Origin of the sequence: Paenibacillus hubeiensis (assembly GCF_032334105.1) — a bacterium.
Taxonomy (GTDB): domain Bacteria; phylum Bacillota; class Bacilli; order Paenibacillales; family Paenibacillaceae; genus Paenibacillus; species Paenibacillus hubeiensis.
Genome location: NZ_JAVYAE020000016.1, coordinates 57,550 through 115,220, shown reverse-complemented (window position 1 = coordinate 115,220; position 57,671 = coordinate 57,550). Strand labels below are relative to the sequence as shown.

The following is a 57,671-nucleotide window of genomic DNA, read 5'->3' as shown; positions in this document are numbered from 1 at the left end:
CGACAAAGCTTAGCAAAGCGGTGTACCGATCGCAGACGATCCTGTCGATGATCTATGCCGATCTGAAAGAGACGGCCAAATCGGGCGGGGACATGTACCATCCCCGGATGACGCCTGCCGGGCTGCAGCTGTTCAAGGTGGGCAGCAATGCCAAAGTGCATGAACTGGACCGGCTGATCGACCTGTCGCAAATGCGTACATTGGAGGGCGCGGTAACCAAAGCAAAAGTCATGGCAGCCTCCGAGTCCAGCAGCGGCAAGGAAGTTCCCTCCAAGGTGTTGGCGATTGAGGAACAGGGCATTGCCGAACTTGGCACACTGCAAAAGCTGTTCCAGGACGATCAAGTCAAAACGGCAGCGGCCGCCAAAAAGCTGGCCAAGAGCAAGCTGACCGGCATCCAGGAGACGTTTACCGTGACGGCGCCGGACATCAATACGATTCGAGCCGGAGACGCGGTGCGCCTGAAAGGGATAAAGCTGATCGTTATGTCGGTCAGCCGGGATTTGTCGGCAGGTCCGGGCACGATGACGCTGGAACTCGGCACGGCCGAACTGGTGAAAAGGAGGTATTACCTTGAATAAAGATGATCCGTATGGGCATTTTGCCGATGTGATGCGCGGCGCGATGAGCAACCATACTCGCCAGGCCGTCAGCGGTCTGGGCGCGGTGCTTGGCACGATCACGTCGTCCGGCGTGAAGCTGGACGATTTCAAACATGAGGTACAGGACTATTTTGTGGCCGAATACCCCGGCACCTTGGAGCTGCCCGAGCGTGAAACGACGGGTTCAATCTCCGGTATCAGCGAGGTGGCGAACGGAGGAACGACGAGCGAGGGACGCTTTCTTTTGCAAAAAGAAGAAGTGGAAGAGGCGACACTATCCCTTGGAAAAGGGATGAAGCCCGGCGACCGGGTGCTCGCAATGCGGGTGAACGGGGGCAACGACGTCGTGGTGCTGTGCAAGGTGGTGAGTGCGGGTGCCTAGTTTGTTTCCGGAAATCGGGATGGTGTGGGGCGATGAAGAAGATTGGTCCGGCCAGGAGGCGGAGTCGGTAGAGGTGCAGTTTGGCCGAAGCTGGCGTTTCGATTACGATGCCGGGGAATTCGTGCTGACGCCGAGCGGCAAAGTTGCCGCGGCAGACGGTCATGAAGCGTGGGTGCAATGGTGCAACAAAGCGGTGCGCACGCCACGATACCGACATGTCATTTATTCGCGCAATTACGGCTCGGAGCTGGAGGACCTTATTGGTGGTGGCGACAGCCGGGGCGTGGTGGAAAGCGAAATCGTTCGCATGGTGACGGAAACGCTGCTGGCCGATCCACGCACGGAGACGGTGGACCAGTTTGCGTTTGATTGGGAACGGGAAGTGTGCCGATTCTCTTGCCGGGTGACGAGTGTGCAGGAAGAGTCAATGATTTTGGAAAGCGAGGTGATCTGACGGATGGCAGAGTTTCCGAATTATTTGGAAGAACAGACCGAAGAGCAAATTATGCAGCGCATGCTGGATCGGTTGCCCGTCGATTTGGACAAGTCGGAAGGATCGTTCCTGTGGGATGCGCAGGCACCAGTGGCTTTTATGCTGTCGGAGGCGGCAGTTTGGGCGCAAGAGCTTTTGCGGCGAGGGTTCGCGAGTACGGTGGCAAGCGGTGACCCGAATTTCCGTGCAGAGGAGCTGGACCTGCGGGCAGGCGAGCATGGCATTACGCGGCGTGCAGCGGTGGCGGCACAGGGAGTGGTGCGTTTTGTGGGAACGCCGGGCAAAGTAGTGCCTGCAGGCACCGTTGTCGCTACGCTCGCGGACGAAATTTCGGGCGAGGCTTCGCTTGAATATGAAACGACAGGTAGTGTGGAGCTGGATGCGGAAGGTTCTGGAACCGTGGGCGTGCGTGCATTGGTTGCTGGAAAAGAGAGCAACGTGCCCGCAGGCACGGTCGTTGTGCTATCCACGCCTGTGAGTGGCGTGACGTCCGTGGTGAACCCTGATGCGATCAAGGGCGGCGCGGATATTGAAACGGATATGGCGCTGTTGGAGCGCTTTTATGCAAAGGTCCGCAACCAGGGGACGAGTGGCAACAAGGCGCAATACATCCAGTGGGCGAGCGAAGTGCCTGGCGTTGGCGCGACACGCGTCATTCCGCTCTGGCAGGGGCCGGGCACGGTTGGGCTGTATTTGCTCGACACGGACAAACGGGCGGCTGGCCCGGATCTGGTGCAGGCGGTGCAGCAGTATATCGATCCGACGCAGGATGGACAAGGCGAAGGCGCTGCGCCCGCAGGACCAATCGTTAGCGTGATGCCGGCCGAGGAAGTGCCGATGAACATTGAAGTCAAACTGACGTTGGCGAGTGATGTCACATTGGCGGAAGTAAAGGAGCAGATCGAGCGCGGGGTGACCGCGTATTTGAAGCAGCTTGCTTTTGCCGATCCATTGGTGCGTTACACCCGCATCGCCGCGATTCTGCTCGACATTCCACCGATCATCGATTATGCGGAGCTGACCGTAAACGGCATGAGCGACCAGAACATTGAAATGAAGCCAAGCCAGGTTGCTGTGCTGGGGACGGTGGACGTGCATGAGTAAGGTGCTCAAGGAGCAGCAGATCATGGATGACATGTGGACAGCGCTGGAGATGCAGAAGGAATTTTCAAGGCAGGACTCTGGCGGAGCGGAAGGAGGTGGCCGGATGTGAGTGCTGCTGTGATGAGTGACGAAATGGATGGCAAGAGCAAAGATGCTGCTGTTCAGAGTGAAGGGATTGCCTTCAAAAGCGTAGATATTTCGAGTGCCAAAGGGCGTGAGCTTTTTTCCTATCTCCCCGGGTACTATGAAACTTCGCGCGTAATGCGTGCCGATATGCAGGCCAAGGGTGCGGAGATGGACATGCTGTACCAAGCGCTGGAGGAAACGTTGGACCAATTTTTCGTGCGCACGGCGACGTGGGGACTGGACTACTGGGAGCAAGAATTGGGTATTGAGACAGATCGTCTCAAACCCGTGGACCAGCGGCGCGCCGTGGTGGAATCGAAGCTGCGCGGTGCAGGAACGTTTTCGGGCAGACTCGTGAAAAGTGTAGCGGAAGCCTATGCGGGCGGCAAGGTGGACGTGACGTTTCAACCGGAGGCGTGGAGTTTTACGGTGAGCTTTGTGGACACGATGGGCATTCCGCCGAATATGGAGGATCTCAAGCGAGCTATCGAAGAACTGAAGCCGGCTCACATGGCTGTCGAGTATGAGTACCGTTATCTGAACTGGGATGATCTGGACCGCAAGCAAGTGACATGGGATGAACTGGATGCCGCGTCATTGACGTGGAATGAACTGGAGGTGTGGGCGTAATGCCAATGGAGACTGATCGATTGAAACTGCCGCTGCCCTTGGGGAACGAGAATGTGACCCGGGAAAGCATTAATGCAATTTTTGAAAAGATTGATGCGGGTGTTGCGACGCAGGAAGATTTAGAGATGCTGCGGGAAGCAGTGAACAAGATGGATATCCCGGATGCGTCGTTGACGCAAAAAGGGAAGGTGCAGCTGTCGAGCAAGACAAATGGGACATCCGAGACGCTGGCGGCGACGGAGAAGGCTGTAAAAGCTGCAGTCGACAGTGCTATTCCGAGAATGATTCCCGACACTCGAAATGTCCCAACAAAGCCGAGCGACTACAGCAAAAGTGTCGCATACTCCTTCAAGACAGGCCCCGTGGCTGGTCTACCTGCTGAACAATATGTTGTTATTCACGGCTTTAAAGGTTGGAATGATGACAGCGGTGGTGTAACCCACGAATATGCATCTGGAGGGACAACCGGACAAATGTATCATCGTACTGGGACGTCTGCTAACGATACGTGGGGACCGTGGATGCAGATTATCGATAACGGTGTACCGTGGCAAAAGCGTATGCTTACGAATGATGATGGTGCATCACTTAATATAAGCAACGGCGATGCTAACACCCTCACTAGGCATGGGTTTTATGTAGGGGAGAATATCGCTAACGCACCGAGAACCGGAGCAGGTGAATGGTGGTATATCCGTGTTTCGGCTATGAACGTAAACCTATGGGTCAAACAGGAAGCCATCAACCTTTTCAGCAATACCTACCAAATGCGAACGGGCTCAGATGCTGGAAATGGAACTATTAATTGGAGCCCGTGGACACAAGACCTTTTTACATCTGTCAGTAACGGGAAGGCTTCGGTCGCTGCCGCCATTACTGACAAAGGAGTCTCAGCATCGGGCAGCGAAAGCTTTGCAAGTTTAACATCGAAAATTAGAGAGATTCAACAGGATAGATCGGGAAGTATGAAACTATCCTTTACCTCTCCGACGTATACTGGAACATATTATGATGGTGGAGCAGCCCCTAGTAGTAAAGAGCTAATCATAGCTGATTTTCCATCAGATATTAAAATGATATCCTTTTTTTCGGATGGATTTTATTTCAGGAATGCAGCATCAGCAATGAATAATTTAACGACAGCATCACCATTTTCAAATTTTGCGTCTGGTTATTCCAGAAATGGATGTACTATGTCACTAGTATTGAGAGACAGCAATAAAGTTTCTAATAATATCTATAGCGTAACTGGATATTCAAATAGTAACACAAATGGCAACGACGGTTACATCAATTGGCTTATTTCTTTTCAACTCGATTTAGTTAGTGGAAAAGGTACTGTATTATCTACAAATGGAGCAGTCTCAAGTGTGTCTGATTTAACTCGGCCGATAGGAACGAATTCAACACCTTTACAATTGGTTTTAGTTGTTACTTATTGGGCAACTCCTGGTTACCATTACGTTTCTACAAGTAACATGAGTTTATCGGGTAATCTCTTTTACAGATAGTAAATTAATGAATTTTATTCTTATTAGGGAGAGGGATCATTTGGAAAACTTCATTAAATGGCTCCTCGCCTTCCTCACCAGCACCGCCACCTACTTCTATGGAGGCTGGTCAGGCGTACTAGGTGTGCTGCTCGTCTTCGTCATCCTCGATTACGTGACCGGGATGGCGGCGGCGGCGGTGGAGGGCAGGTTGGAGAGTAATGTCGGCATATTCGGCATTGCGCGCAAGGTATTTATTTTTGCCATGGTATCGGTGGCTCATCTGGTGGACGGTGTCCTGGGAGACGGACATATGTTCAGGGATGCGGTCGCCTTTTTTTATATCGCGAATGAGCTGTTGTCCATCATCGAAAACGGGGGCAAGCTCGGCGCACCGATCCCTCCGGCGATCCGTCAGGCGATTGAGGTATTGAAGGGCAAAGGGGGCGAAGGGTTAGCTCCCACAACCCAATCTTCAAATACCAAGAACGCTTCGAACGCGGACAGCGAAAACAAAAACAACGATGCCTCTACCACAAACCAATGACTCTCGCGATGGAAAAGACCAAACCATCCGCCGTGAACCATGCGGTGCAGAATGCCTATTCTTGGCTGGACGGTAAAGAGAAGAGGGGCAGCGCCCCCAAAGCATCGTCTTTTTTCCGCCCAAGCCTCGGCATCTTTTCGCAGAAACTCAAACCTTCCACCATCCGCGCTAGGATCGAAAAGGTATAAAGTTATATCATGGCATAACAAGGAAGTTAGCCGTGAACATATCAGCACAATCAAACATCCAAACATCAGCAGACCGGCAGACAAGCTGGTCTTTTTCTGTCCTATGAATATCGCAAAGGAGGTGAATCATGTTTACAGAAAAACTAACGGCTGCCGTCGTCAACGCGCTCTCGCTGAAATTTCCGGATATGCCGATCCGTCCCGCAGCTTCTGCCAAGGAGATTTCCACGGATGTGGAGGCGATCGAATACCGGTTGTTATCTGCGCAAATGACGCGAGAACGCAGCGATCGTTTTGTGCAGTCGTACGCTTACGAAATGGTCTGGTCCACAACAAAGGATATACGAGCCGGCTTGCCGGACGAGCTGTTTGAGGCATTGGAGACGGTCGATGTGGAGGGCACGCCGTATCGGGCGGCGGAATTGCGCTGGGAAGGCCGGGAAGACGGGCTTCCGCGCATGATGGTGTATTACACTGCACGCACAAGCAAGGCGTCTCCGCCCGTGGTTGTCATGCAACATTTGGACTCATCCTCTGCCTTGAAAACAGCAACATAACGAGGAATGAGGGATGCACAATGAAAACGATGGGAGGTGTCCTGGCCATGTTTACGAAAAAAGCTCAGGAGCAGAAAAGCTCTAATCCAAGCACGCAAGCAGCCCAACTCAATCCAAGCAATGAACCCATTGCTGGCAATCTGTCTGACCAACAAACTGTTTCGGAGCAGCTGCCCGGAGTGAACCCAACGGATCCGGCAGCTCGGCCGCCTTCGTTCAGCAAAGCGCAGTTTGCTCACGCAGAGCATTTTACCCGGATTGAACGGGATATTTTGATGGCCATGCTGCCGGAACACGGAACATGCACCATGGAAGAAGCGAAACAAACCATTCACCAATTCAAACTCAAGGAGGCGCAATAAATGGCTGGAGGAACATGGACAACGCAAAACAAGGTACGCCCTGGCGTATATATTAACTTTGCATCGGAGGGATCTTTGCCGGGCACCGTTGGAGAACGGGGGACTGTAGCGCTCGCTCTGCCACTGTCCTGGGGACAAGCAGGCAAAATAATGACGATCCAAGCAGGGGAGGACGTGCAGTCCAAACTCGGCTACGACTGGACCTCTCCTCAACTGCTGCTCATTCGCGAAGCGCTCAAGCGCGCCCAAACGCTGCTGCTCTACCGATTGAACGCAGGCACCCAAGCCAAAGCCACGCTCGATAACCTGACTGCTACAGCCAAATTTGGCGGTAAACGAGGGAATGATCTGAGCATTGCCATCGCCGCGAACATTAACGATGCAGAACAATTCGACGTCACCACCCTTCTAGGCAGTAAAGAAGTGGACAAACAAACCGCTGCGACGATCGGCGAACTGGTTTCCAACGATTACGTCGTTTTTGCCGGGACAGGCGAGCTGACGGCAACGGCAGCTCTTCCGCTTACCGGCGGGGAGGATGGGACGGCAACGAACGAAGCGCACGCAGATTTCCTCGCTGCACTAGAAGTGCTTGATTTCAATACGGTCGGCCTGATCTCTGAGGACAATACGCTGAAATCCGTATACACGTCCTACATTCGCCGTTTGCGTGAGACGGAGGGCAAAAAGGTGCAGCTGGTCGTGTCCAACTACCCGGCTGCCGACCATGAGGGCGTGATCAGCGTACGCAACGGCGTTGTGCTGTCTGACGGGACGGAGCTGTCCGCGCAGGAAGCGGTGGCTTGGACGGCTGGCGCGACGGCCGGAGCAAACATCAACGAATCGCTGACGTTCCGTGCCTATGACGATGCGGTGGACGTCAATGGCCGATTGACGCATACCGAGACGGAGGCTGCTCTGCGCAATGGCGAGTTCGTGTTTACGGCGAGCAGCAACCGGGCCGTCGTGGAACAGGACGTGAACACGTTCCGCTCGGTAACGCCGGAGAAGGCGCGCCATTTTGCGAAAAACCGCGTGGTACGCGTCCTTGACGGCATTTCCAATGACCTGAAACGGATCTTCGAATCGTACTTCATCGGCAAAGTGAACAACAACGAGGACGGCCGCAGCCTGTTCCGCTCCCAGTGCGTGACGTACCTGAAGCAGCTGCAGGACATCGGTGCCATCCAAAATTTTGACTCCAATGCAGACATTACGGTTGCGGCAGGCAACGAGTCGGACAGCATCGTGATCGACGTTGCCGTGCAGCCTGTGGATTCGGTGGAAAAAGTATATATGAAAGTGAAGGTGGCTTGAGATGGCATTTTTGAAAGCAAGCGATACGATTTCCGGCCAGGAGGGCCGCGCATACGCAACGATTAACGGACAGACGGAAGAGATGTTCTACGTCAAAACGCTTGAAGCTACGGTAGAGAAACAAAAAGCCGAGGTCAAAACGCTGGGCCGCCGCGGCGTGCAGCATAAAGCAACCGGGTGGTCCGGTTCCGGCTCGATGACGATTTTCTATACGACGTCCCGCTTCCGCGAGCTGATGCTGCAGTACATGCAAAACGGCGTGGATACGTATTTCGATATCGAAGTCACCAACGAGGACCCTTCTTCCACGATCGGCAAGCAAACTGTAACGCTGAAAGGCGTCAATCTGGACAGCGTGATCATGGCGTCGCTGGATACCGAGTCCGAGGCGCTGGAGGAGGAAGTAAGCTTTACTTTTGAAGATGTGGACATGCCGGTGTCGTTTAATTTGCCGAAGTAAGATAACCACCCTTTTGAGTCGGAAATCATTTTAACTTCTGCTGTAAAGCAGCCTGGAAAATGAATTTATAAGCCAACGCACCCGCCATGTGGACGGGTTATTCGTCGTGCCCAGCATGAACAGCCATTTCCGCTGACGATGCTGGGTTTATTTTTTAGAGGAGAGAGGCGGGTCTGCTCTCTTTACAACATATGTCCAACAGCTGCACGAATTGCGGTGGGACTATTTTCTGAGGAGGAAACATTCATGAGTGGATTGAGTATGTTTTTTGCGCAAAATGCAGCTTCGGAGGCAACGGTCGATTTCGTCGTGTCCCCGCGTTTCAAAAATGAGGACGGCGAACCGGTCGCTTGGAAGCTGCGCAGCATGACCGAGGACGAAAACCAGGAGTGCCGCAAAGCGGCCACCCGAAAAGTGAAAGGCAAAAACGGCGTCTATACGCCTGATATCGACGCCAATGATTACATGGCCCGCTTGATGACGGCAAGCATCGTCTACCCGGATCTCAAAAACGCGGAGCTTCAGCGTTCCTACGGCGTCATGGGCGCGGAGTCGCTGCTTCGCAAAATGCTGCTTCCGGGCGAGTTTGCCACCTTGGGGGAGCAGGTGCAGAAGCTGAACGGCTTCAACCAGGACATGAACGATATGGTGGATGAAGTAAAAAACTGATCAAAGAGGGCGACCCGGAAGCCAATCTGGCCTATTACGCCCTCCATGAACTGAAGATTCTCCCTCATGAGCTGATGGCGCTCGCTCCAAGGGAGCAGGCGGCCATCTATGCCATGATCTCTGTTCGGGTAGAGGAGGAGAAGAAAGAACGCGCCCGTAGCCGTACCCGCAAGAAATAACAGGGAAAGGAGGAGAAGAAGATGTCTGATACAAGAATAGACGTGATCAACCCTCCGTCAATAAACAATTTGATCAATAATTTGAATCTGGTACAAGTAAAAACGACTGAAATCCTAAATAATTTCAACCAGATCAATCGGATTAATCTCAATCAATTCAACCAGACCAATATATCCAATCATTTTAATCAAGTGAACCAACAGTTGAATGTAACGATTAACCTGATGGACAAACTGGACGACACCGCTGATGATGCGGGGAAATCTCTAAGTGACAACCTCAGCCAATTATCCAAATGGCTTCAAATGGTGAAGTCTGTCGGGAGTGTTGTACTAAAAGCTGCTGCTGAGGAAGAAGATTGGAAGTATCGTTACATGATTGCAGCGGAAGATCCGGATCTTGGAAAGGGTGCTTATCATAAGGTTCGGGATCAAGCATTTAAAGGCGGACAAAATGTGAACGATTCGCTTCAGTCTTCACTACGTTTCCTACCCCTGGTACAAAATATGGGCCAGATTGAACAACTGAATGAGTTGTCCAAACGTCTAAGCGTGCTGTCTCCGGATGGGAAAAGCCTGACAGATGCCTCATCTGCATTAGTCAGTGCTATGAATGGAGACAATTCGAATTTGGCATCTGATTTTAATGTTTCCGAGGGTGCACTTGACAATGCTGGTTTGGAAGGATTCATCGAGACCAAGGATTTGGATGGTTTTATACAGAAAATGCAGACGGTGCTTGAGATGCAGGGGTATACCAAGGAGGCATTCGATACGATGCTCGATTCGCCGCTTCAGAAATGGACGGGGATCGTGAATCAATTTAATGCTGTATTAGCCGAATTGGGAACGAAAGCATTAGAAGTTTTATCACCTGTATTGGATCAATTAAGTGAAGCATTTAGCTCGGGGCAATTCAGTAGTTTTACGGAGTGGATTGGCACAGCTTTTGCCATGATTGCACAGGTCATTGCTTTCATCGTGCAGGGGGTTATCGCTTTTGCCACCGTCGTTCAGGAAAACTGGGATTTGATTGCGCCGATATTAACGGCTATTGCCCTTGTATTGCTTGCAAACATCATTATTCAGTTGAGTGTTGTCATCGTGCAGGTACTGGCACTTGCCGGTGCTTGGTTACTATTAAACTGGCCAATCTTATTGGTTATTGCGGCAATTGCTGCAGTGATAGCGATACTGAATTTATGCGGTGTTTCAGGCACGCAGATCGTCGGATCAATCATTTCTGTATTTCTGATGTTGTTCGAAAATATTCGAGTGAAAATTGCTATGTTGTGGAATCTATTCGCTTCTTTGGCTGAGTTCCTCATCAATTTATTTATTGATCCGGTGTATGCCATCAAGAAACTATTCTATGATCTTGGAATGTTCGTGCTTCAAACCTTGTACAACGTAATGGTAGGAATCGAAAGTTTCCTGGGCAAGGCTGTGGGTGCTATTGGCAAAGTTGCTTCATTCATTAATGACACGTTCGGCACCAATCTTGACGTCGTTTCTGAAGCCGATATTAATATCGGAAGCAAAAAGGTAAAGGAATGGATGAATACATTAGAATCCATGGCTCCGGAAAGCGATAAAGACGTTGTATCTTTGTTCAGGATGGATAGTGAATTCGATCCGAATGCTGGAGATAAAGGGCAGCAGCTGGCTGAGGATTTCTTTTCCAAATTTTCTGTCGACGATACCGTTTCAGATGGTGGTTTTCCTGGTAATTTTGGCGATGGTTTCAAACCAGAGACCCCTACAATGCCAACCGTACCATTAGCACCAACAGCCCCATCCGTGCCGACCATGCAAATGCCCAACAACACAAGCAACATCAACAAAATCAACAATGTCGGCAAGGTCGATCAGATCGGGGACGTGTCGGGCACGGTGGACGTGACGAGCGAGGACCTGAAGCTGATGCGCGAGTTGGCTGAAATGCAGGCTATCCAACGTTTCGTCAGCCTTACGCCGACCGTGCAAGTGACGACGGGGGATATCAACAGCGGCCACGACATCGACAGCATCATTACGAAAATCACCGATGGCCTGAACAGCCAAATCGTCTCCAGCGCACAGGGGGTATACGGATAAATGGACTATTACATTCAGCTCAGCTACAACAACCGCGCGGAATATATGTACTTTCCGGTCAACCCGGAGACGATCGAGTTTGCGGATGCGCTGGATGGCAGCACGCATGACGTGACCGGAATCGGGGAGATCAATGTCATCAAATCCCCTCGTTTGAGGGAAGTGAGCTTTAGCGGTATTTTTCCGGCCGATTACAGTCCCTACCACATTTATTACGATGCCAGACATTCTTCTATTAAAGAGCAATACTACGACGATCCCTATGAATACGTGAAAAAAATCATTCGCTGGATGCAGACGGGCAAACGAGCCAGATTGTTCTACTCAAGCGCCCGCTACACGATCAACATGCCCGTGTCCATCGAGAGCTTTGACTGGAAGGAAACGGCCGGGCAGGTCGGCGACATTCAATACGATATCAAGCTGAAGGAATACAAGTTTTATTTGCCCAAAAAGGTGGAGCTCGTCAAGAAGAATGACGCGAAACAGGCATCTGCCGCCAAAACGAAGGATGAAACGACGCGCTCGGACGAAAAGGTGCAGCCGAAAACGGTGACGCTCAAAGCCGGCGATTCGTTATGGTCCATAGCTAAAGCCCATCTTGGAGATGGTGCGCGCTGGAAGGAACTGCAGAAGCTGAACGGCATCCAGGATGCCCAGATCAAACGTCTTCCGATCGGGCTTGTACTCAAGCTGCCTTGAAAGGAGGGAAAGTAAAATGAAACACCAGCTGCTGCTGGATAACAAGCAGGGACAGGTATGGGACATTACCGGGATCGTGACGGATATTACGCACAAAACGTCGCGCATCGGCAAGTCCGCGTCGTTGGAGTTTACGCTGATCCGGAGAAAGCATAACCCTGGCGCATCATTTACTTATGAAAACGGTTATGTTGTCAGATATGTATCCGACGATATCGGCGTTTTCTATGGGTACATTTTCTCGGTAGACAGTGGCAAGGATGAGACGGTCTCCATTAAAGCATACGATCAGACCCGGTATTTGACGGCGAACCAAACGTATCAGTTCCTGAACGCAACCGCAGCGGACGTGATCCGCCGGATCGCGACGGATTTTCAGTTGAAAATGGGGGACCTTGGAAAACCGGAGTACGTCATTCCGCGCATGCTTTTCGACAATAAAAAGCTGATCGACATGATCTGCGAAGCGCTGGATCGTACTCTCATTTACAGCGGCAAAAACTATATTTTCTACGACGATTTCGGCCGATTGGTGCTTCGTGAACCGGAGCAGATGCCCTACGGCTTCGTGATCGGAGACGGGAGCCTGCTCACCGATTATTCGCATTCCCGCTCCATCGACGACGAAACGTACAATAAAATCAAGCTTTACCGCGACAACAAGGAGACGGGCAAACGGGAGACCTATGTCGCGCAGAATTCAAGCAGCATCCGGCAATGGGGGCTGCTTTTTCTATATCAGAAGCTGGATGACGACCTGAACGAAGGGCAGATCAACGAGATGCTGAACACGTTAATGACCTTGCGCAATCGGGAAACCCAGAAGCTGAAGGTGGATGCGCTAGGCGACTTTCGGGTGAGGGCAGGGACGTACGTCAATATTCAGATCGAAGATTTGCAGATTAATCAATATTTTCTGGTGGATGAATGCACTCATAAGGTGGAGGGCGGGATGCATACCATGTCGCTGGATCTGAAGGTGGTGTAAACGCAATGCTGGATGTCATCAAAAAGGCGGCGGTGGCCGCCGTGGATGCGCGTGTTCCCGTACAGGTCATGTACGGAACCGTGACGAAAACCGGGCCGCTGGAAATCACGGTGGAACAGCGGCTCATTTTGAAGGAACCGTTTCTCGTGTTGCCCGAATCGATCGTGAATAAATCATGGCAGACGGGGGATCAGGCAATTCTGCTGCGCGTACAGGGCGGAGACAGCTTTGTGGTGCTGGATCGGCTGGTGAAAGCATGATTCCGCAAGGGGCACAGATAACGGAGTCGAAGGACGATGTGGCGCGGACTGTTGCGCCCAGCAAAACCTATGAGCTGGATCTGGCAGGAGGCCGAATCGGGAGATTGGGCACGGATGGCCGGGAGGCTGTCAAGCAAGCCATCCATAAGGCTTTATCTACCCGCCGTTATGAATACCTGATCTATTCATCCGATTACGGCATGGAATGGTCACCCGAGGGACTTGCCGGTCGTTCCATGGTGGAATCGGAGCTGGAACGTTGGATTCGGGAGGCGCTGATGCCGGATGACCGGATCACAGAGGTAGGGGATTTTCGATTCCGCCATGAGGGGGATCAGGTGACGGTTTCTTTTACCGCCCAAACGGACTTCGGCAGCTTGACGGAGGAACTGGAGGTGAACGTGAATGTATGAGCAACAAACGTATGAAACGATTTTGAACCGCATGCTGGACCGCGTACCGGAGGGCATCGATAAAAGGGAGGGCAGCATCATTTATGATGCGTTGGCCCCTGCCGCCGTAGAAATGGCGCAGATGTATATCGAGCTGGACGTGAACGCAAATTTGAAATTTGCGGATACGGCTACCGGTGAATACCTGGATCGGGCAGTGGCTTGGTCAGGCATCTCACGTAAACGTGCGACACCGGCACGGTGGGTTGCTTCTTTCAAGAACAGCCGGAATCAGCCGGTGGATGTGGAACTGGAATCCCGGTTTTCCATGGGAACGCGCGTGTATGTGGCCGTGGAGCGGCTAACGGCGGGGCAAGTTGTGCTGGAGTGCGAAACGGCCGGCGCGATGGGCAATGAATACAAAGGAACGCTGCTTCCGATCGATTATATTCCGGATCTGGCCGCTGCGGAAATGGTGCGTCTGCTGGTGCCCGGTGAAGACGAAGAGACGGATCAGTCGCTATATGACCGTTATCAGGACAAGGTATCTCGCCCGGTAACGAGTGCGAACCGCTATCAATATGAGCTGTGGGCGCGAGAAATTGCGGGTGTGGGCAAAGCCCGGGCATTTCCGCTCTGGGATGGTCCCGGAACCGTGAAGGTTGCATTGCTGGGCAATGACATGCGCCGTCCTGCCGAATCGGTGATCGAAGAAGTGCAGACTTATATCGATCCGACCCAAGATGGCATGGGGGAAGGTGCAGCGCCGATCGGCCCTGTCGTTATGGTGGTTGGCGCAGAAGAGATTCCGATCGATGTCGAGGTCAAAGTGACGCTTGCTGCCGGGTCTACGCTGGAGGGGATCAAGACCTTGATTCAGGAAGGCGTAACAGCGTATTTGAAAGGGTTGGCCTTCGATGATCCGCTGGTGCGCTGGACCCGAATCGCCAACGTCATCATGGACATTCCGCCCGTGATCGACTACAGTGATTTGCTTATTAACGGAGGGACCAGCAATGTGGACATTGCGCAGGATGCGGTGGCCGTGCTCGGCACGGTGAAGGTGTCATGAGCCGCAAGCCTGACTTGATGACATACCTGCCGCCGCTGTATGAGCAGGTGCTGGAGATGAAGCTGCTTGCCCGGACCGAGGGCGAGGAATTGGGACAGCTGCTGGGTGGCGTGGACAGCGTGCTGGATCAATTTTATCCCGAGTCGGCGACGTGGGCGCTCGCGAGATATGAGCAGGACTTGCATATCCCGGTCAATCCGTTAAAGCCAGCGGACCAGCGCCGGTCGGTCATTATTTCGAAGATGCGCGGCAGCGGCAAAGTGTCCGGTTCGATGCTGCGCAATGTGGCGCAGGCGTATGAGAGCGGCGGCATCGAGGTGTCCGTTTTGCCAGGGGAGTATGCGATCCTGATTCGTTTCGTGGATACATATGGCTTGCCGCCCAATCTGGATGATTTGAAGGCGGCCATTGAAGAGATTAAACCGGCACACATGAGCGTGGAATTCCATCTGCGCTATTTGACGATTGCCGAAGTCGAAAGCATGACGCTGAGCGAGATCGAACAGACTCGGCAGGATAAATTCATGGGAGGTGGCGCTTGAAATGAGTGAGCCGAAAACACCGAATCTTGCGTTGAATCAGATCGACCGTTCTTCTCCGGCAACGACGTATTTCGATCTGGACCGATATCTGGATCAGAACTGGGGCAAGGTGGACGATTTTGCAGGCGAGATCAAGGAGCAAGTGGATGAAGTAACAACTAAGGCGGACGGTCTAAAAGAGCGTCTGGATACGGAGCAGCGCAAATCGGTTACGCTGAAGCCAGGGCTTCAGGTGATTGAAGCAGAGCGGGCGTCGGCTTTTAGGCTGGAAGGGCTGAAAGGCCGGACGTTGGTGAATTTGTTGGGGCGTGATGGTGGATTTGAAGGGTACAATAATTGGGCAATCGGGGCTATGTCAGCAAGCCTTGATACGACGACATATGCTGAAGGCAGTACGAGTTCTTTAAGAGTAACTCTCGCGTCCGAAAACAGTAACATCAACCGGACAATCACGACCGTTATCGGAAAAAAATATGTGTTGATTGCTGATGTGAAAAATGTATCCTCTGAGCACGCGCACGTTTCGATTAATGCTTTAGTTGACGGAAACAAAGTAACGAGTGACTCTTTTGACACCTCGTTTGTTAGTTTCACTGCAACTGCAGCTGCTCACACGATCGCAGTTGTTGGCAGCGGTTCTCCGGGGCAGACTTTCAACGTCGATAACGTACGTTTGTATGAAGTCAGCGAGGATGAATACGCCGCATTGGGCAGCATGACGCCGACACAAGTTAGCGCTAAGTACCCGTATACGGAAATGATAACAGGAGTTAAGAATCCATATGCGATTTGTTATGGACAGAATTTGTTGCCGCCATTTTATGAAGCTGCCCTGATCACTAAAAACGCCAAGATAATCAGTCCATACGTTTATGAGCAAACAGCAGAAGCCTTAGGTCCATGGACGAGATTGCTTGTTAAAGTTCTCCCTCAGACGGACTATCATTTATCCTTTTCAACTTTAAACGGAAAAGGAATGTTAGCCGTATTTTCGGTTGATGAACAAACTTTGTTGCTCGATTATAGTCCAAATGGAGGCACATTTAATACAGGTGCTTATACACAGATTTCTGTTTATATCAACGGGAGTGGAGATCGTGTTGATACAATTATTAATCCAATGCTAACCCTTGGTAAAACAGCAAAACCATTTAAACCTCGCGAAGAAGCCATGCTTGCGATGGAAACCGAGTTGCATGCTGATCCAGCCACCGGAGCAAACCCGGATATGGTGATTGAGAGGGAGGGGCAGTATTTCAAGTTGGCGAAGTGGCACAGGGTTGTACTGGATGGAAGCAAAATTATTACCCTTATACAAGGTAACAACAATGGGTATAAGACTATTTATCCCAAGGTAGAAGGTGTCAATTATGACTATCTTTCTAGGGATGCGGCTGTTGCTGTTAAATTCGACGGGAAAATTTTGAGATGGGGGTCTCACGAAGCAGCTGCAGATGCATGGGCGATTGATAAACTCAATAAAAACCTTGCTATTTCTGTTTCCGCTGAAGATAGTGGATGGGGAGACGCCTATACACCTACAGCCGATGAGATTAAAGCATATTTCATGGGATGGAAGATGTACACGTACTCGCAACCAACAGACGGTATTTATCCAGGTACAGGGGTAAAGGCATGGGTGGAGATAGCCTGGAAAGATAGAAGCACCGATTCGAATATTGGGCAACATGTATCGTATGTGTTACCAACAACACCAGCTTCGAACTACACTCCGTACAAACTCCTATACCAGCTTGCTACGCCAGTCGTCGAGCCGATCACGTCTGAGGGGCAATTGACGTTCTTCGAGGGTGATAATCAGGTTGAGCTAGGTACGGGTATTGTGTTGCGGGAGGGCGTAAAACCTGCAAGATACGGAGATTGGGCTGTGGTTAACTATACGTATGATGGTGATCATGCACTGTTACAAAATAAAGCCGATGTAATTAAGTCTGTCTATAAAAACAGCAAAAAAATATCCGGCTACCTGATTACACGTAGACCCCAAGTATCTTATGGTAACGAGTATATTGGAATACCTTGGACCGACTTTGATTCTACTGATATATACACCGTCACATACCTGATGCTGGACAAATATCCGGCTGTGGACTTTTCAGGAACCTATGCCGAGAACGAAAAGGCCCTGCTGCTGGATGCAGTCAGGACGTTGCAAGATAACACCACACGGATTTCGGTCCTTGAGAGCAAAAAAGCAGAAAAGGACAGTCCTACATGGATTACGCCGACATTGCTTAACGGATGGGTTCCATACAGCACTGACGGAATATACCCAGCAGCTAGATTTTTAAAGGACTCTATGGGATTTGTCCATTTTGATGGGTTGATCAAAGATGGTGTTGTGGGAACCAATTCTCCTGTTTTCAGGTTGCCGACAGGATTCAGACCTAAGATGTCCATTACTTGTGTAACAGTATCTTATGATGGTGGTAGCGAGGAAGTGCCGTCCCGTATTCGTATTCATCCTAGCGGAGATGTCTTTTGTGTCGCAGGCAGTAATCTTTATTTCTCGCTGGTTATACCGCCATTCCTAGCCGAACAATAAAGGAGGGATCACATGAAAGCCGTACCTAAAATAAATACAGACGGACTCTATATCGAGGACGTGTTGGTGGACGATGCCTTTTTCGGTGTCGTCCCTTTTTATGCTGGATCTGAACGAGCCGAGTTGAATCCGGAAACCGAGCTGCGAGAAACCCCGGAAGCGGAAGAAGAACAGAACCCGGAGATTGCCGGGTATATCGTTGGCATACCGGTACCTGCTGGCCTTTTCCGGCCACGCTTTGACCTAGCAGCTTGGGAAGCATACCAGGAAGCATTGAAAGATAGACCGCAGGAACAGCTTCCTGACCTTTGGGCTGAGGGGCTAAGCCAGGAAGAGATTGACGAACTGACCAAGACACAGCCTATGAATCCTTCCGAAATGGACAAGATCGGAGAGCAACTGGTTCAACGCGAACTGGAGGCATTGGAATTGAAACAACAAAACGAAGCTTTGGGCGGGCAAATCGTCGGTCTGGAATTGCGAGTATTATCGATGGAAACACAACCGAAGGGAGACGGGGCAAATGTTTAATTCCGATTTCGAAAGACTCCAATACTACTATGAGAAAAAGTGGGCAAAGGAACAGCAACTCAAGCAGTATGTTTCCTTTGGCGTTATTTCGAGTGACCAATATGAGCAGATTACAGGAAAAAAGTACGAGATATGAGTATTTCTATGAGTGTTTCTCGGACATATTTTAAGAATATAGTACCTAAACCATAGAACTTACTGGTTCCCTGCATCATAACCCAACATACCCCAAACCGGGACATGCATACAAGCCAACCTATCGCTCCACGCATCAACTATAGTACAAACGGCGATATGCCGCATAAAGGAAGTGAGACACATGCAGACGAGAAGCTCGGGCAACGCGCAGGGCATTGACGTATCCCGGTACCAAGGCAGCATCGATTGGGCCAAAGTGAAGGCAAGCGGCATGACGTTTGTGTTCATCAAGGCGACCGAGGGGCAGACGTACACCGATCCGAACTTCCAGACCAACGTGAAAGGCGCGCTGGCGGCGGGCATGCTGGTCGGAACGTATCACTTTTTCCGGGCCACATCGACTGACGGAGCCAAAGCCGAAGCTGCGCATTATGCCAATACATTGCAAAAAGTGGGCGGAGCCCAGACGCTGCAGCTGCCGCCCGTCATGGACTATGAGAACAACCCCGGCAATCTGAGCAAAGCTCAGATCAACGCGGTAGCTAAAGCCTTTCTGACCGAATTGGAGCGCCTCACCGGGCGCAAACCGATCATTTATACAGGCAATTCCTTTGCCGGCAATTTCGATGTCTCGCTCGGAGCGTACGATCTATGGATCGCGCGTTACAGCACGTCCCGTGTGCCGGACGGCCAACCGGCGTGGAAGCGCTGGACATTCTGGCAGTACACGGACTCGGGCAAAGTAGACGGCATTAGCGGCAACGTGGACATGAACGAGTTCGAGGGATCGGCTGCAGAGCTGCGGGCGAGATATGCTCCGGCAACCGTGCCGATACCAACCCCGACACCGTCCAATCCGAATCCGCCATCCAATGCAAGCGAACCGCCGAAAGGAGATGAACCGATGACAGCCGAGGAAAAAGCAGCGTTTGATGCGCTCAAAGCACAGGTAGACCGCCTCCAGGCACGTCAGCAGATGGAGGTTCCGTCATGGGCGAAAGCGGCCGTGGATGCTGCACTGGCGTATGACACGAAGAACCCGCTGTTCAGCATCGAAAATGGGGCGAGCTATGATTTTTATCGTTTCATTACGGTGATGCACCGTCGGGGTTTGTTCAAAAAATAACGCGGCATGCACGTGAACACAGTTCCAAATGCCAGCGGAAAGACGTCTCTCCACCAATGGAGCAGGCGTCTTTTAGTTTTTACAAAAAGGTGAAACGGCGTATTCCAAATCCAACTCCAATGCCAACTCCAATTCCAATTGCCAGCTCTCCCAAACTCGCAATGGAAACTGTCCTAAAGTTGTACCATTTTCGCATTTTGTGTAAGAGATGTTGACATAACGCATAAAGTTGAGGACGAATATCCGCAAATCTCTTGTCTAAATGATCAATGTAATGTAAAGTAAAGTACACCAAATGGTTTTATCCCCTAGAATGTTTTACACAAACCCTCTTACCATGACATCACCTTAACATTGCAAAGTTATTGGAATGTCGTCCCGTTGGACATGTTCACACCTCGGCGATCACGCAGCCATTTCTTACGTTCCGTTTATAACACCAATTCACTTGAACACTTCCATTTCCCGGTTTGATACTATCGCTGCATCTAATGGGCAATTCGTTTTCCCTTTAGGACAAGCTATTTTCAACCCCACAAAATCGCTCTTGCAGACAGGATCGTTTATGTTCTGATCTTCTGTTAACCACCACTATGCTGTTACTAATTGACCTTTGTTCAATTTTTTACAACCTTATCGTTCATGGTGCCACTCCATTTAGCGGTATCACAGGCATTCAAAGCCTATAAAGATACATATCGATTTCATGCCTTTGGTCTATGCGGCAGCGCGCAAAATTTTGAGACGGGAAAGGGTGTTGGTTGTATGAGGAGCAGAAAAAAATGGTTATCCGGCTTGATGCTGCTGGCGTTAAGTACGGTGGTCGTTTTGTCGGGATGTACCGGGGGAGAGAGCGGACAGAACAAGCCTGCACCTGCGGAAGGCAGCGACCCGCCGACGGAAACGGCTGCTCAGGATACGCTGATCATGGGACGCGGCGGAGATTCCGTGTCGCTGGACCCGTCGATCGTGACGGATGGGGAATCGCTGAAGATCGGGCACCAGGTGTTCGATTCGTTGCTCGATTACACGGAGGGCGGCACGGAAGTCGTTCCGGGGTTGGCGGAGAGCTGGGAAATTTCCGAGGATGGTTTGACGTATACGTTCAAGCTGAAGTCCGGCGTGAAGTTCCATGACGGCACCGATTTTAATGCCGAAGCGGTTGTGTTCAACTTCAATCGTTGGGGCGATCCGAACAGCGAGTTCAAATTCGAGGGCGATTCCTTCGACTACTACGATTCGATGTTCGGCCCGCCGGAAGGAAGGGTGATCAAGGAAGTGAAGGCAATCGACGAAACGACGGTCGAATTCACTTTGAACCAGCCGCAGGCGCCATTCCTGCAAAATATCGCGATGACGCCGTTTGGCATTGCCAGTCCAACTGCGGTGCAGGAGAAAAAGGAAAACTTCAAGAACGAGCCGGTGGGCACGGGACCGTTCGTCTTTGTGGAGTGGAAGCGGAACGATTCCATCACTTTGGACAAAAATCCAAACTACTGGAAAGAAGGCCTGCCGAAGCTGAACAAGGTGATCGTGCGTTCCATCCCGGACAACACGGCCCGATTCAACGCATTGCAGAACGGCGAGATCGACGTCATGGAAGACCTGAACCCGGACGATCTGTCGATTCTGGAATCCAACGCCGAGCTGCAAAAAATCGAGCGTCCGCCATTCAACGTGGCCTATCTCGGCTTTAATTTCAAGAAAAAACCGTTCGATAACGTGCTGGTACGCCAAGCGCTCAACCATGCGGTGAACAAGCAGGCCCTCATCGATGCCTTCTTTGCCGGACAGGCGCAGCCTGCCGTGAACCCGATGCCGCCGACGCTGTGGGGATATAACGACGCCATAGAGGATTATCCGTACGACCTGGAAAAAGCGAAAGCGTTGCTGGCGGAAGCGGGCTATCCGGACGGTTTGCCTGATCCGATCACGTTCTATGCGATGCCGGTATCCCGGCCGTACATGCCGGATGGGCGCAAGGTGGCCGAAGCGATCCAGGCGGATTTCGAAAAAATCGGCGTGACCGCCAACATCGAATCCCCGGAATGGGCGACGTATCTGGATGATGCGAAGGCTGGCGAGAAGGACGACATTTACATGCTCGGCTGGACGGGCGACAATGGTGACCCGGACAACTTCCTGTACACCCTGCTGGACAAGGATGCGATCCCCGGCAACAACCGCAGTTTTTACGTGAACGAGGATTTGCACAAGCTGCTGACCGACGCTCAGAAAGAGACGGACCAAGAGAAACGGGCCGAGCTTTACAAACAGGCGCAGGTCGTCATTAAAGAAGACGCGCCGTGGATTCCGCTGGTGCACACGACGCCGATTCTCGCAGGCAAAGCTAACCTGAAGGGCTTTACGCCTTCGCCGCTGGGCAGCGAATCCTATGCCAATGCCTACTTTGAATAACAAGTTTCGCAGCTATATAGGTTGAACTAGATAAATACACAAATACGGTAGGGTCAGAAAGAATCTGGAGAAGCGGAGCGTTCTAAAAGCTATCTGAAGGAAAGCTGCATCGGAAGCATAGGCTTATCACCGGATTTTCCTCTTTGGAGAAGAAAATCAGTAAATCTGGGGATAACAGCGATCGGAAGATGGTACTGCACGCGTAGTGGCCTGTGTGATTGATTAGTGCTGTTTATATAGCTAGCGCATAACCGAATCATCCAAGAGCGCAGGCGGGCCTGCCATGCTTACCAGAACCGACACTCGGAACCAACATCTCAAGCCATGCAGGCCCGGTGGGCGCTTTTGAAATCCAATCAGCCACGAAGCAAAGGCGGTGAATGAGGATTGAGCAGTTACATCGTCAAACGCGTACTTGTACTGCTGCCCGTGCTGCTCGGCATGAGTATCATCGTGTTTTCCATAATCCATGCGATCCCCGGCGATCCGGCCGAAACCATCCTGGGGCAAAAAGCGACCGAACAGTCCAAACAGGCGCTCCGCGAGCAGCTCGGACTGGACAAGCCCTGGCTTCAACAGTATTTCGCCTATCTTGGCGACCTGTTACAAGGCGACCTCGGCACATCCATCCGCACCAAGGTACCCATTGCCCAGGAAATTATGCCATATCTGACGGCCACGCTGGAGCTGACGATGGCAAGCATGCTGTTTGCAGTTATCATTGGGGTCAACGCCGGGATTATCAGCGCATGGAAGCACAACTCCTGGTTTGATTACTGCTGCATGGTCATTGCTTTGGTCGGGGTTTCGATGCCGATCTTTTGGCTGGGATTGATGGAACAATGGCTGTTCGCCAACCAATTGCAATGGCTGCCTTCCATCGGCCGTATGAACCCGCGCGATCCGGTGGATGCGGTGACAGGCCTGTACGTGCTCGATTCGATGATCGCCGGGCGCTGGGACCAGCTGTGGACGGTCACCAAACATTTGATTCTGCCAAGCATCGCGCTGGGTACGATTCCGATGGCGGTCATCGCGCGTATGACGCGCTCCAGCATGCTGGAGGTGATGAGCTCGGATTATATCCGGACGGCCAAAGCCAAAGGGCTAGGTCCTTTTTTCGTCGTATACGGGCATGCGCTCAAAAATGCGTTCATTCCGGTGCTGACGGTCATCGGCATTCAGACGGGCTCGCTTCTGGGCGGCGCGGTGCTGACGGAAACGATCTTTGCCTGGCCGGGCGTCGGCCGTTATATATATGAAGCAATCAGTTCAAGGGACTATCCGGTCATTCAGAGCGGCATCTTGATCATTGCGTTCTTTTTTGTCGTCATCAACCTGATCGTGGATCTGCTGTACGCCGTCTTCGATCCGCGCATCAACTACAAATGAAGCTGAACCGAAAGGAGATGCCGCATGGCCAAATTATCGACGAATACCGGGCATGCATTTGAGGCGGCAAACGTGCCGAAATCCGGTCCATGGCGGGATGCCTGGCGAACGTTTTGCCGAAATCGGCTTGCGCTGGCGGGACTGGTCATTATTACGGTTTTTATTGTGCTGGCATTTCTGGCCCCGGTGATCGCGCCCTACGATTATAAGGAACAGGTGCTGGCAGACCGGTTGCAGTCGCCTTCGGCCGGGCATTGGTTCGGGACGGACGATCTCGGGCGCGACATCTTTTCGCGGGTGCTGTATGGAGCGCGCATATCGCTGTGGGTCGGATTTTTCTCGGTCATCGGTTCGATCGTTGCGGGGGCGCTGCTAGGATTAATCGCGGGATTTTACGGCAAATGGGCCGACATGATCATCTCGCGCCTATTCGATATTTTGCTGGCTTTTCCGGGCATTCTGCTGGCGATTGCGATTGTAGCCATTCTCGGACCTTCCTTGCAAAACGCTTTGCTTGCCATCGCCATCGTCAATGTGCCGACATATGGGCGATTGGTGCGCTCCCGTGTCCTCAGCCTGCGGCAGGAGGAGTTTATCACGTCCGCGCGAACGCTAGGGGCCGGCAATAGCCGGATTTTGTTCCGGCATATCCTGCCGAACAGCCTGACGCCCCTGATCGTGCAGGGCACGCTGGGCATCGGCACGGCCATTATCGAAGCCGCCGCGCTCGGCTTCCTGGGCATGGGCGCCCAGCCGCCCGACCCCGAGTGGGGCAAAATGCTGTCCGACTCGCGCCAGTTCATCCAAAAGGCGCCGTGGACGCTCATTTTTCCCGGCTTGTCCATCATGCTGACGGTGCTGGGCTTCAATCTATTGGGAGACGGCCTGCGCGACACGCTCGATCCCAAAATGGTGAAGTAGGTATCGTGAGAGTTGGGCTGGTGATGTCGTTTGAAGTGGTGGTAAACAGCAGCGAAGTTTGTTGTATCGGCAGCGGTGCACCGTGTGAGTGAGTGGTGTGCTTCATATAGAAAAGGTTGCATTAAAAAACAATGCCGGGAATGGACAAATAAGGGGTGGTCGCATTGGAGACCAGTCCTTTTGGCGCGTGATGGACAACCGGCGAAATTTAACGAACATTAAACGTCTTATTAGGGCCAAAAGGCACACTCCCACACGCTAACGAACCTCAGTATCGTTATTCGGGGTGCCACGGCACCGAACGATCGATTTTCGGCCGATTAAGGTGTCTCAGGTTCGTTACAGTTTGCAAGCGCTCGATTTCTCCATAATAGGGTGTTTAATGTTCGTTAGAATTTAAGGTAGCCTGGAGGGTTGCAGAAAGGGAGAGCGTTTTTCGCCCATCAATCCGCGCTCCACCCACCTTTTCGTCTAAAAACCACTCGCCAGGTTGACACCCAAATTTCCCATATGTTATATAAAAGAAAGGGATTAGCACTCCAATGTAACGAGTGCTAACAGTTAATCGTTGCCATCGTTGCATGAACTGCGATACGATGGGCCAGGGCATAGTCCCAAGCCAACCATTTCCTATTCTGAAAGGAGACCCATTCTTCATGACCAAGAAACAGTTTCAGGCGGAATCCAAACGTTTGCTGGATATGATGATCAACTCCATTTACACTCAGCGCGAAATTTTCCTGAGAGAATTGATCTCCAACGCCAGTGACGCGATTGACAAAATATATTACAAAGCCCTCACTGACGATCAACTCGTCTTCAACAAAGAGGACTATTACATTAAGCTTACCATCGACAAGGGCAACCGCACGCTGACCATTACGGATACAGGCATCGGGATGACCGAGGAAGAGCTGGAAAACAACCTCGGCGTTATTGCGAAGAGCGGCTCCCTGGCGTTCAAAAAAGAGAACGAAGCGAAAGACGGCCACAACATCATCGGCCAATTCGGCGTAGGTTTCTATTCTGCGTTCATGGTGGCGGATAAGCTCACCGTCACGAGTAAAGCGCTGGGCAGCGACCAGGCGTGGAGATGGGAATCCGAAGGCGCGGACGGATACACGATCTCGCCGGCCGAGAAAGATTCCGTCGGCACGGAAATCGTGCTGACCATCAAAGCGAACACCGAAGAAGACTCCTACGACGAGTTTCTGGAAGAGTATCGCCTGAGATCGATCATCAAGAAGTACTCCGACTTCATCCGTTATCCGATCAAAATGGACATTACCAGTTCCCGTCCGAAGGAAGGCGCGGAGAACGAGTTCGAGGAGTATACTGAAGAACAGACGATCAACAGCATGGTGCCGATCTGGCGCAAAAACAAAAGCGAGTTGACTGAAGAAGACTACAACAACTTCTACATGGAGAAGCGTTATGGCTTCGACAAACCGCTGAAACACGTACATATCAGCGCAGACGGCGCGGTGGTGTACAACGCGATCCTGTTCATTCCCGAGCATACGCCGTTCGACTACTACACCAAGGAATACGAAAAAGGGCTGGAGCTTTACTCCAACGGCGTGCTGATCATGGACAAATGCGGCGACTTGCTGCCGGACTACTTCGGCTTTGTGAAAGGTATGGTCGATTCCGAGGACCTGTCCCTGAACATCTCCCGCGAAATGCTGCAGCATGACCGCCAGCTCAGCCTGATTGCGAAAAACATCAAAAACAAAATCAAGAGCCAGCTGCTCAGCATGCTCAAGGACGAGCGCGAGAAATACGAGAAGTTCTACGAGGCATTCGGCCGCCAGTTGAAGTACGGCGTATACAGCGACTACGGCACGCACAAGGACGTGCTGCAGGATTTGCTAATGTTCACGTCTTCCAAAGAAAAGAAATTGGTGAGCCTGGACGAGTACGTCTCCAGAATGCCGGAAGACCAGAAGTACATCTACTACGCAACTGGCGAATCGGTGGAACGCATCGAGAAGCTGCCGCAGATCGAAGGCGTGCTGGATAAAGGATACGAAGTCCTGTACTTCACCGACGACATCGACGAGTTCGCGATCAAGATGATCATGAGCTACAAGGAAAAAGAATTCAAATCCGTGTCCAGCGGCGACCTGGGCATCGAAGACGCGGCGGACGAGAACGAGAAGGACGCTTCCGAGAACGACAACAAGGAGCTCTTCGAAGCGATGCAGGCCCAACTGGCAGGCAAGGTCAAATCCGTTAAAGCCTCCAAACGGCTGAAAAGCCATCCGGTATGCTTGTCCGCCGAAGGCGACCTGTCCATCGAGATGGAGAAAGTGCTGAAAGCCATGCCGAACAGCCAGGACGTGCAGGCCGATAAAGTGCTTGAAATCAACGTGAACCATGACGTGTTCAAATCGTTGAAGGAAGCCTTCGCGCAGGATCAGGACAAATTGAAGCTGTACACCAGCTTGCTTTACAATCAAGCTTTGCTGATCGAAGGTTTGCCGATCCAGGATCCGGTAGAGTTCACCAACGATATTTGCAAGGTGATGGTATAATACCACGAGCGGAAGCGGCAGGACGATGATGTCCTGCCGTTTTTGCGTTTAATGATGTGCAGCCAACATGAAATATTTTGTTTTAAAACATACTTGACAGGTAGGGATAAGGGGTTTATAGTTATCTCAAACCTTCAACACTAATTAAATGAACAGTGAAATAATGTTGAGCTCATTGGACCGCCAAAGGCTCCTGTATACCAACCCGATTAGGGGTGGTATGCCGGATGCCTTTTTTTATTGCCCAAAACCGACCAGAGAGGCCGAATTTATGGAAAGGCAGGCAAATTGAATGGAAAAAGAGACTTGGGAACAGCTGACGCGCGCGGATGACCTGTTCCGCAAAATGGTGCGCAGATTCGTGAAGGAACGGGACCGCGTCAGCGTGGAGGGCGTGACATTGCCTGCCATGCTGATCCTGCAAAAGATCATTCGCGACGGTGAGCAGCGGCTTGGCGATCTGGCCGAACAGATGGATTTCACCTCTGGCGCGATCACTGCGCTCAGCGACAAGCTGGAAGCGGCCGGGTATACGGTGCGCCGCCGGAAGGAGGACGACCGCCGTACGGTACTGCTGGACATCACCGCCAAAGGGCGGGAGATGGTGGCGCGCAACAACAACATCGGTGACCGATGTATCACGCTTCTGTTTCAAGGATTCACGGCAGAGGAGCTGGAGCAGCAGAGCCGTTTCTACGAACGGATTTTTGCCAATCTGGAGGGGTTCTCCGAAACGCTGCTGGGGCTGGCCGAACAGAATGCGGCAGTTCCGGTGCCTGTGGATCAGGAACAGAAGCAGAAGCCGGCACGAAGCAATGACCAAAATTATTTGAGTTATTAACCAACATATAAGGAGCGATCACTATGGGACATTCAACGATTTATCCGACAGGAGCAACGGTGTATCAGCCGGAGAAGGCTTGGAGCGGTTATACGATTTTTCAAGCCGGGGACGAGGGCGTTGTTTTGATCGACATGAACGGCAGGGAAGTGCGTCTGTGGAAAGGCTTGATCGGTTTCCCGGCCAAATTGTTCCCGGGCGGTTACGTGCTCGGCAGCACCGGGCGCCGAGATCCGAAGTTCGGCATTCAGGATAACCTTGACCTGGTGCAGGTGGATTGGGACGGCAACATCGTTTGGAAATACGATGGCTACGAACATATCGAGGACCCTGGATACGAGCCGCTCTGGTATGCAAGACAGCATCATGACTACCAACGGGAAGGCAATCCGGTCGGGTACTATGCTCCGGGATTGGTACCGAAGGTGGGCAGCGGCACCACGCTGATCTTGTCCCACAAAAACGTGAACAATCCGAAAATTTCCGATAAACCGCTGCTCGATGACACGATCCTCGAAGTGGATTGGCAGGGAAATATCATCTGGGAATGGGCTGCGAACGAGCATTTCGAAGAGCTGGGCTTCGATGAAGCTGCTCGCAACGTATTGTTCCGTGATCCGAATACCCGTTCGTTCGGCAATCTGGGAGGGGGCGTAGGCGACTGGCTGCACATCAACTCCGCATCTTATGTCGGCCCGAACCGCTTCTATGATGCCGGGGACGAACGTTTCCATCCGGACAATATCATTTGGGATGCGCGCGAAGCGAACATTATCGCGATCACCGACAAACGAACAGGAAAGATCGTCTGGCAGCTTGGGCCGGACTACTCCCTTCCCGAAGTGAAGCATATCGGGTGGATCATCGGCCAGCATCATGCCCATATCATCCCAAGAGGCCTGCCGGGCGAAGGCAACCTGCTTGTGTTCGACAACGGCGGCTGGGCCGGATATGGCCTGCCGAATCCCGCTTCCCCATATGGACTGAAGTCGGCGGTGCGCGATCATTCCCGAGTGCTGGAGATCGATCCGGTCACGCTGGAGATCGTGTGGCAGTATACCCCGGCAGAAGCGGGATTTTCGGTGCCGACCGATTCCTATAAATTTTATAGCCCATATATCAGCTCGGCCCAACGGCTCGCCAATGGCAATACGCTCATTACCGAAGGTTCGAACGGACGACTGTTCGAAGTGACGCGCGAGCACGAGCTGGTGTGGGAATACATTTCGCCGTATTGGAACACGCGCAACACCAACATGGTGTATCGTTCTTACCGGGTTCCTTATAACTGGGTGCCACAGCTGGACAAACCGGAGGAAGCGGCGATCGAACCGATCCGCGTAGAGGATTATCGCGTCCCTGGAGCCGCGCCCAGAGGAGCGGAATCGGTCGTGAACGTTGCGGCTACGCTGCCATTTGTCGAGGAAGCCGCCTGCGTAGCTACTTCGGGCGACGTCAAATCCGATGAAGACGGGCAGGCAAACGAATAGGCAATCATTCCAATAGACGAAGAGGTGGGTCCTCGTGAAAAAAACATTCATTCATACATCCATGCTGCTCCTTGTAACGGCAATGCTGGTGCTGTCCGGTTGCGCTCCGGGAGAAAAGGCTGAAGCCCAAACAGGCGGTGCTGAAACAGGCGGGGCCAAGGTGAAAATCCGGATTGCCGATACGGCAAGCAACCCGACGTTTCGCGTCGGTATCGCCAAAGGATTCTTTGCAGAGCAAGGCATTGACGCTGAGAGCATTACGTTCGGCACACCTGCTGAAGGTGTCAACGCCTTGTTCATCAACCAGGTCGATATTGCATACGGCGCGGACTTTCCCGTATTAAACGCCATATCCAAGGGCGACTACTCCATCATCGCCTCGGCCGGGCAGGCAACGGATCAGGCGGCCGCGGCCTGGAAGCTGTACGTGAACAACGACATCCAATCTGCCGCCGATCTGAAAGGCAAGAAGCTGAGTTTTCTGCGGGGCACGTTCATTCCGTATCTATGGGATGAATATTTGAAGGATAACGGCGTGGCGGTTCAGGACGCCACGCAGGTGGGGCAGGGCTCTTTTGACGAAGCATACATTGCGTTGAAGCAAGGCGATTTGGATGCGTCTTGGGTCATCGGTTCGGCGCTGACCGACAAATTCGATGCACTGGACAACGTGCACCAACTGACGGATATGTCGCAAACGTCGGTGCGGCTGGGCATGGGGCTTGTGGCGAGCGATGCATTCATCGAATCGAACCCTGAAGCGATTAGCGGTTTCCTGAAGGCGCTCAGCCAAGCTTCGGAATATGCGCAGGCCCATCCGGATGAAGTGGCCGATTTGCTGTACAAGGAAACCAAGCAGCCGAAGGAAGCAACGCTGAAAGATCTGCCGATCAATCCGTGGGAGGTCGGTTTCACGCAAGCGGCCTATGACAGCCTGGCTGGCCAGAAGCAATACATGGTCGATAACGGCATCATTCAACAGGATTTCGATCTCGGAAGCAAATTGAATCTGGAACCGCTGCGCAGGGCGCTGCCGGACCAGGTCACTTACGGAAAATAGATGAATCGTATATGAAGGAGGGCTTGCATATGTCAACATCGGCGACGGTATCGGCCATTGAGATCGAGCAGCTTCGCAAAAGCTACAACGACGTGGCGGCAGGGGATGTCCATTATATTATCAAAGACGTGAACCTGGTCATTCGGGGAGGAGAGTTCTTTGTCCTGCTTGGACCGAGCGGCTGCGGCAAATCGACGCTGCTTAACATGATCGCAGGGTTTGTTTCGAAATCGGGCGGACAGCTGAAGGTCAATGCACGGGAGGTCGTCAAACCGGGCAAAGACCGGGCCATGGTGTTCCAGCAGGCGGATTCCTCGCTGTTCCCATGGTTGACCGTCAGGGAGAACGTGGAATTCGGCCTGCGCATGGCACATGTGCCCAAGGGAGATCGCCGGGCGATATCGGATCGGTTCATTGCGATGGTTGGCTTGAGCGGCCACGAATCCAAATTTCCGAGAGAGCTGTCCGGCGGCATGAAACAGCGCGTGCAGCTTGCCCGGGTGCTGGCAAACGATCCGGCCATCCTGTTGATGGATGAACCGTTCGGCGCGCTCGACGCGATGACGCGCCGGACGATGCAGAAGGAACTGGTCAACATTTGGCGGGAAACGAACAAGACGATCATTTTCGTTACCCATGACATTCAGGAAGCGCTGCTGCTCGGCGATCGGATCGGCATTATGTCTGTGGGGCCATCCTCCAACATTACGGATATCTATGACGTGAATTTGCCTTATCCGCGCAATATCGCCTCCGAGGAATTCGGGGCGCTCTATGAGCGGATCGGCAGCCATTTTGGGGAATAGGAGGAAGGATGCCATGAAATGGTTGGAACGCAAATGGGTGACGGTCCCGATATTGTGGTTGGTTGTGCTCGGCATCTGGCAGACGGGGGCGTTGATCTACGGACCGGACGTCATTCCCGGACCGTGGGCCACTGTGCTGGGCGCCAAGGAATTGATTGCCGACGGCACGTTGGTGCATTACATTGCCATCAGTTTTCAACGCGTGCTGATCGGATGGGTTCTCGGCAGTCTGATTGCCATTCCGATCGGACTGCTCATCGGCCAGGTGCACGTCATTCGCGTGTTCGCAGAGCCGTTCCTGAACTTTATCCGCTTTATTCCGCCGATCGCGTTTATTACGTTGTTCCTGGTCTGGTTTGGCATTGGCGAGCAGTCGAAGATCGCGCTGATCATGTATGCGACCTTTTTTATCGTCATTCTTAATACGTTAACCGGCGTGCTTGCCGTGGAGGAAGATAAAATCCGATCCGCCCGCAGCATGGGCGCTAGTGAGTGGCAGATTTTGCTGCATGTGGTAGTACCGGCCACAACGCCATATATTTTTACCGGAGTAAGGCTCGCCATGGGGACTTCTTACATGGCCATCATCGGGGCGGAGATGATTGCTTCTAATGAAGGTGTCGGTTATCTGATCTGGAATTCGCGTCTCTTTTTCCGCACAGACTGGATCTTCGTTGGTTTGATCTGCCTGGGCTTTATGGGGTTTGCCACCGACAGGCTGTTCAACTGGTTTGGGCGCAGAGCCCTCCGCAGATACGGCGTCGTCAGTTCGCCGGCATGGAAAAGGTAAGCTCCTCCGAGTTTGGCACAAATGATCACATGGGCGACTCGCAGACGACACGGTTTGCGGATCGCTTTTTTTGTGCATTGGCTGTAATCAACGTACCATGGCATGAGTTGTTTGTACGATGGAAGGTGCACGCATGATAGACTGACAGGGTATAATGGAAGGAGATGAGTGTATTTCACAAAATGATGTGAGAAGAGATGACAATCTCAGATAGGTTTTGCTTTTCGAAACCGCTGATGTTGTGTATAATCACTCAAAATAGAGACAGTCGGCTAGGAGTGATCAACATGCAATGGAACGATCTGAGAGAACATAGACAGTATCCCGAGCTTGCGAAACAGGATGGTGCCCGAGCGGCGTATGAACGGGACTATTCCCGCTTGATCCATTCGCCTACCTTTCGCCGTTTGCAGGGCAAATCGCAGGTGTTTGGCGCAGGAACGGGCGATTATTACCGGACGCGCCTGACCCATTCGCTGGAAGTGGCGCAGATTGCGCGCGAAGCGGCCCGCAGCCTGTTGCGTCGGTATCCCGAGGTGGATCTGGGACAGGCGGACAGCCCCGGCCTGATCATCGATTCGGAAGTGGTGGAATGTGCGGCGATCGCGCATGATTTCGGACATCCTCCGTTTGGGCATAAAGGGGAGGAAGTGCTGGATGGCATTTTGGATGATCTCATCAATACCGAGGTCAAACGAATCATGAAGAAAAGCCGTGGCGCCAAATCGCCGCAGCAGGAGCCGGAAATCCGGGCCGAGCTAAAGCGCAAGTATGAGCATTTCGAGGGAAATGCACACAATTTCCGGCTGATCATGTTTTTGGAGAAGCGCGAAGATATCGACGGGCTGAACCTGTCCGACGCGGTGCTGCTCGGCATCAACAAGTACCCGTACCCGGGCACGGAAAGCAAGAAGGGCATGTATCACCATGAATGGCAGTACATCCGCGAGGTGCGGAACCGCTGGGATATCCCGGCAGGCAAAAAAACGCTGGAAGCGCAGCTCATGGACTTGTGCGACGACATCGCGTACTCTGCGCATGATTTGGAAGACGGCATCAAGGCCGGCAAAATCGAGGTGCATGAGCACTTTTTGCAAGATCCGCACATCAAAAAGCTGATCGTGGACAAAATTACGACGCTGGAGGATTCGTTCTGGAGCGGCTGGACCCGCGAAGCGATTGCGCAAAAAGTAGATGAGGTGCTGGTGACGTTCCTGCGCGTCTGGAATGAGAAAATGCCTTTCTGCGAGCATGATTATTCGCGCACCCGCCGCGAGGTCAAGGCGTATTGGGTCAGTCTCTTCGTGGGCAGCCTGGGCGTCATCGATGACGGGGATTGGAAGAAAGTAACCTTCGTGCGCGAAGGGACCGAGGATCTCGACATGCTGCGCACGGTGAGTGTGCTGAAAAGCTTTGCCTGGGTAACGATGATTCGCGACCTGCGGGTACAACGGCTGCAGAAACGCAGCGAATGGATGATTAAGCGGCTGTGGGATGCGTTCCTTGATCCCGAAACGTCGAAATCGATCATTCCTTCCGATTGGCTGCAGCGCTATGAGAAGGATCAGGCCAAGGCACAGCCGATCTGGACGTGGGAGCATATGGTGATTGATTACATCGCGGGCATGACGGATGCCTTTGCCGAGAAAATATATAATGAATTGTACGGACTGAAAGTGGGCTCCATTTACGATCTGGACTAATCTGCTGCCAACAGCATGGGAGCAGTCGTATTCTATGGGATTTGCGTAAATGCGAATTTTCTTGAAATTGATTGCGTAAATACGAATGTGGTTGGGTTCGTTGCATAAATGCGAATGTGCTTGAGATCGTTGCACAAATGCGAATGCTAATGTGTTTAAAGTTTAGTATGGGAAGGAGGGAACGATTTGACTATAGACAGATCTGTGGAGGCAGAAAGAAGTACTGGCGCGAGCGTTCGCGAGAAGGCTCGTCTCGGCGTGCTTGACCTGGTGCCGAGGCTGGGTGGAGCGTCGGCAGAAGAGGCGCTGCGCCAGGCCGTCATGTTGGCGCAGCATGCCGAAGCATGGGGGTATTCGCGGTATTGGACGTCGGAGCACCACGATATGGAGGAGCTGGCCTCGGCATCGCCGGAGGTGCTGCTCGCCCATGTGGGGGCGCTGACCAAGAGCATCCGCCTTGGTTCCGGGGCGGTGCTGCTGCCGCATTACAGCCCGCTGAAGGTCGCCGAATCGTTTCGGCTGCTGTCTGCGCTTTACCCTGGACGCGTCGAGCTTGGCCTCGGCCGGGCCCCTGGCGGAGGTCCTCATGCGGCGATGGCGCTAAGCGGCAATTATTTGCAGCACGTCTCAAAGCTTCCGGAATCGTTAACCGCCCTGACCCAGCTGCTCGAGGACCGTTATGCTTACGAGGAGCATCCCGTACGGGCAAGACCGATTCCGGGCAAATCGCCATCCTTGTGGATGCTGGGCACGAATATGAAGAGTGCCGAATATGCGGCGCGTTTCGGCATGGGTTACGCCTTTGGCCAATTCATGAGCGATACGGACGGCCTGGAGGCGGTTCGTCGTTATCGGGATGGATTCATCCCTAGTGCCGACCGGACAGAGCCCGAGGTCATGGTTGCCGTTAGCGTGCTGTGTGCGAAGACGGAACAAGAGGCGCTCGATTGGAGCATGGAGATGGAGCGGAAACGTCAATCCCGCGGAGCCGATTCGAAAGCAGTCCCTTCGGCTGATGAAGCTCCCCCTTCCGGAGGACAAGGCCCGAAACGGCATTATGCCGGTACGGCGGATCAGGTATGGACGGAGCTGAAAGGGCTCGCAGGCCGGTTGGGAACCCATCAGCTGCTTGCCGTCACGGGCGGGCCCGATTATGAACGCAGACTGTCTTCCTACCGATTGTTGGCTGAATGCGTGTTTGCTCATTCATGCAAGGCTTAACGATCCATTTTCAGGCAACCGGATTGCCGATTTGTGATACTATTAGAGGAGCTGCAGGACGCGATTTCCCGTGTGCTGCAGCTCTTTAACATGCAGGCATAGATTTAACAAAACCAAGCATGTCTTGCAAAATATCATGTTATAATTTTTTGCGTCTAATATATGTTTTTTTTGCAAGATGACCATAGTAGGGTAAATCAATGACAAAAGGTTCGAAAACGAATTCATGGCCACATCAAACACAAGGGGGAAACCAAATGTTCGGCAGATTCAGGATCAAGAGCATCGGCCTGCGCATCAGCATCGCGTTTTATCTGTTACTCCTCTGTTTAATCGTTCTAAGCGTCACGGTGATTGGCCGCTTGAATTCGATGGAGGCGAATACGAACGATATAACGGACAAATGGATGCCGGCGATCCAGCAGATCAACCATCTGAATTATACGACAGAGCATATTCTGTCGCTCAGCTACCGCCATTTTGATGCACGGGCAGAGGAAAAGAAGTCATTGTCCGAAGAACGGACCACATATATACGCGAAACGGCCCAGACGATCAAAATTTATGATCAGAAGGCGAAAAGCGATGAGGAGCAGCAGCATTGGTCCGATTTCAAAGCCGAATGGGAGGCCTACCTTAAACTGAACGTGCAGGCGATCAAGCTAAGCGACGAAGGACAGACGGAATTGGCGAAGGAAGTATCTGAAAAAGGGGCTGCCTCTTTCGATGATTTGCAGGTGAACCTGAATTACCTGGTGGAGTATAATCGGGAACAATCGGATATCGCTGCGGCGCGAACCATCCGCATCGTGCAGGATGGCAGAATCACCATCATGCTTGGAGTGCTGGCCATGATCCTGATTACCGCCGTGTCCATCCCGATCATTCGCTCGCAGGTCGTCAGGCCGCTTCTCCGGGTGATCAGCGCGGTTAAACTGATTGCTGAAGGCCAATTGAATGTGCAGGACGTACATACCAAATACGAGGATGAAGTGGGCGCTTTGGCAAAAGCCGTGAATGTAATGAAAAGCAATCTGACCTCCATGGTCTTGAACGTCAGACGGATCGCGGAGTCGGTCAATCGTCAGAGCATTGATCTTACGGTTGCATCCGAGGAGGTCAAAATCGGCAGCAGGCAAATCGCCGCAACGATGGAAGAGTCGGCCAGGGCGGCCGAAAGCCAGGCGATGACTGCCGTGGAATCGACACGGGCGGTGACGGGGCTGAACAGCCATATTCAACAGCATGCCGAGCAGGGACGACGGCTTCAGGCCATGTCGGATCAGGTGCTTGAGCAAGGTTTGAATGGCCGTATGGTGATGGAGCAATCGGTGCAGCAGATGCGGCTGATCGCCGGTACCGTCTTTGCTTCGATGAGCAAAATGGAACAACTGGATCGGAAAAACGAGGATATTTCCAAGTTGGTCCAGGTCATTCGTGACATTGCCCGCCAAACCAATCTGCTTGCATTGAATGCCTCGATCGAGGCTGCGCGTGCAGGTGAGAGCGGACGAGGGTTCGCGGTTGTGGCAGCAGAGGTGCGCAGCCTGTCCGAAGCCGTTCAAGCCTCGGTGGAGGAGATTACGGCCATTACGGAAGATATTCAACAGGATTCGCAGGGTGTTGTGGCAGAGCTGCGCCTGGGCGTGCAGGAGACGGAGCGCGGACAGGAACAGGTTCAGGCGACGGGCGAATTGTTCCGGAACATTAGCGAATCGGTGGAAAGCATGGTCGTTGTGATCGCCAAGATGACGGAAGGCCTGAAGGGCATGCAGGAAGCCAGTGCAAGGATGAACGGGTTCAGTCAACAGATTTCGGCGGTCTCCGAGCAAACGGCAGCGAGCGTGGAGGAAGTATCGGCTTCGGCCGAGGAACAGGTGAGCTCAATGGAAACGATCAGCGGCAATGTTCAGCAATTGAAGGCGTTGTCCGGCGATCTGCTCACTTCCATCGAAAAACTGAAAATATAATCTTCTTATTATAGAAGAAGCATGAAGGACGGATAAACATTGTGAAAGAGAAGCTTGCCGATGTCGGCGCCAATACCCCGTATTTGTATACTTTTGCCTGTCATGAAAACGAGCGTGAAATTTGTGCGCTTGAACTGGAAACGATGCTGCTTTCCGGAGTAGAAATGGATGATTCTGCCCGCTCTTATGTGCGCTCCGCGATTCGCAGTGCACCTGGGCGAAGCCCGTTTATCCGGGGCAGGCTGGATATCATCGCCGAAAAGAGAACGGTGTCCGAACTGCAGCCGATCGCTGCAGCGATTCGTCTGGCCGAGGGTGAGACGTTCAAGGTGGTTTGCTTGAAAGAAGGGGACGACATGCCCGATTTCGAGCAAGCGCGTTTGTTGGAAAGGGAAATCGGCATGTGCATTCGCGGAACGGCTAGGATGAAACACCCAAAAATGACTTTTGGCCTAATACAGGCTGGCGGAAAATGGCTCTTCGGTCGATGGACGGAAGCAGACCGGGATTGGTACGATCACCGGCATAAGCCGCAAAATTACTCCACAGGGCTCCCTGTCCATCTCGCCAGGGCGCTTGTCAACATTGCGCTTCCCGAAACGGAAAACCGCCGTTTGCTCGATCCGTGCTGCGGGATGGGCACGGTGATGATCGAAGCTTTATCGATGGGCATCGAAACCGAAGGCAATGATCTGAACCCGCTTGCGGTTCAGGGGGCCCGGGTCAATCTGTCCCATTACGGCTACGATTCGGAACTCGTTGCACTCGGGGACATGAACGACCTCCAGGGAAGATACGATGCGGCGATTCTGGACATGCCGTACAATCTTTGCTCGGTGCTGCCGGATGAGGAACAACGGATGATGCTGACGAGCCTGCGCCGATTGTCGGGACGAGCAGTCATCGTTTCCACCGAAAGGGTGGAACATCGCCTGGAGCAGGCGGGATGGAGGGTGCTGCAGCATCGAACCGTCAGGAAAGGCACGTTTATCCGTCACGTCTGGTTGTGCAGCGAATAACGACCAAATAAAAGAACCTCCGATCCGAGGCAGAACGCCGCAGCGGATTCGGAGGTTCTTTGTGCTGCCTGATTCAATACTTGTGCTCGTAATCCACCAGATTGCGGTGCAAAGACCCGTCTTCCAGATACGTTTGCAGGTTATCGATAAAAATATCCAATGCCCGGTCGGTGTATAGCTCCGTGCTGCCGGCAATATGCGGCGTGATCAGCACGTTCTCCTTGCTCCACAACGGATGGTCGGCGGGCAGCGGTTCTTCTTCAAAGACGTCCAGTGCCGCGAAAGCCAGTGATCCGTTATCCAATGCGCGAAGAAGGGCGGCGGTGTCCACGCTGGGACCGCGTCCCACGTTGACGAAGCATGCTCCCGGTTTGCAGCGCGCGAACGCGGCATCATTGTATGCATGATGCGTTTCATCGGTAAGCGGCAAAATGTTAATGATGTAGTCGCCCTGTGCCAACGCTTCGTGGAAGCCGGACATATCGTACATCCGATCCACATGGGGAGTGTCCTTGCCTGAACGGCGCACGCCAATGACTTTCATGCCGAGGGCCTTGAGGATTCTCGCGGTTTCCGTTCCGATTTCCCCGACGCCGGCGATGACGGCCGTTTTGCCATTCAATTCGGGCAGCGGCTTGCCTGGGGATGTCCATTCGGCATGCTGTTGATGCAGCATAGCTTGTCTTAACCAACGGCTATGGGAAAGCATCATGCCCAAAATGATTTCGGTGATGGGAACGGCATGTACGCCGTTGGCGCTGGTGACCCGAATGTTCTTTTGTTCCAATTGGGCAAAGGGAAGGCTGTCGACACCCGCGGACCACACCTGAATCCACTTCAACGGACTGTCCTGCGACAAAACGTGTTCAGTGATCAATGGGGACCAGCCGACAATGATCTCGGCTTCCGACAATTGTTTGGGATCCAGTTCTTTGGCTTTGCCGACAATGAGCGAATAACCAGGTGCAGCATCCGTAATCCGTTGTTTCTGTTCCTTGGATAATGTTGGAAAACATACGATTTTACCCATGATTGCCCTCCTGAATTTGAATGTAGTCTGATTTAATTTTAACAAATTTGAGCAGAATGTGCAGAGAAGGCAGGTATGAAGCCTCATGAATATCGCTCTGTTCTATGTCAATCTGGACGTAGGCGACTTGAAAGAATCTCTTTGAATATGGAATAATAGATCATACTTTAGCGGGGTGGATACAATGAGTAATGATTTACATAATAGTTTTGGTGGTGTTTCCCATGGGAGGGAAAGATTGTTCACAGCGATTCGTTTGCCGTCCAAACTTCAGGAATTTCTTCGGTTGGAGGCGGAATGGGCGCAGACCAGGCTCGATTTTCGCAAATGGACAGATCATAGGGACTACCATATTACCTTGCAATTTTTGGGAGATACGCCTTCTGCCGAAATCGGGAAGTTGAAGAAAGTGCTGAGGGAGGCAAGCTTGGCATTCCAACCGTTTTCCTTGAACATATCCGACTGGGGGACATTCGGGCTTGAACGTGCACCGAAGGTTTTGTGGAAGGGTGTTAGCGGAGACGTGGAGCGATTGCACTCTCTGCAAAAACATATCGTGGAGTCAACGGCCCAACTGGGTTTTCAGGCAGAGCTGAGACCGTATCGCCCGCACATCACGATGGCGCGCAAATTTGTGGGTCAGGTTCCAGAACATACGCAAAATGGTATTTTCGACCTGCTCCCTGGACATTCCTCTCCTGTGAATTCATGGACGGTAGATGGGTTTGTACTTTATGTGACAAGGCTTGGACAAATCCCCATGTACGAGGTCGTGGATACGTTTTCATTTTCCTGTAAATAAGTATTTTTACATAAAATCACATTGACATTACGTTTATCCCTATGTAATATTAGCCAACGTTATTCAATTTCTTTTTTTGAGGTTACTTAGTTTAGGGAATTGCTGCGACAGGAGGAATCTTCGAGATGGATCTTATAAACAAAAATCGTTGGGTAGCACCGATGTTATCTGTGCTGCTTGTGTGCATATTGGGGGTAAATTTAGTTCAGGCATCCGGGAAATGGAATGAGGCGAGTGAAAGCAAACAAATGAGCGAAGTGGCGGCGCCAGGGCCTGACGGACAATCCGTTGCCGCAGGAGATAGGCGAGTGATGGAAGACAGGACCAGTCTGTCCGCAAGCACGACCCTCCAGTCCGATTGGAAACATGCGACACCTGCGCAAAAATGGTTCACGACTGCCTTGGACAAGCAGGAGAAAGAGGAAGCCAAGGCCAAACGACAGGTTCAGGCTGCAGCTCAGGCCAAAGCGAAGAAAGAAGCTGCGTTAAAGCTGGCCGGAACGAAAAAGGCCAAAGCGGCTGCTGCAACGACAACTCCCCCCCACAAACTATACTTTACGCGGACCAAACTGCTCAGTCAGGAAGACCGGAAATCAGCCACCTGGTCGTATACTGTGTCCGATAAAGAGCTGTTTCTGCTGCAGAAAATCGTCATGGCAGAAGCGGAAGGCGAACCGTACGAAGGCAAAGTGGCAGTGGCCAACGTTGTCTTGAACCGGCTGCGGTCAGCCAATTTTCCCGATACCATTCACAAGGTTATCTATCAAAAATCCCAATTCAGTCCTGTGGCTAACGGGCGCCTGGATCGCGTAACTCCGAACGAGGAGTGTGTCAGGGCCGTGAATGCCGCGTTGAATGGAACGAAGGAAGTACCGGATAATACGTATTATTTTCTTTCGTTGACGCTGGCGGACGACTTGACGGTCGCCAAATCGCAGAAAAAAGTCAAGACCATCGGAAATCATACTTTTTATAAATAAAGGCCCTTTAATTCTGCAAACAGGCAGGGTAGTTCACTAATCGATGTTTTTTGCAACGATTTTCCCTCGGGAAAAAAGCGAATTTGCAGGGCGTTATTTCGAATATTCACCGTTAAGTATTTCCTTTTTTGCGGTAGTTATTCGGTGATCGTTCATTAAAATGACAAGGTCCCCGTCCATGCTGATGGACGAGGACCTTATTTATCTGTACAAATTTATTTCGTGCATATTCTTCTAATGTCCTCTCAGATCGATTCTAAGGGGTCATAGAGAGGTTAATACGGCAAACGGGTACCTGACAAAGATCTGGCTGTAATTCCGGCTGAAACAAGCTCCTTGGGCGCTGATATGAATTCTGCTGCCATCGGGAACAATAAGTCATGAACCGTTTGGGCACAGCACGTCGGATCATAGCTTTGTGTTTTCGGAGAATGAATCGTTTTCTGGCTTGAAGGCTCTGGCGATAACGTGCCTCCCGTGCTTAATTGCCCGAAATAATTCGCGATGACTTCAGGTGAGTGAATGACTTGGCCGTATCCTGCTTGTACGAAATACTCGCAATTCTCCTCTTCCTGTCCGGGAAGGGGCGGCACGAACAGCATGGGCAATTTTTTGGCCATCGCTTCCGTGCAGGTCATGCCGCCAGGCTTCGTGATGAGCACGTCGGACGCATCCATCAGCTTGCTGACTTCCCGGGTGTATCCGATAATGCGGATATTGGGATGCTGGAAGCAAGGCATTTCCTTCATTTTCGCCATCATTTTGGCATTGCTGCCCAGACAGAAGAGCAGCTGGATGCGATCTGCCCAGGATGCAAGCGACTTTAGATGGTCTTCGTCAAAGGAGAGTCCCCATCCTCCGCCCATGAGCAGGGCCGTGGGCATTTGCTCCAGGCCAAGCTCGCGCCGGATCAGCGTTTTGTCGCCCTGCTCCCAAAAATCGGGATGCACGGGAATGCCTGTGACCCGAATGCGGGCCGGATCAACGCCGCGAATTTCAAGCAGTGCTTTGACCTGAGAGGTAGGGACCAGAAAATGGTTTACTTCAGGCGTAATCCAGGTACCATGGGCATCGTAATCCGTGACAAGCGTATACAGCGGAATGTTGAGCCCCTGGCGCTTGAGCCGGGAAATGACCGCATTCGGGAAAGGATGGGTACAGATCACGGCATCCGGCTTCAATTGGGAAATGACCTGGGCCGTCTGCGTATAAAAAATGCGGTGCAAAGCAAGCCTGGTGAAGCCGTTCAGCGATTTATTATATTGTGTCCGGTAAAGCAGGCTGACCAGCTTGGGCTGGACGGATAACGTCTTGCGGTATGCCGAGAAGATCAGCGGAGCCATCGTAGGGTTAAGAAACTTTCCGAGTTCGATGACGCGGCTATGAACCTGGGGGTTGAGTTGTTTGATGCCGCTCGCAAGTGCATGGGCGGCTTGAGTGTGACCGGTGCCGAAACCTTCCGATAGCAAGAGTACTCTTGGTTTTCGCATGAGTTCACCTTTATTCATAAGTTTTCATATATAACGATTATCGCTGTGCCTAAGGCTTGTTACTACATGGATATACAGTGGAATGATGAATGATGTTCATTCATTAATGTTTACACGTTTTTACGATTCTGATACCACTAGACTTCATGTCTGCCCGTGTTGAGTATGACACCATAACTATAGACGACGACAGGAACGGTTTCCACTGCATTTCGGTTAAAAAAAATTAACACAAATTTGGGATGTTAGTCTTGCAATCTGTTCAATATGATGGTATTGTAACTTTTGACCGAATGACTAAATTGTATTTTTGGTCATTCATAAGTGGAATAACATGCAAAGGAGGGGGAGAGATGGCTCCGATCGACCGGAGACAACAGGTGATACAGGCGGCTGCGCAGTCGTTTTCCATGTTCGGCTATAAGGCAACCACGATGGATCAGGTGGCGAAGATCGCTAATGTCGGCAAAGGGACGATCTACACTTTTTTCACGAATAAAGAGCAGTTGTTCGACCAGATTCTGGTGGAAGTGATCCAGGAAATGAAGAACATTGCCCACAGGGAGGTTCACCGGGAGAGCACGTTTTTTGATAATTTGTTTCGGGTGCTGGACTCGTTGCTGGAATTCCGACGCGATCATGAGCTGCTTGTGAAGCTTTCCCAGGAGTTGAAGGATTTCGGGACGCTGCAGGCCAAGGACGGCTTGGAAAAAGTAGAGAAGGTCATTTCCGACTTTTTGGCCAGTCACTTGGAGAAGGCAAAGGAGCGCGGGGAAATCAAGGACTGCGATCCGAACATCGTGTCTTTTATGATGATCCGCTTGTACATTGCGCTGACCTCGGATTGGAACAAACAGCATGAACCTCTTGGCAAAGAGGAAATCAAGAATCATTTTCGCCTTTTTTTAATGGAAGGAATTGCTGCAGCAACGTAAACCATACTTGTTCTATAATAGTAGAATGGCGTTTGAGGAGCATGATCCATGCATAGGTTGCGGCAGTGAGGCTTGTCGGGAGACAGGTTGTTTTTTTGCTCTGGATTGACCGTTTGGGGAAAGTGGTCATTCCGTATTTCTGAAAATTTCATAATAAGTCCTGCTCCATGAGCAGAGAGAAGTAAGGGGAGAAACCAATTGAAATCATTATCCGTGTTTTTCAAGGATGTGGGATCGGCCGTGAGAAACCCGAAGGTGTTGATCCCCGTCATTGCTGTCATGTTTATTCCTATTTTGTATAGCGGTATCTACCTTGCCGCATACTGGGACCCATACGGTAAAGTGGATCAGATGCCGGTTGCGGTGGTCAATCTCGACAAAGGAGCTGAGCTTGAAGGCAAATCCCTTCATATCGGCAACGATCTGATCGACGAGCTCAAAAAGAACGATGACTTCAAGTGGGACTTTGTATCCGCGGAGCAAGCCAAAAAAGGCATTCAGGATGACAAGTACTACATGCAGATCACGATTCCGCAAAATTTCTCGTCCCAGGCGACAACGCTGCTGGACGACAAACCGCAGCCTGCGGAGTTGATCTACGAGCCGAACGGCAATTACAGCTTCGTCGGTGCGCAGATCGGCAAAACGGCCATCAAGGACCTGAAATCGAAGGTGTCCGCCAAAGTGACCGAGGCCTATGCGGAGACGCTGCTCGACAAGTTCTCCGAAGTATCGGACGGATTGGCTGATGCAGGCGAAGGCGCAGGCAAGCTGACGGACGGTGCTGGCGAACTGGACGACGGCGCAGTGAAGCTCAAGGATAATTTGGCGAAGCTGGCCGACGGGACATTGGAACTCCAAAAAGGATTGTCTCCGCTGAGCGATGGCGTCAGTGCGCTGCATACCGGCGCAAGTAAGCTCGAAACAGGAACGGCGAGCCTGGTGTCCGGATTGAATCAACTTCACACAGCGGCCCAAACGCAGCTGCAAAGCGGTGCGGACCAGTTGAAAGAAGGCAGCGACAAGCTGGCTGCAGGACTTAAGTCCTCCCTGGATGGAACGAGCAAGCTGCAAACCGGGCTCCAATCATCCGAACAGGGAAGCGCCCAGTTGTCCGAAGGGCTGCAAAGCGCAGTGGAGGGCAGCAGCAAGCTGTCAAACGGACTGCAGTCTGCGGTGGACGGCAGCGAAAAGGTGGCCGGCGGAGCGAAAAGCGTTGCCGACGGCTTGAAGCAACTTGCGGCGTCGAATCCGGAACTGGCCGCAAGCGAGGATGTGCAGAAGCTGCTGGCTGCAAGTGAGGCCGTAGCCGACGGCAGCGCGCAGCTGCACGAGAGCGAGCAGCAGCTGGCCGCAGGGGCAGCGCAATTGCATGAGGGCAACCAGAAGCTTGCCGCAGGGGCTGCCCAATTGCATGACGGCCAGAAACAATTGCTTGCCGGTGCAGACCAACTGGTGAACGGTCAGCAGCAGCTGCTGACAGGAGCCGGTCAACTTAGCCAAGGCGGCGCGAAGTTGTCCGACGGGCTGAAACAATTCACCGCCAAGCTGGGCGAAGCCGCGAGCGGCGGCACGCAGCTGGCGGACGGTGCCAAACAGCTGGGTACAGGCACAAGCGCGCTGCAAACGGGTGTGAGCAAGCTCAGCAACGGTGTCAGCACGCTGACCGATGGATCGAAACAGCTCGGCGATGGTGCAGGCAAGCTGTCAAACGGCTTGTCCGAACTGAAGGACGGTTCTAGCGAGCTTGCCACCAAACTGAATGACGCTGCCGACAAAACGTCGGAAGTGAAGAAAACGGATGATGTGGTTAGCATGTTCGCCGAACCGGTGAACTCTTCGGAGAACGAAGCCGAAGGGGTATCCAACTATGGTACCGGACTGACGCCGTTCTTCCTGTCGATCGGGTTGTTCGTTGGATCGCTCATTTCCACGATCATTCTAAAAATGCGTGACACGTCCGTGCCGAACGCATCCGGTTGGAGCCGGTTTGTCAGCCGTACACTTGTCTTTGGTGGCATGAGCGTGTTCCAGTCGGTCATTGTGGCCAGCTTTATGCTCTATGGTCTCGGTCTGGAAACGCACAGCGTGCCGCTGTTCTACCTGTTCACGATCATTACGGGCCTGACCTTCATGTTTATCGTGCAGGCGCTCGTAACCTGGCTCGACCTGCCTGGGCGTTACGTGGTCATCCTGCTGCTGGTATTCCAGTTGGCGGCAAGCGCCGGAACATTCCCGGTGGAATTGATTCCAGGCTGGCTGCAATCGTTCAGCCCTTGGCTGCCGATGACGCATAGCATCATGGGCTTCAAAGCCGTCGTTTCCAGCGGCAACTTTGACGTGATGTGGCATCAGGCCGGAATACTCGCCATCTATGCGGGTGCATCGGTGCTGCTCACATTGGGCTTCTTCCTTTGGAACGGCAAACGTCGCACGAAAAAAGCGGCGGAAGCAGCGGAATCGGGTCAAGTCGTGACGGCATAATATTGAAGTGAACCGGAGTTTGGAACCGGCATTTGGTGGTTCATTCGAAACCGGGATGTGAAAGTGGTTGAAAAACGATCAATTCACTATCAAAATTATGCAATATAGTGTACAAAAAGTGCAAATAGCTTATGCCCCCTAAAAAGGGCATAAGCTATTTTTGCATAGGATTGCATGCCTGGCGCGCGATTTGCTGGACCGCAGGATCCGATTTTGGCGAAAAGAGGGGGAAATGCAGGCCCCATATGGAATGTTTTTCTTTTGTCAGCAGATAAAATCAGTTGTACTCTTGCGCGAAATGTGTATAATTATTCGAAAAAGAGTTGGATTTTAGCGTTACTGCACTAACGCTTCACTGCAAAACAATTCTTATCAGAGGTATTAAAAAGTTTAAATTGCGCTGATGTTAGGTCGGTGTTAAAATGATAGAACTTATTAAACACGTCGCTCCATTTTTAACGGCCATGCCAGTGGCCGAAAATGCCAATCATCATGCATTCGTACCCGCCCGGGCCGCGGACGGCATGTAACCTTCAAGGCATATACCGAACTACGACAGTGCTCTTGAATCGGACGGCCATTGTGCCGCCGCTCCGCAATTTTGGCAGGCACTTGCATCAAGTTGCCGGCTCCTCCCGTCTCAATGTTGCTTGTCGCCAAAGTCTGGATCTCCGAAATACTTCATTAATAGAAAGGTTGCGTTCCATGAAACAGATCGGATTACCACCCAAACAGGGTCTGTATGACCCGCAATTCGAAAAAGATGCATGCGGAATGGGCTTTGTGGCCCATATCAAAGGTGTAGCTTCACACGATATCGTTAGCCAGGCGCTGACCATGCTCAGTAACATGGAGCACCGTGGCGGACAGGGCAGTGAACCGAATTCCGGTGACGGAGCCGGTATTTTGATCCAGATTCCTCATCGCTTTTTTGCGAAGGAGGCGGAACGTCTCGGTTTTGCTTTGCCAGAACAAGGACATTATGGCGTAGGTATGCTCTTCCTTTCCCATGATCCGGCCATTCGCAGCGCCCATGAGGAAGGCCTCAAAAAAATCATTGAAGAAGAAGGCCAAACGGTGCTCGGATTCCGCGATGTGCCTACCTACGATGGCATGCTGGGTCGTTCCGCGCTTGCAGCGAAACCTCATGTCCGTCAGGTATTCATCGGCAAGTCCGAGGACATCAAGGACGAGATGGCTTTTGAGCGCAAGCTGTACGTCATTCGCAGACGCGCGGAGCTGGCGATCCGTTATTCGGCTGAGGCACAAGCCGGCGATTCCTTCTATCTGCCAAGCTTGTCTTGCCGCAAAGTGGTATATAAAGGAATGCTTACGACAGAGCAGGTCGGAGAATTTTACCTGGATCTGCAGGAGGACCTGGTGGAATCCGCCATCGCGCTCGTGCACTCCCGTTTCAGCACGAACACGTTCCCGAGCTGGGAACGCGCGCATCCATACCGCTTCATGATCCACAACGGCGAGATCAATACGATGCGCGGCAACGTGAACTGGATGCATGCTCGCCAGTCGCTGTTCGAGAGCGAAGTGTTCGGCAGCGACATCGACAAAGTGAAACCGATCATCAACCCGGACGGCTCGGATACCGCGATGTTCGACAATACGCTGGAGTTCCTTTATTTGAGCGGACGTTCCCTGCCTCAGGTGGCCATGATGATGGTACCGGAGCCGTGGAGCACGGATGAAGGCATGGATCCGGCCAAAAAAGCATTTTATGAGTACCACAGCACGCTGATGGAGCCATGGGATGGACCGGCGGCGATGGGCATCACCGACGGCGTGCAAATTTGCGCAACGCTGGACCGCAACGGTTTGCGTCCTGCCCGTTATTATGTAACGAAAGACGACCGCATTATTTTGTCCTCCGAGGTAGGGGTACTGGATATCGCACCGGAAGACATCCTTTACAAAGACCGTCTGCGTCCTGGACGGATGCTGATCGTGGATACGCAGGAAGGACGCATTATCTCCGATGAGGAAGCAAAAGCGAAAATCGCGGCTGAAAATCCGTACCAGGCATGGCTGGACGAACATCTCGTAGACCTGAAGGAACTGCCTGAAGCGCCTGAGCTGCCGGAGCCGAAGCATGATAACGTGACCCAGCTGCAGCTTGCGTACGGTTATTCCTTCGAAGAACTGCGCAAAATTCTGGAGCCGATGGCGTCCACCGGAATGGAAGCGACAGGTTCGATGGGATACGATGCACCGCTTGCGGTGTTGTCCGATCGCCCGCAGCGGTTGTACAACTACTTCAAGCAGATGTTTGCCCAAGTCACGAACCCGCCGATCGATGCGATTCGTGAGGAGATCGTAACCTCGACGGCAACGACCATCGGGCCTGAGCGCAACCTGCTGAACCCGGAACCGGAGAGCTGTCGTCAGATTCGTCTCGAGACGCCGGTTCTGTCCAACGAGGATTTTGCGAAAATCCGCCACGTCCGCCGTCCGGGCTTCCGCTCGATGACGATTCCGATCTTCTTCGCGGCGAAAGAAGGCGCGGAAGGATTGCGCAAAGCGATGGACCTGCTCTTCGAAGCAGCGGATCGCGTTATTGATAAAGGACACAACATCCTGATCCTGTCGGACCGCGGCGTGGATGCGGAAAATGCAGCCATTCCTGCATTGCTTGCCGTTGCCGGTCTGCACCATCATCTGATCCGTCAGGGGACAAGAACGAAAGTCAGCATTTTGCTGGAATCGGGAGAACCGCGCGACATTCATCACTATGCCCTGCTGCTTGGCTATGGGGTAAGCGCCGTGAACCCGTATCTGGCATTCGAAACGCTGGATGACATGATCCGCCAAGGCATGCTGCGCGGCATCTCGCATGAGAAGGCGGTTAAAAACTATATTAAAGCGGCGACCAAAGGGGTTATTAAAATCCTGTCCAAAATGGGGATTTCCACGATCCAGTCCTATCGCGGAGCACAAATCTTCGAAGCGGTCGGTTTGAAATCCGATTTCGTGGACCGCTATTTCACCTGGACGCCTTCCCGGATCGGCGGGATTGGCTTGGAAGAAGTCGCTGCGGAGGCGCTTAGCCACCACAACCGCGCGTTTACGGAGAAGGACGGCAATGACAAAGTGCTGGATTCCGGCGGTGAATACCAATGGCGCAATGACGGGGAGGAGCATCTGTTCAACCCGCAAACGATCCACACGCTGCAGCACGCCGTTCGCACCGGTGATTATAAACTGTACAAAAAGTATTCCAAGCTGGTACAGGGCGAGAACGAGCAAATGCTCACCATCCGTTCCATGCTGAAGCTGAAACCGGCCGGTCCAGCCATTCCGCTGGATGAGGTTGAGCCGCTCGAAGCGATCATGCGTCGTTTCAAAACGGGAGCCATGTCTTTCGGTTCCATCAGCAAAGAGGCGCATGAGGACCTCGCGATTGCAATGAACCGCGTCGGCGGCAAATCGAACACGGGCGAAGGCGGGGAAGATCCAGCACGTTTCGTGCCGGATGCCAACGGCGATTCCCGTCGCAGCGCGATCAAACAGGTTGCGTCCGGCCGATTCGGCGTAACGTCCAACTACCTGGTCAACGCGGACGAAATCCAGATCAAAATGGCCCAGGGCGCAAAACCGGGCGAGGGCGGGCAGCTGCCTGGACGCAAAGTGTATCCTTGGGTTGCCGAGGTCCGCGGATCAACGCCTGGCGTAGGTCTGATCTCTCCGCCGCCGCATCACGACATCTACTCCATCGAGGATTTGGCGGAGCTCATCTATGATCTCAAAAACGCCAACCCTCGCGCGGAAATCAACGTGAAGCTGGTATCCGAAGTGGGCGTAGGAACGATCGCGGCCGGCGTAGCCAAAGGCCGTGCAGACATCATTCTCGTCAGCGGATACGATGGGGGTACAGGTGCATCACCTCAAGGTTCGATCCGCCATGCGGGCATGCCGTGGGAGCTTGGCTTGGCGGAGACACACCAGACGTTAATGCTCAACAACTTGCGTGATCGCATCGTGCTGGAGACCGATGGTAAAATGCTCAATGGTCGTGACCTTGCAGTTGCGGCTTTGCTTGGAGCCGAAGAATACGGATTCTCGACGGCACCGCTCGTGGCGCTGGGATGCATCATGATGCGTGTATGTCAAATGGATACTTGTCCGGTGGGCGTGGCCACGCAAAATCCGGAACTGCGCAAAAATTATATGGGCGATCCGGCCCATGTCGTAAACTTCATGCGTTTCGTCGCCGAAGAAATGCGCGAAATCATGGCAGAATTGGGCTTCCGCACGATCCAAGAGATGGTTGGCCGTACCGACTGTCTGGAAGCTGCCGATGCCGCGGACCATTGGAAGAAAAAAGGCGTGGATCTGTCCGTGCTGCTGCACGTGCCGGAAATGCCGGAAGGTTCTGCGCGCTACCGTACGCAGTTCCAGAACCATGGTCTGGAAGAAACGCTGGATATGCAGCAGCTGCTGCCGCTGGCGCAGCCTGCGCTCGAATCCGGGCAACCGGTGGAAGGCGTGCTGCCGATCACCAACGTCAACCGTGCCGTCGGAACCATTCTGGGCAGCGAGGTTACGCGCAAATATGGTCTTGCCGGACTGCCTGAGGACACCATTCAATTCAAATTCATCGGCTCTGCGGGACAAAGCTTCGGTGCGTTTATTCCAAAAGGCATGACGATGACGGTTGAAGGGGATTCCAATGACTATGTAGGTAAAGGACTGTCCGGAGGCAAACTGATTGTGATGCCTTCTCCGAAAGCGACATTTGCGGCTGAGGAAAACATCATCATCGGCAACACCGCCCTGTATGGAGCAACCAGCGGGGAAGCGTACATTCGCGGAATCGCCGGCGAACGCTTTGCGGTTCGTAATTCGGGGGCTAACGTCGTCGTGGAAGGCGTGGGAGACCATGGCTGTGAATACATGACCGGTGGGCGCGTTGTCGTGCTCGGCGATACAGGCCGTAACTTTGCGGCAGGAATGTCCGGAGGCATAGCATACGTTTATGATCCGAAAGGCACATTCTTGCAGCGGTGCAACCTGGAGATGGTTCTGCTTGAACGTGTGGAAAGCACGGAAGAGAGTGCCGAACTGCGCGGCATGATCCAGCGCCATGTGGCCTTCACTGGCAGTGAAGCGGGTCAGCGCATTCTGGATCAATGGCAGTCATCCCTGGCTGACTTCGTTCGTGTCATTCCGAAGGACTTCAAACGCATGACGGAACAAATTGAGCGTGCACAGGCTTCGGGCCTGACGGGCGAAGCTGCGCTGCTGGCCGCTTTCGAAGCCAATATGCGTGAGCTTGCTCGAACCGGAGGCTAAGCCGTCCGTTTATATTCAAACATTTTGCTTCATTATATAACCGAAAATAAAAGCAGGAGCCTAACGACAACGCGATTGGTGTCGTTAGGCTCCTGTTTTGTTTTCGACAAAATTAGAACCACCCTCAAAAACGTTCTCGCCACAAGACGACAACATAGATATGGCAACTCAAGTATAATAAGAACAGTTTTGGAGTCAGGAAAGTATAGTAAAGAGAGGGTTAGCGGAATGAATATGAAGCATCCACACAGTCGCAGACCTAGACCGACAAAAGGCAAACCGGTGGAAACTACCAAGCTGGACATCACCAAGGTGTTGCTGCAATGCGGGATCAAACCTGAACGCTGGGAACAATTCGTATCCTCCGCGACCGGCAAGCGTTCTTGACCGCAATGACATACATGGATCGGAGGGAAATAAAGAAGAGACGAAAAAACCCAGGTACCGAAAAAGATCATCTTCATCGGACTGGGTCTTTTTATTTGTTCCTCATTTCATGCTGCGTTCCATCCGGACAAAAGCAATAAAGCGACGGGCCTCTTCTTCGGTAAGAGGTTTACCGTCGATCATTAAATCGAAACGATCCAGCACTTCCTTGTCCGATAATTCAAGGGAGTCCACGAATTCCCGCACATCTTCGTCCATCACCACATCCGTGTGTTGCGTGCGGCCAACGAGATAATCGATAGATACCCCAAAGATATCGGCAAGTTTGGTTAAGACTTCAAAATCGGGTTTGCGACGATTCTTTTCATAGTGAGAGAGAGCAGCTCTGGTGATATGAATGGAGCTCGCAAGTTCTTCTTGAGTAAGTCCCCGCTGTTCCCTTAATTCAGCAATGCGATTTCCGTAATTCATAAGCTTATCCCCCTGAACGCCAAGTCAAATAATTTTCAACGATCCCAAGCCATTATTTTGATCAGGGCAGCTATCTGCAATACGTCGAACAAGATCCGGCATTCCGATCAAGCCAATATTTATCCCGGGCCCAGTTCGAAAAAGTAATATCTTCCCATGGATTCTGACCAAATATAGTTCTGTCTAAGGACATCTCATATTGTCGTATATCAAAAGAACCATGTCCAAATACCGCTTGACATGATACTTATTGTATCGTAAATTGAACCTATAGAGTTACGAAATGTATCATTTGGAATAATTTAAGTGTAACCAAGCTGCCTGCACAATATACATCCGGCAAGATGCGTCATATTGCGGGCTATCCCATCCTTTAAAGGAATGAAAACATGGAACCAATGTTAAGCGAGTGGGCCAAATTGGAACTAAACGTTCATATGTACATTCACGCGTTTCAAGGCAAACAGGTAGAACGAAAGCGGCGTCCAGTTATGCTGCTCGGCATGGATACCAAGGAGCTCACGTTCCTTAGCGATCTAGACCTGCCCATCTCACCGGAAATGGTGATCGGATTGGACGTGGAAGATCATCATGCGTGCTTGCGGCTTCAAGCCGTACTTCAATGGAAGCAGCCGTTTGGAGAGCTGATATTGTATCATTCAAAGCTGCATATTCAGCAAGAGCAAGCACTATATATAACAGGACAGTTAAACAACATGCTTCGAGATGTGCAGTTTCCGGTTGTTCCGCGAGATCCGTATGAAAAATCGCCGCAACCCCCGATTACTGCGAAAAACATCCATTACATCGATTTTACCATATAAAGTCGAAGGCAATCTAAACATTTTCTAAACAAGCATTACTTAACGCCATTTTACTATATTTTATGTCGTTATGCATTAGTTCTTTAACACCAAAACAATTGCGCAAGAAATACGGGGCGAGGAGGAGCATACATTGAGGAAGTTTGGTTATGGTTGAAATACACTGCCACATTTTATTCGGTCTGGATGATGGTCCCTTCCATGTGGAACAATCCGTCGCTATGGCCGAGAAGGCGGCAGTCTCCGGAATTACCTCCATTATTGCCACTCCGCATCACTTGAACGGGCATTATAATAATGACCCGATTGTGGTCAATCAGGCAGTGAAACTGCTTCAGGAAGAGCTGGGAGAGCGTAATATTCACCTGGAGATTCGCCCCGGACAAGAGATCAGGGTACATGACAACCTGATCGATGACCTGTACGCCGGAAGATGCTGCACGCTGGCCGGAAGCCGTTACATGCTGCTGGAATTGCCCTTTGACCACATTCCCCCGAAGTTGTCCGACATTTTATATGAACTCAAAATGGCGGGCATTGTTCCGATTCTTGCTCATCCGGAAAGAAATCGCGTTTTGCTGCGCAAGCCGAAATTGTTAGCAGAGTATTTGAGGCAAGGTGGATTATGCCAGCTTACATCCCAATCGTTCACGGGGCTTTTCGGGCGGAAAGTTCAGAAATGGTGTTTTCATTTTTGCAAAGAAAACGGATTTCATTTCATTTCATCGGATGCTCATGACATTCAAGTGAGGACGTTTGCATTGCGAGAGGCTTATGCACTAATTGAACGTAAGTTTGGGCACAGATTCGTTCAAGTTTTGCAGGATAATGCAGGTTCATTATGGTGGAACAGAAGAGTGAAGGGCGAAAAGTTAACCCGAAGACGAAGGTTCCTGTTTTGACAACCAGCGGCAAGGCCATCAGGTGAATTAAAAAGCAGATTTGAATGGAGGAAATGGCGTGGAACTTAAAGAGTACATGAAGATTTTGCGTAAACGAATCTGGATCATTGTCACATTTGTGTTGGTTGCCTGCGTAGGAGCTGGGGTGAAAAGTTATTTCTTTACAACTCCTATATATGAAGCTAACGCTAAATTAATCGTGAATCAGGTTTACAATGCTGACGGGGTTCCCAATCTTGATATTTCTTCGATTCAAACCAATATAAAGGTGATCAGTTCTTATATGGAGATTATTAAATCTTCCGCAATCCTCGACAAAGTAGTATCTACATATCCCGATCTTGGTCTGACAGCCAATCAACTGGGACAAAGTATTCGGGTATCCACCGCGAACGAATCCCAGGTGATGAGTCTGACCGCCGCAGGAATATCTTCCGAAAAGGCGGCCAAAACGGTGAATGCCGTCGCGAAGGTATTTCAGTCCCAAATCCCCGTTATTATGAAGGTCGATAATGTGACCATCTTAAGCGAAGCCAAACCTACAGAACCCTCCAAACCCATTAATGTCAAACCAACGATGAACATCCTGATCAGCTTCTTTGTAGGACTTTTGCTCGCCATTGGCTTTGTATTTCTATTGGAATACTTGGATGACACCATTAAATCGGAAGATGAACTGGAGAAGGAGCTCGGCATTCCGGCCCTTGCGGTGATTTCCAAATTAAGAAAAGAAGAGATTCGTACCTCCAAGCAAAACTCTGCCCATCAAAAGAAAGTAGGTGACGGTCAGTATGCCACGGCAAACCAATGATAAAGGCGGCCTCATTACGATCGCTAACCCGCAATCCAACTCGTCGGAGGCTTATCGTAAACTGCGGACGAATATTCAGTTTTCGTCCATCGATAGTCAAATTAGAACGATTATGATTGCTTCCGCAGTATCAGGTGAGGGAAAAACGACGACCATCGGCAATTTGGCCGTAGCTTATGCGCAAGAAGGAAAAAAGGTATTGCTTATGGACACTGATCTTCGCAAGCCTGCGATACATCGGATGTTCAACGTGCCGAATCATATCGGGCTGACGAGTGTGTTATCGAGCCAATATAAAGTAACGGAAGTGTTAAGGGAAACAGGCGTGGAAGGACTTCATGTGCTCACCTCGGGACCAGTCCCGCCAAATCCTTCGGAAATGATCGGTTCCCGCAAAATGCATGCGTTACTGGAGGATATGAAAGAGGAGTACGACGTCATTCTATTTGACACTCCCCCAGTATTAGCCGTATCGGATGCATTGATCATCAGCTCGTTGGCTGATGGCGTCATTCTTGTTGTGAGTGCAGGTAAAGTCAAGAAAGACCTCGTCAAAAAGGCAAAGGCTCATCTGGAGCATGTCAATGCAAGAATACTTGGGGCCGCATTGAACAACGTCCAACTCTCCAAAGGACAGTATGGCGAAGATGCCTAGATAATCATGTCTTTTGATTGCAAGGATACGCCAATACCAAACATATTCCAAGGTCATGTCTACTACACCTCTATCAAGGTAGGCACTCGGTCACACTGTGGGTGGTGTACCTTAGACGTTGATCGTCGAGGGTGTGATGTGAGGCTGGGTTAAATGCCCGCTGTAACATGGATTATTGATTACTTATGTTGGTATGAATCAGGTGTTGGTATGAATCAGGCTTTTTAAAAAAAATTACAATGGATAGGGTGGTATTTATGAATAAAGTTAGGAAAGCGATCATTCCTGCGGCAGGTCTGGGCACCAGATTTTTGCCTGCCACAAAGGCAATGCCCAAAGAAATGCTCCCTATCGTAGACAAGCCAACCATCCAATATATTGTAGAAGAAGCGATCGCTTCGGGTATTGAGGATATCATCATTGTGACGGGGAAAGGCAAACGTGCGATTGAGGATCATTTTGACAGTGCGTTCGAGCTGGAGCAGAACTTGCTTGAAAAGGGAAAGCTTTCTTTGCTGGAAGAGGTCAAAAAATCCTCTAACGTGGATATTCATTACATAAGACAAAAGGAGCCGCTAGGTCTCGGGCATGCCGTCTGGTGCGCACGGAACTTTATTGGCAATGAACCTTTTGCCGTCCTGCTCGGGGACGATATTGTTGTTTCCGATGTGCCTTGCACCAAACAGTTGATTCAGCAGTATGAGGAGGTTCAACAATCTGTCCTCGGTGTAAAAACGGTAAGCCCAAGCGAGACGTATCGTTACGGAATCATCGATCCCTTATACACGGAAGGACGGCTGTCTTCGGTAAGCAGCATGGTGGAGAAACCACCATTGGGTACGGCGCCGTCCAATTTGGCCATTATGGGGCGCTACATTTTGACACCGAGCGTATTTAACTATTTGGAGGCGCAGCATGTCGGTGCAGGCGGAGAAATCCAGCTTACGGATGCGCTGCAGAAACTGAATACTGACGAAGGCTTGTATGCATATGATTTTGAAGGGACTCGTTATGATGTAGGAGAGAAGTTGGGTTACATCCTGACCACGCTTGATTTCGCACTGAACAATGCGGAACTGCGTGCACCTGTGTTGACAGCCATTGAAGAGATTTTGATGAGGGAACAGACGAATCAGCGTATGTTTGTGGCAGGAGGGGATAGTCTGTGAATCTCCCAGGACCGGAATATGTTGTGAGCCGTGAAGCTGCGGCCCAAGACGGAACTGCAGCAGTTCTGGACCAGTCGGGTTCGCGGCGTGTTGGAGGTTATGCTGATTTGGGGAAGCCGTTCATCGATATCGTGATTGCAGCCGGGTTGTTGCTTGCTGTTTTACCGATCATGCTTGTTGTGGCTGTTCTTATTAAACTCGATTCCCGTGGACCGATCATTTTCAGGCAGGATCGATATGGAAAAGACGGCGTCACATTCAGTATTTATAAATTCAGAACCATGTATACGGATGCTCCAAAATACAGCGTCTCCCCAACGAGCAGTCTGGATCCGCGCATTACCCGAATCGGCAGAATCCTTCGCAAGACCAGCTTAGATGAACTGCCGCAACTGGTGAACATCCTTAAGGGCGAAATGAGTTTTATCGGGCCGAGACCGGAGATAAAAACGATTGTTGAGCAAGAGTACACCGAGCTGGAACGCAGACGATTTATGGTGAAACCGGGAATAACCGGCTTGTGGCAGGTCAGTGAAGCGCGCAAAGAGCCGATTCACCACAATCTGCAGTATGATTTCCATTATATTTCGAATGTTTCCTTGAGCATGGACATTAAAATTATCATTCAAACCCTACGTGTCATGATTAAAAGCAATACGTTTTGACCTATTATAATGGAGCGTGATCGGATTGAAACATATCATCATTACGGGCGCAGCAGGATTTCTGGGCTCCCACCTCGTCAAATCCTTGATTGAGCAAGGACATCGAGTGATTGGACTGGATAACCTTTCTACCGGAATCATATCGAATCTGCAAGAGGTGGCGAACAGCCCCCTCTTTTCCTTTGTAGAAGCAGATGTAACCCTTCCTGAATCGCTTGATTTCTTGCAGAACGAACAGGTTGATGAAATATATCATTTAGCTTCACCGGCTTCCCCGAAATTCTACCAAGAGGATTCCCTTGGTACGATTTGGGTCAATACGCGTGGAACCTATCATATGCTGGAACTGGCCCGAATCAAAGGGGCAAAGCTGCTCTATTCCAGCACAAGCGAAGCTTATGGCGATCCGGAAGTACACCCGCAACCCGAAAGCTATCGTGGTTATGTGAATACCTGGGGGCCAAGAGCGTGTTACGACGAAGCAAAGCGGTTAGGTGAAGTATTATGTTACGAGTACTATACGAAATATCAGGTATCCGTGAAGGTTGCCCGTATTTTTAATACGTATTCTGCAGGATTACGCAATGACGATGGCAGGGTCATCTCGAACTTTGTGACCCAGGCCTTAACAGGGGCAGATATTACCGTGTATGGAGATGGCTCGCAGACTCGCTCTTTTTGCTATGTGGATGACAACATCAACGGATTGCAAAAACTGATGGAAACGGATCGGGCCACGGGAGAAATCGTCAACATTGGCAACCCGTCCGAGTACAGCGTGCTTGAAGTTGCCCATTTGGTTAAGCGGCTTACGCAATCAGAGAGCAATATCGTGTATATGCCGTTGCCTCAGGATGATCCCAAAGTCAGAAGACCCGTAATAGACAAAGCCAGGGAACTGCTGGATTGGGAACCGAAAATCGGCCTTGAAGAGGGGCTGGGACGTATGATTCAACATTATCGTGCAATGCTTCTCGGGACGTTGTAATGCCATGGCCAAAATATTGATCGCCCATAGCCTGTATCCGCCAAATATTATTGGCGGAGCGGAAATATCCGCACAAATTTTGGCCC

At 51.7% G+C, this 57,671-nt stretch carries 53 protein-coding genes (2 of these 53 only partly in view); 50 read left to right on the top strand and 3 right to left on the bottom strand.

Annotation, left to right across the window (positions count from 1 at the left end; all coding sequences use genetic code 11):
• The 36 genes from RSX24_RS27530 to RSX24_RS27355 form a co-directional block, all read left to right on the top strand.
• Positions 1-581, top strand: partial view of an XkdQ/YqbQ family protein gene (locus tag RSX24_RS27530; RefSeq protein WP_339276523.1) — the 3' portion only. The gene continues 406 nt to the left of window position 1, outside the view; only the last 581 of its 987 coding nucleotides appear in the window; the start codon falls outside the window, past its left edge; it ends in the stop codon at positions 579-581.
• On the top strand, positions 574-984 hold the full coding sequence (locus RSX24_RS27525; RefSeq protein WP_343262363.1) for a hypothetical protein: 411 nt from the start codon (positions 574-576) through the stop codon (positions 982-984). Before RSX24_RS27530 ends, RSX24_RS27525 begins: the two co-directional genes overlap by 8 nt.
• Positions 977-1,438 (top strand): DUF2634 domain-containing protein, encoded by a 462-nt coding sequence (locus RSX24_RS27520; RefSeq protein ID WP_343262362.1) that lies wholly within the window; start codon positions 977-979, stop codon positions 1,436-1,438. The genes RSX24_RS27525 and RSX24_RS27520 overlap by 8 nt, the downstream gene beginning before the upstream one ends.
• 3 nt (positions 1,439-1,441) lie before the next feature.
• A complete protein-coding gene (locus RSX24_RS27515; RefSeq protein ID WP_343262361.1) occupies positions 1,442-2,581 on the top strand; it encodes a baseplate J/gp47 family protein in 1,140 nt (379 codons plus the stop codon).
• 195 nt (positions 2,582-2,776) lie between these two features.
• Positions 2,777-3,337: a YmfQ family protein gene (locus RSX24_RS27510; protein ID WP_236415403.1), complete on the top strand. Its 561-nt coding sequence runs from the start codon at positions 2,777-2,779 to the stop codon at positions 3,335-3,337.
• 20 nt (positions 3,338-3,357) lie between these two features.
• Positions 3,358-4,848: a tail fiber protein gene (locus RSX24_RS27505; protein WP_343262360.1), complete on the top strand. Its 1,491-nt coding sequence runs from the start codon at positions 3,358-3,360 to the stop codon at positions 4,846-4,848.
• Between the two features lie 40 nt (positions 4,849-4,888).
• A complete protein-coding gene (locus RSX24_RS27500) occupies positions 4,889-5,374 on the top strand; it encodes a phage holin family protein (RefSeq protein ID WP_236415308.1) in 486 nt (161 codons plus the stop codon).
• A gap of 316 nt (positions 5,375-5,690) precedes the next feature.
• A complete protein-coding gene (locus tag RSX24_RS27495) occupies positions 5,691-6,119 on the top strand; it encodes a phage tail terminator family protein (protein WP_339276537.1) in 429 nt (142 codons plus the stop codon).
• A gap of 47 nt (positions 6,120-6,166) precedes the next feature.
• Positions 6,167-6,481 (top strand): hypothetical protein, encoded by a 315-nt coding sequence (locus tag RSX24_RS27490; protein WP_236415302.1) that lies wholly within the window; start codon positions 6,167-6,169, stop codon positions 6,479-6,481.
• Complete coding sequence (locus tag RSX24_RS27485; RefSeq protein ID WP_236415300.1) at positions 6,482-7,798, top strand: phage tail sheath family protein; 1,317 nt, start codon at positions 6,482-6,484, stop codon at positions 7,796-7,798.
• A gap of 1 nt (position 7,799) precedes the next feature.
• On the top strand, positions 7,800-8,258 hold the full coding sequence (locus tag RSX24_RS27480; RefSeq protein ID WP_145320645.1) for a phage tail tube protein: 459 nt from the start codon (positions 7,800-7,802) through the stop codon (positions 8,256-8,258).
• 246 nt (positions 8,259-8,504) lie between these two features.
• On the top strand, positions 8,505-8,927 hold the full coding sequence (locus tag RSX24_RS27475) for a phage tail assembly chaperone (RefSeq protein ID WP_236415298.1): 423 nt from the start codon (positions 8,505-8,507) through the stop codon (positions 8,925-8,927).
• 200 nt (positions 8,928-9,127) lie between these two features.
• A complete protein-coding gene (locus RSX24_RS27470) occupies positions 9,128-11,203 on the top strand; it encodes a hypothetical protein (protein WP_343262359.1) in 2,076 nt (691 codons plus the stop codon).
• Entirely contained in the window at positions 11,204-11,905 is a 702-nt protein-coding gene (locus RSX24_RS27465; RefSeq protein ID WP_236415294.1) for a LysM peptidoglycan-binding domain-containing protein, read from the top strand.
• Positions 11,906-11,921: 16 nt separating this feature from the next.
• Positions 11,922-12,893, top strand: a complete 972-nt coding sequence (locus RSX24_RS27460) for an XkdQ/YqbQ family protein (RefSeq protein ID WP_343262358.1) — start codon at positions 11,922-11,924, stop codon at positions 12,891-12,893.
• 5 nt (positions 12,894-12,898) lie between these two features.
• Complete coding sequence (locus RSX24_RS27455; protein ID WP_343262357.1) at positions 12,899-13,153, top strand: DUF2577 family protein; 255 nt, start codon at positions 12,899-12,901, stop codon at positions 13,151-13,153.
• Positions 13,150-13,566: a DUF2634 domain-containing protein gene (locus RSX24_RS27450; protein ID WP_343262356.1), complete on the top strand. Its 417-nt coding sequence runs from the start codon at positions 13,150-13,152 to the stop codon at positions 13,564-13,566. The genes RSX24_RS27455 and RSX24_RS27450 overlap by 4 nt, the downstream gene beginning before the upstream one ends.
• The gene (locus RSX24_RS27445; protein ID WP_343262355.1) at positions 13,559-14,617 is read left to right on the top strand and encodes a baseplate J/gp47 family protein; all 1,059 of its coding nucleotides are present in this window, start codon (positions 13,559-13,561) and stop codon (positions 14,615-14,617) included. Before RSX24_RS27450 ends, RSX24_RS27445 begins: the two co-directional genes overlap by 8 nt.
• Complete coding sequence (locus RSX24_RS27440) at positions 14,614-15,159, top strand: putative phage tail protein (RefSeq protein ID WP_343262354.1); 546 nt, start codon at positions 14,614-14,616, stop codon at positions 15,157-15,159. Before RSX24_RS27445 ends, RSX24_RS27440 begins: the two co-directional genes overlap by 4 nt.
• Position 15,160: 1 nt before the next feature.
• Entirely contained in the window at positions 15,161-17,725 is a 2,565-nt protein-coding gene (locus tag RSX24_RS27435) for a hypothetical protein (RefSeq protein WP_343262353.1), read from the top strand.
• Positions 17,726-17,737: 12 nt separating this feature from the next.
• On the top strand, positions 17,738-18,256 hold the full coding sequence (locus RSX24_RS27430) for a hypothetical protein (RefSeq protein ID WP_343262352.1): 519 nt from the start codon (positions 17,738-17,740) through the stop codon (positions 18,254-18,256).
• Entirely contained in the window at positions 18,249-18,392 is a 144-nt protein-coding gene (locus RSX24_RS27425) for an XkdX family protein (protein ID WP_236415278.1), read from the top strand. The genes RSX24_RS27430 and RSX24_RS27425 overlap by 8 nt, the downstream gene beginning before the upstream one ends.
• A gap of 183 nt (positions 18,393-18,575) precedes the next feature.
• Positions 18,576-19,520: a glycoside hydrolase family 25 protein gene (locus RSX24_RS27420; RefSeq protein ID WP_343262351.1), complete on the top strand. Its 945-nt coding sequence runs from the start codon at positions 18,576-18,578 to the stop codon at positions 19,518-19,520.
• A 765-nt stretch (positions 19,521-20,285) separates the two neighbouring features.
• Positions 20,286-21,938, top strand: coding sequence for an ABC transporter substrate-binding protein (locus RSX24_RS27415; protein ID WP_343262350.1), 1,653 nt, complete (start codon positions 20,286-20,288; stop codon positions 21,936-21,938).
• Between the two features lie 387 nt (positions 21,939-22,325).
• Positions 22,326-23,330: an ABC transporter permease gene (locus tag RSX24_RS27410; RefSeq protein WP_343262349.1), complete on the top strand. Its 1,005-nt coding sequence runs from the start codon at positions 22,326-22,328 to the stop codon at positions 23,328-23,330.
• Positions 23,331-23,354: 24 nt separating this feature from the next.
• The gene (gene nikC / locus RSX24_RS27405; protein ID WP_343262348.1) at positions 23,355-24,251 is read left to right on the top strand and encodes a nickel transporter permease; all 897 of its coding nucleotides are present in this window, start codon (positions 23,355-23,357) and stop codon (positions 24,249-24,251) included.
• A gap of 656 nt (positions 24,252-24,907) precedes the next feature.
• Positions 24,908-26,788 carry a molecular chaperone HtpG gene (htpG, locus tag RSX24_RS27400; protein WP_343262347.1) on the top strand — a complete coding sequence of 627 codons (1,881 nt, stop codon included), beginning with the start codon at positions 24,908-24,910 and terminating at the stop codon, positions 26,786-26,788.
• Positions 26,789-27,080: 292 nt separating this feature from the next.
• Positions 27,081-27,629, top strand: a complete 549-nt coding sequence (locus RSX24_RS27395; protein WP_343262346.1) for a MarR family winged helix-turn-helix transcriptional regulator — start codon at positions 27,081-27,083, stop codon at positions 27,627-27,629.
• Between the two features lie 23 nt (positions 27,630-27,652).
• Positions 27,653-29,119 carry an aryl-sulfate sulfotransferase gene (locus tag RSX24_RS27390; protein WP_339276561.1) on the top strand — a complete coding sequence of 489 codons (1,467 nt, stop codon included), beginning with the start codon at positions 27,653-27,655 and terminating at the stop codon, positions 29,117-29,119.
• A gap of 34 nt (positions 29,120-29,153) precedes the next feature.
• On the top strand, positions 29,154-30,179 hold the full coding sequence (locus RSX24_RS27385; RefSeq protein WP_236415269.1) for an ABC transporter substrate-binding protein: 1,026 nt from the start codon (positions 29,154-29,156) through the stop codon (positions 30,177-30,179).
• Between the two features lie 29 nt (positions 30,180-30,208).
• Positions 30,209-30,985, top strand: a complete 777-nt coding sequence (locus RSX24_RS27380; protein WP_343262345.1) for an ABC transporter ATP-binding protein — start codon at positions 30,209-30,211, stop codon at positions 30,983-30,985.
• Between the two features lie 13 nt (positions 30,986-30,998).
• Entirely contained in the window at positions 30,999-31,775 is a 777-nt protein-coding gene (locus tag RSX24_RS27375; RefSeq protein WP_236415265.1) for an ABC transporter permease, read from the top strand.
• 287 nt (positions 31,776-32,062) lie between these two features.
• The gene (locus RSX24_RS27370; protein WP_343262344.1) at positions 32,063-33,478 is read left to right on the top strand and encodes a deoxyguanosinetriphosphate triphosphohydrolase family protein; all 1,416 of its coding nucleotides are present in this window, start codon (positions 32,063-32,065) and stop codon (positions 33,476-33,478) included.
• 192 nt (positions 33,479-33,670) lie between these two features.
• Positions 33,671-34,699, top strand: a complete 1,029-nt coding sequence (locus tag RSX24_RS27365) for an MsnO8 family LLM class oxidoreductase (protein WP_343262372.1) — start codon at positions 33,671-33,673, stop codon at positions 34,697-34,699.
• Positions 34,700-34,956: 257 nt separating this feature from the next.
• Positions 34,957-36,669: a methyl-accepting chemotaxis protein gene (locus RSX24_RS27360; protein ID WP_236415262.1), complete on the top strand. Its 1,713-nt coding sequence runs from the start codon at positions 34,957-34,959 to the stop codon at positions 36,667-36,669.
• Positions 36,670-36,707: 38 nt separating this feature from the next.
• Entirely contained in the window at positions 36,708-37,688 is a 981-nt protein-coding gene (locus tag RSX24_RS27355) for an RsmD family RNA methyltransferase (RefSeq protein ID WP_438286894.1), read from the top strand.
• Positions 37,689-37,761: 73 nt separating this feature from the next.
• Here RSX24_RS27355 and RSX24_RS27350 read toward each other — a convergent pair whose 3' ends face one another.
• Complete coding sequence (locus RSX24_RS27350; RefSeq protein ID WP_343262342.1) at positions 37,762-38,718, bottom strand: D-2-hydroxyacid dehydrogenase; 957 nt, start codon at positions 38,716-38,718, stop codon at positions 37,762-37,764.
• Positions 38,719-38,956: 238 nt separating this feature from the next.
• Here RSX24_RS27350 and thpR point away from each other — a divergent pair, with 238 nt between their 5' ends.
• Together thpR and RSX24_RS27340 are read left to right on the top strand one after the other, a co-directional pair.
• Positions 38,957-39,520: an RNA 2',3'-cyclic phosphodiesterase gene (gene thpR / locus RSX24_RS27345; RefSeq protein ID WP_236415256.1), complete on the top strand. Its 564-nt coding sequence runs from the start codon at positions 38,957-38,959 to the stop codon at positions 39,518-39,520.
• A 125-nt stretch (positions 39,521-39,645) separates the two neighbouring features.
• Positions 39,646-40,500 (top strand): cell wall hydrolase, encoded by an 855-nt coding sequence (locus tag RSX24_RS27340; protein ID WP_343262341.1) that lies wholly within the window; start codon positions 39,646-39,648, stop codon positions 40,498-40,500.
• A gap of 275 nt (positions 40,501-40,775) precedes the next feature.
• Here RSX24_RS27340 and RSX24_RS27335 read toward each other — a convergent pair whose 3' ends face one another.
• On the bottom strand, positions 40,776-41,990 hold the full coding sequence (locus RSX24_RS27335; RefSeq protein ID WP_236415252.1) for an MGDG synthase family glycosyltransferase: 1,215 nt from the start codon (positions 41,988-41,990) through the stop codon (positions 40,776-40,778).
• A 353-nt stretch (positions 41,991-42,343) separates the two neighbouring features.
• On the opposite strand from RSX24_RS27335, the gene RSX24_RS27330 reads away from it, so the two are divergent.
• From RSX24_RS27330 to RSX24_RS27315, 4 genes are all read left to right on the top strand, one after another.
• Positions 42,344-42,925: a TetR/AcrR family transcriptional regulator gene (locus RSX24_RS27330; protein WP_236415250.1), complete on the top strand. Its 582-nt coding sequence runs from the start codon at positions 42,344-42,346 to the stop codon at positions 42,923-42,925.
• 198 nt (positions 42,926-43,123) lie between these two features.
• The gene (locus RSX24_RS27325; RefSeq protein WP_236415248.1) at positions 43,124-45,409 is read left to right on the top strand and encodes a YhgE/Pip domain-containing protein; all 2,286 of its coding nucleotides are present in this window, start codon (positions 43,124-43,126) and stop codon (positions 45,407-45,409) included.
• Positions 45,410-46,114: 705 nt separating this feature from the next.
• On the top strand, positions 46,115-50,713 hold the full coding sequence (gene gltB / locus RSX24_RS27320; RefSeq protein WP_343262340.1) for a glutamate synthase large subunit: 4,599 nt from the start codon (positions 46,115-46,117) through the stop codon (positions 50,711-50,713).
• A 228-nt stretch (positions 50,714-50,941) separates the two neighbouring features.
• Positions 50,942-51,100, top strand: coding sequence for a hypothetical protein (locus RSX24_RS27315; RefSeq protein WP_236415245.1), 159 nt, complete (start codon positions 50,942-50,944; stop codon positions 51,098-51,100).
• A gap of 102 nt (positions 51,101-51,202) precedes the next feature.
• On the opposite strand, the gene RSX24_RS27310 is transcribed toward RSX24_RS27315, so the two are convergent.
• Positions 51,203-51,571, bottom strand: coding sequence for a helix-turn-helix domain-containing protein (locus RSX24_RS27310; RefSeq protein ID WP_236415243.1), 369 nt, complete (start codon positions 51,569-51,571; stop codon positions 51,203-51,205).
• A 389-nt stretch (positions 51,572-51,960) separates the two neighbouring features.
• On the opposite strand from RSX24_RS27310, the gene RSX24_RS27305 reads away from it, so the two are divergent.
• The 8 genes from RSX24_RS27305 to RSX24_RS27270 all read left to right on the top strand — a co-directional run.
• Positions 51,961-52,395, top strand: coding sequence for a hypothetical protein (locus RSX24_RS27305; RefSeq protein WP_339276571.1), 435 nt, complete (start codon positions 51,961-51,963; stop codon positions 52,393-52,395).
• Positions 52,396-52,544: 149 nt separating this feature from the next.
• Positions 52,545-53,297 carry a tyrosine-protein phosphatase gene (locus RSX24_RS27300; RefSeq protein ID WP_236415240.1) on the top strand — a complete coding sequence of 251 codons (753 nt, stop codon included), beginning with the start codon at positions 52,545-52,547 and terminating at the stop codon, positions 53,295-53,297.
• 58 nt (positions 53,298-53,355) lie between these two features.
• Complete coding sequence (locus RSX24_RS27295; protein ID WP_343262339.1) at positions 53,356-54,108, top strand: YveK family protein; 753 nt, start codon at positions 53,356-53,358, stop codon at positions 54,106-54,108.
• On the top strand, positions 54,089-54,763 hold the full coding sequence (locus RSX24_RS27290; RefSeq protein ID WP_343262338.1) for a CpsD/CapB family tyrosine-protein kinase: 675 nt from the start codon (positions 54,089-54,091) through the stop codon (positions 54,761-54,763). The genes RSX24_RS27295 and RSX24_RS27290 overlap by 20 nt, the downstream gene beginning before the upstream one ends.
• Before the next feature lie 257 nt (positions 54,764-55,020).
• Positions 55,021-55,932: a UTP--glucose-1-phosphate uridylyltransferase GalU gene (gene galU, locus RSX24_RS27285; RefSeq protein ID WP_343262337.1), complete on the top strand. Its 912-nt coding sequence runs from the start codon at positions 55,021-55,023 to the stop codon at positions 55,930-55,932.
• A complete protein-coding gene (locus tag RSX24_RS27280; RefSeq protein ID WP_343262336.1) occupies positions 55,929-56,597 on the top strand; it encodes a sugar transferase in 669 nt (222 codons plus the stop codon). Before galU ends, RSX24_RS27280 begins: the two co-directional genes overlap by 4 nt.
• A 25-nt stretch (positions 56,598-56,622) precedes the next feature.
• Positions 56,623-57,585 (top strand): UDP-glucuronic acid decarboxylase family protein, encoded by a 963-nt coding sequence (locus tag RSX24_RS27275; RefSeq protein WP_343262335.1) that lies wholly within the window; start codon positions 56,623-56,625, stop codon positions 57,583-57,585.
• 4 nt (positions 57,586-57,589) lie between these two features.
• A protein-coding gene (locus RSX24_RS27270; protein WP_343262334.1) for a glycosyltransferase family 4 protein crosses the window boundary here: on the top strand, positions 57,590-57,671 show its 5' end (the start). It continues 1,112 nt past the right edge of the window; the window shows 82 of its 1,194 coding nt (coding positions 1-82); the start codon lies at positions 57,590-57,592; its stop codon lies off the right edge, out of view.

Coding starts and splice junctions, on each gene's coding strand:
- RSX24_RS27515 (WP_343262361.1), top strand. CDS start 1,442: ATGGCAGAGTTTCCGAATTATTTGGAAGAACAGACCGAAGAGCAAATT.
- RSX24_RS27495 (WP_339276537.1), top strand. CDS start 5,691: ATGTTTACAGAAAAACTAACGGCTGCCGTCGTCAACGCGCTCTCGCTG.
- RSX24_RS27490 (WP_236415302.1), top strand. CDS start 6,167: ATGTTTACGAAAAAAGCTCAGGAGCAGAAAAGCTCTAATCCAAGCACG.
- RSX24_RS27485 (WP_236415300.1), top strand. CDS start 6,482: ATGGCTGGAGGAACATGGACAACGCAAAACAAGGTACGCCCTGGCGTA.
- RSX24_RS27480 (WP_145320645.1), top strand. CDS start 7,800: ATGGCATTTTTGAAAGCAAGCGATACGATTTCCGGCCAGGAGGGCCGC.
- RSX24_RS27475 (WP_236415298.1), top strand. CDS start 8,505: ATGAGTGGATTGAGTATGTTTTTTGCGCAAAATGCAGCTTCGGAGGCA.
- RSX24_RS27470 (WP_343262359.1), top strand. CDS start 9,128: ATGTCTGATACAAGAATAGACGTGATCAACCCTCCGTCAATAAACAAT.
- RSX24_RS27465 (WP_236415294.1), top strand. CDS start 11,204: ATGGACTATTACATTCAGCTCAGCTACAACAACCGCGCGGAATATATG.
- RSX24_RS27460 (WP_343262358.1), top strand. CDS start 11,922: ATGAAACACCAGCTGCTGCTGGATAACAAGCAGGGACAGGTATGGGAC.
- RSX24_RS27455 (WP_343262357.1), top strand. CDS start 12,899: ATGCTGGATGTCATCAAAAAGGCGGCGGTGGCCGCCGTGGATGCGCGT.
- RSX24_RS27450 (WP_343262356.1), top strand. CDS start 13,150: ATGATTCCGCAAGGGGCACAGATAACGGAGTCGAAGGACGATGTGGCG.
- RSX24_RS27445 (WP_343262355.1), top strand. CDS start 13,559: ATGTATGAGCAACAAACGTATGAAACGATTTTGAACCGCATGCTGGAC.
- RSX24_RS27440 (WP_343262354.1), top strand. CDS start 14,614: ATGAGCCGCAAGCCTGACTTGATGACATACCTGCCGCCGCTGTATGAG.
- RSX24_RS27435 (WP_343262353.1), top strand. CDS start 15,161: ATGAGTGAGCCGAAAACACCGAATCTTGCGTTGAATCAGATCGACCGT.
- RSX24_RS27430 (WP_343262352.1), top strand. CDS start 17,738: ATGAAAGCCGTACCTAAAATAAATACAGACGGACTCTATATCGAGGAC.
- RSX24_RS27425 (WP_236415278.1), top strand. CDS start 18,249: ATGTTTAATTCCGATTTCGAAAGACTCCAATACTACTATGAGAAAAAG.
- RSX24_RS27420 (WP_343262351.1), top strand. CDS start 18,576: ATGCAGACGAGAAGCTCGGGCAACGCGCAGGGCATTGACGTATCCCGG.
- RSX24_RS27415 (WP_343262350.1), top strand. CDS start 20,286: ATGAGGAGCAGAAAAAAATGGTTATCCGGCTTGATGCTGCTGGCGTTA.
- nikC (WP_343262348.1), top strand. CDS start 23,355: ATGGCCAAATTATCGACGAATACCGGGCATGCATTTGAGGCGGCAAAC.
- htpG (WP_343262347.1), top strand. CDS start 24,908: ATGACCAAGAAACAGTTTCAGGCGGAATCCAAACGTTTGCTGGATATG.
- RSX24_RS27395 (WP_343262346.1), top strand. CDS start 27,081: ATGGAAAAAGAGACTTGGGAACAGCTGACGCGCGCGGATGACCTGTTC.
- RSX24_RS27390 (WP_339276561.1), top strand. CDS start 27,653: ATGGGACATTCAACGATTTATCCGACAGGAGCAACGGTGTATCAGCCG.
- RSX24_RS27380 (WP_343262345.1), top strand. CDS start 30,209: ATGTCAACATCGGCGACGGTATCGGCCATTGAGATCGAGCAGCTTCGC.
- RSX24_RS27375 (WP_236415265.1), top strand. CDS start 30,999: ATGAAATGGTTGGAACGCAAATGGGTGACGGTCCCGATATTGTGGTTG.
- RSX24_RS27370 (WP_343262344.1), top strand. CDS start 32,063: ATGCAATGGAACGATCTGAGAGAACATAGACAGTATCCCGAGCTTGCG.
- RSX24_RS27360 (WP_236415262.1), top strand. CDS start 34,957: ATGTTCGGCAGATTCAGGATCAAGAGCATCGGCCTGCGCATCAGCATC.
- RSX24_RS27350 (WP_343262342.1), bottom strand. CDS start 38,718: ATGGGTAAAATCGTATGTTTTCCAACATTATCCAAGGAACAGAAACAA.
- RSX24_RS27340 (WP_343262341.1), top strand. CDS start 39,646: ATGGATCTTATAAACAAAAATCGTTGGGTAGCACCGATGTTATCTGTG.
- RSX24_RS27335 (WP_236415252.1), bottom strand. CDS start 41,990: ATGCGAAAACCAAGAGTACTCTTGCTATCGGAAGGTTTCGGCACCGGT.
- RSX24_RS27330 (WP_236415250.1), top strand. CDS start 42,344: ATGGCTCCGATCGACCGGAGACAACAGGTGATACAGGCGGCTGCGCAG.
- gltB (WP_343262340.1), top strand. CDS start 46,115: ATGAAACAGATCGGATTACCACCCAAACAGGGTCTGTATGACCCGCAA.
- RSX24_RS27315 (WP_236415245.1), top strand. CDS start 50,942: ATGAATATGAAGCATCCACACAGTCGCAGACCTAGACCGACAAAAGGC.
- RSX24_RS27310 (WP_236415243.1), bottom strand. CDS start 51,571: ATGAATTACGGAAATCGCATTGCTGAATTAAGGGAACAGCGGGGACTT.
- RSX24_RS27305 (WP_339276571.1), top strand. CDS start 51,961: ATGGAACCAATGTTAAGCGAGTGGGCCAAATTGGAACTAAACGTTCAT.
- RSX24_RS27300 (WP_236415240.1), top strand. CDS start 52,545: ATGGTTGAAATACACTGCCACATTTTATTCGGTCTGGATGATGGTCCC.
- RSX24_RS27290 (WP_343262338.1), top strand. CDS start 54,089: ATGCCACGGCAAACCAATGATAAAGGCGGCCTCATTACGATCGCTAAC.
- galU (WP_343262337.1), top strand. CDS start 55,021: ATGAATAAAGTTAGGAAAGCGATCATTCCTGCGGCAGGTCTGGGCACC.